56 protein-coding genes and 1 other RNA gene (2 of these 57 only partly in view) are annotated in these 57671 nt (G+C 58.0%); 21 read left to right on the forward strand and 36 right to left on the reverse strand.

Going from position 1 to position 57671, the window contains the following annotated elements; all coding sequences use genetic code 11:
• The 17 genes from secA to mraZ all read right to left on the reverse strand — a co-directional run.
• On the reverse strand, positions 1-1328 hold the 5' end (the start) of the coding sequence (gene secA, locus GTQ55_RS13060; RefSeq protein ID WP_161859139.1) for a preprotein translocase subunit SecA. 1417 nt of this gene lie to the left of the window's left edge; only the first 1328 of its 2745 coding nucleotides appear in the window; the start codon lies at positions 1326-1328; its stop codon lies beyond the left edge, outside the window.
• 173 nt (positions 1329-1501) lie between these two features.
• Positions 1502-2440, reverse strand: a complete 939-nt coding sequence (locus GTQ55_RS13065) for a M23 family metallopeptidase (RefSeq protein WP_161859140.1) — start codon at positions 2438-2440, stop codon at positions 1502-1504.
• Positions 2441-2678: 238 nt separating this feature from the next.
• Positions 2679-3590: a UDP-3-O-acyl-N-acetylglucosamine deacetylase gene (lpxC, locus tag GTQ55_RS13070; protein WP_161859141.1), complete on the reverse strand. Its 912-nt coding sequence runs from the start codon at positions 3588-3590 to the stop codon at positions 2679-2681.
• Between the two features lie 659 nt (positions 3591-4249).
• Positions 4250-5458: a cell division protein FtsZ gene (gene ftsZ / locus GTQ55_RS13075; protein ID WP_161859142.1), complete on the reverse strand. Its 1209-nt coding sequence runs from the start codon at positions 5456-5458 to the stop codon at positions 4250-4252.
• 64 nt (positions 5459-5522) lie between these two features.
• On the reverse strand, positions 5523-6761 hold the full coding sequence (gene ftsA / locus GTQ55_RS13080; RefSeq protein WP_161859143.1) for a cell division protein FtsA: 1239 nt from the start codon (positions 6759-6761) through the stop codon (positions 5523-5525).
• A 92-nt stretch (positions 6762-6853) separates the two neighbouring features.
• Positions 6854-7684 (reverse strand): cell division protein FtsQ/DivIB, encoded by an 831-nt coding sequence (locus GTQ55_RS13085; protein WP_161859144.1) that lies wholly within the window; start codon positions 7682-7684, stop codon positions 6854-6856.
• 35 nt (positions 7685-7719) lie between these two features.
• Entirely contained in the window at positions 7720-9174 is a 1455-nt protein-coding gene (murC, locus tag GTQ55_RS13090) for a UDP-N-acetylmuramate--L-alanine ligase (RefSeq protein ID WP_161860157.1), read from the reverse strand.
• Between the two features lie 43 nt (positions 9175-9217).
• Positions 9218-10312: an undecaprenyldiphospho-muramoylpentapeptide beta-N-acetylglucosaminyltransferase gene (gene murG, locus GTQ55_RS13095; RefSeq protein ID WP_161859145.1), complete on the reverse strand. Its 1095-nt coding sequence runs from the start codon at positions 10310-10312 to the stop codon at positions 9218-9220.
• Positions 10312-11550, reverse strand: a complete 1239-nt coding sequence (gene ftsW / locus GTQ55_RS13100) for a putative lipid II flippase FtsW (protein ID WP_237567671.1) — start codon at positions 11548-11550, stop codon at positions 10312-10314. The genes murG and ftsW overlap by 1 nt, the downstream gene beginning before the upstream one ends.
• Positions 11547-12950 (reverse strand): UDP-N-acetylmuramoyl-L-alanine--D-glutamate ligase, encoded by a 1404-nt coding sequence (gene murD, locus GTQ55_RS13105; protein ID WP_161859146.1) that lies wholly within the window; start codon positions 12948-12950, stop codon positions 11547-11549. Before murD ends, ftsW begins: the two co-directional genes overlap by 4 nt.
• A gap of 35 nt (positions 12951-12985) precedes the next feature.
• The gene (mraY, locus tag GTQ55_RS13110) at positions 12986-14071 is read right to left on the reverse strand and encodes a phospho-N-acetylmuramoyl-pentapeptide-transferase (RefSeq protein ID WP_161859147.1); all 1086 of its coding nucleotides are present in this window, start codon (positions 14069-14071) and stop codon (positions 12986-12988) included.
• Positions 14072-14086: 15 nt separating this feature from the next.
• Positions 14087-15454 (reverse strand): UDP-N-acetylmuramoyl-tripeptide--D-alanyl-D-alanine ligase, encoded by a 1368-nt coding sequence (locus GTQ55_RS13115; RefSeq protein WP_161859148.1) that lies wholly within the window; start codon positions 15452-15454, stop codon positions 14087-14089.
• A complete protein-coding gene (locus tag GTQ55_RS13120) occupies positions 15454-16995 on the reverse strand; it encodes a UDP-N-acetylmuramoyl-L-alanyl-D-glutamate--2,6-diaminopimelate ligase (protein ID WP_237567672.1) in 1542 nt (513 codons plus the stop codon). Before GTQ55_RS13120 ends, GTQ55_RS13115 begins: the two co-directional genes overlap by 1 nt.
• Entirely contained in the window at positions 16992-18752 is a 1761-nt protein-coding gene (locus GTQ55_RS13125) for a peptidoglycan D,D-transpeptidase FtsI family protein (RefSeq protein ID WP_161859149.1), read from the reverse strand. The genes GTQ55_RS13120 and GTQ55_RS13125 overlap by 4 nt, the downstream gene beginning before the upstream one ends.
• Before the next feature lie 97 nt (positions 18753-18849).
• Positions 18850-19110 (reverse strand): cell division protein FtsL, encoded by a 261-nt coding sequence (ftsL, locus tag GTQ55_RS13130; RefSeq protein WP_237567673.1) that lies wholly within the window; start codon positions 19108-19110, stop codon positions 18850-18852.
• Between the two features lie 41 nt (positions 19111-19151).
• The gene (gene rsmH / locus GTQ55_RS13135; RefSeq protein ID WP_161859151.1) at positions 19152-20072 is read right to left on the reverse strand and encodes a 16S rRNA (cytosine(1402)-N(4))-methyltransferase RsmH; all 921 of its coding nucleotides are present in this window, start codon (positions 20070-20072) and stop codon (positions 19152-19154) included.
• A 42-nt stretch (positions 20073-20114) separates the two neighbouring features.
• Positions 20115-20558, reverse strand: a complete 444-nt coding sequence (mraZ, locus tag GTQ55_RS13140; protein WP_161859152.1) for a division/cell wall cluster transcriptional repressor MraZ — start codon at positions 20556-20558, stop codon at positions 20115-20117.
• Positions 20559-21125: 567 nt separating this feature from the next.
• Between mraZ and GTQ55_RS13145 the strand changes: the two genes are divergently transcribed.
• Entirely contained in the window at positions 21126-21803 is a 678-nt protein-coding gene (locus GTQ55_RS13145) for a phosphoadenosine phosphosulfate reductase domain-containing protein (protein WP_161859153.1), read from the forward strand.
• Between the two features lie 165 nt (positions 21804-21968).
• Here the strand turns inward: GTQ55_RS13145 and rnpB are convergent.
• Positions 21969-22347, reverse strand: an RNA gene (rnpB, locus tag GTQ55_RS13150) — RNase P RNA component class A.
• A gap of 49 nt (positions 22348-22396) precedes the next feature.
• Positions 22397-23239 (reverse strand): 16S rRNA (cytidine(1402)-2'-O)-methyltransferase, encoded by an 843-nt coding sequence (rsmI, locus tag GTQ55_RS13155; RefSeq protein ID WP_161859154.1) that lies wholly within the window; start codon positions 23237-23239, stop codon positions 22397-22399.
• Positions 23240-23274: 35 nt separating this feature from the next.
• On the opposite strand from rsmI, the gene GTQ55_RS13160 reads away from it, so the two are divergent.
• From GTQ55_RS13160 to GTQ55_RS13175, 4 genes are read left to right on the forward strand one after another with little or no spacing between them, the layout of a single operon-like run.
• Entirely contained in the window at positions 23275-25179 is a 1905-nt protein-coding gene (locus tag GTQ55_RS13160) for a penicillin-binding protein activator (RefSeq protein ID WP_161859155.1), read from the forward strand.
• 50 nt (positions 25180-25229) lie between these two features.
• Positions 25230-25589, forward strand: coding sequence for a YraN family protein (locus tag GTQ55_RS13165; protein WP_161859156.1), 360 nt, complete (start codon positions 25230-25232; stop codon positions 25587-25589).
• A 28-nt stretch (positions 25590-25617) separates the two neighbouring features.
• Positions 25618-26211 carry an SIS domain-containing protein gene (locus tag GTQ55_RS13170; RefSeq protein WP_161859157.1) on the forward strand — a complete coding sequence of 198 codons (594 nt, stop codon included), beginning with the start codon at positions 25618-25620 and terminating at the stop codon, positions 26209-26211.
• 3 nt (positions 26212-26214) lie between these two features.
• Positions 26215-26814, forward strand: a complete 600-nt coding sequence (locus GTQ55_RS13175) for a BON domain-containing protein (RefSeq protein ID WP_237567674.1) — start codon at positions 26215-26217, stop codon at positions 26812-26814.
• 73 nt (positions 26815-26887) lie between these two features.
• Here GTQ55_RS13175 and GTQ55_RS13180 read toward each other — a convergent pair whose 3' ends face one another.
• On the reverse strand, positions 26888-28078 hold the full coding sequence (locus GTQ55_RS13180) for an acetyl-CoA C-acyltransferase (protein ID WP_161859158.1): 1191 nt from the start codon (positions 28076-28078) through the stop codon (positions 26888-26890).
• A 212-nt stretch (positions 28079-28290) separates the two neighbouring features.
• Between GTQ55_RS13180 and GTQ55_RS13185 the strand changes: the two genes are divergently transcribed.
• Together GTQ55_RS13185 and GTQ55_RS13190 are read left to right on the forward strand one after the other, a co-directional pair.
• A complete protein-coding gene (locus tag GTQ55_RS13185; RefSeq protein WP_161859159.1) occupies positions 28291-28887 on the forward strand; it encodes a LemA family protein in 597 nt (198 codons plus the stop codon).
• 9 nt (positions 28888-28896) lie between these two features.
• The gene (locus tag GTQ55_RS13190; protein ID WP_161859160.1) at positions 28897-30909 is read left to right on the forward strand and encodes a M48 family metallopeptidase; all 2013 of its coding nucleotides are present in this window, start codon (positions 28897-28899) and stop codon (positions 30907-30909) included.
• 145 nt (positions 30910-31054) lie between these two features.
• Here GTQ55_RS13190 and GTQ55_RS13195 read toward each other — a convergent pair whose 3' ends face one another.
• From GTQ55_RS13195 to zapE, 8 genes are all read right to left on the reverse strand, one after another.
• The gene (locus GTQ55_RS13195; protein WP_161859161.1) at positions 31055-31672 is read right to left on the reverse strand and encodes a Yip1 family protein; all 618 of its coding nucleotides are present in this window, start codon (positions 31670-31672) and stop codon (positions 31055-31057) included.
• Positions 31673-31880: 208 nt separating this feature from the next.
• Complete coding sequence (locus GTQ55_RS13200) at positions 31881-32273, reverse strand: ClpXP protease specificity-enhancing factor (protein ID WP_078085709.1); 393 nt, start codon at positions 32271-32273, stop codon at positions 31881-31883.
• A 23-nt stretch (positions 32274-32296) separates the two neighbouring features.
• A complete protein-coding gene (locus GTQ55_RS13205; RefSeq protein WP_161859162.1) occupies positions 32297-32926 on the reverse strand; it encodes a glutathione S-transferase N-terminal domain-containing protein in 630 nt (209 codons plus the stop codon).
• Positions 32927-33050: 124 nt separating this feature from the next.
• Positions 33051-35252: a cytochrome b N-terminal domain-containing protein gene (locus tag GTQ55_RS13210; protein WP_161859163.1), complete on the reverse strand. Its 2202-nt coding sequence runs from the start codon at positions 35250-35252 to the stop codon at positions 33051-33053.
• The gene (petA, locus tag GTQ55_RS13215) at positions 35249-35848 is read right to left on the reverse strand and encodes a ubiquinol-cytochrome c reductase iron-sulfur subunit (RefSeq protein WP_161859164.1); all 600 of its coding nucleotides are present in this window, start codon (positions 35846-35848) and stop codon (positions 35249-35251) included. Before petA ends, GTQ55_RS13210 begins: the two co-directional genes overlap by 4 nt.
• 498 nt (positions 35849-36346) lie before the next feature.
• The gene (gene rpsI, locus GTQ55_RS13220) at positions 36347-36739 is read right to left on the reverse strand and encodes a 30S ribosomal protein S9 (protein ID WP_161859165.1); all 393 of its coding nucleotides are present in this window, start codon (positions 36737-36739) and stop codon (positions 36347-36349) included.
• 15 nt (positions 36740-36754) lie between these two features.
• Positions 36755-37183, reverse strand: coding sequence for a 50S ribosomal protein L13 (gene rplM, locus GTQ55_RS13225; protein WP_161859166.1), 429 nt, complete (start codon positions 37181-37183; stop codon positions 36755-36757).
• A 136-nt stretch (positions 37184-37319) separates the two neighbouring features.
• On the reverse strand, positions 37320-38459 hold the full coding sequence (gene zapE, locus GTQ55_RS13230; RefSeq protein WP_237567675.1) for a cell division protein ZapE: 1140 nt from the start codon (positions 38457-38459) through the stop codon (positions 37320-37322).
• Positions 38460-38685: 226 nt separating this feature from the next.
• Between zapE and GTQ55_RS13235 the strand changes: the two genes are divergently transcribed.
• Positions 38686-39162 carry a Z-ring associated ZapG family protein gene (locus GTQ55_RS13235; protein ID WP_161859167.1) on the forward strand — a complete coding sequence of 159 codons (477 nt, stop codon included), beginning with the start codon at positions 38686-38688 and terminating at the stop codon, positions 39160-39162.
• Between the two features lie 71 nt (positions 39163-39233).
• Here the strand turns inward: GTQ55_RS13235 and sat are convergent, their stop codons facing one another.
• Positions 39234-40424 (reverse strand): sulfate adenylyltransferase, encoded by a 1191-nt coding sequence (gene sat, locus GTQ55_RS13240; protein ID WP_161859168.1) that lies wholly within the window; start codon positions 40422-40424, stop codon positions 39234-39236.
• A 164-nt stretch (positions 40425-40588) separates the two neighbouring features.
• Here sat and GTQ55_RS13245 point away from each other — a divergent pair, with 164 nt between their 5' ends.
• Complete coding sequence (locus GTQ55_RS13245; RefSeq protein WP_161859169.1) at positions 40589-41731, forward strand: S1C family serine protease; 1143 nt, start codon at positions 40589-40591, stop codon at positions 41729-41731.
• A gap of 65 nt (positions 41732-41796) precedes the next feature.
• Here the strand turns inward: GTQ55_RS13245 and hisD are convergent, their stop codons facing one another.
• The 5 genes from hisD to GTQ55_RS13270 all read right to left on the reverse strand — a co-directional run bounded on the left by hisD (position 41797) and on the right by GTQ55_RS13270 (position 46289).
• Positions 41797-43113: a histidinol dehydrogenase gene (gene hisD / locus GTQ55_RS13250; RefSeq protein ID WP_161859170.1), complete on the reverse strand. Its 1317-nt coding sequence runs from the start codon at positions 43111-43113 to the stop codon at positions 41797-41799.
• Between the two features lie 34 nt (positions 43114-43147).
• Positions 43148-43786 (reverse strand): ATP phosphoribosyltransferase, encoded by a 639-nt coding sequence (hisG, locus tag GTQ55_RS13255; protein WP_202620620.1) that lies wholly within the window; start codon positions 43784-43786, stop codon positions 43148-43150.
• Between the two features lie 174 nt (positions 43787-43960).
• Positions 43961-45223 carry a UDP-N-acetylglucosamine 1-carboxyvinyltransferase gene (murA, locus tag GTQ55_RS13260; protein WP_161859171.1) on the reverse strand — a complete coding sequence of 421 codons (1263 nt, stop codon included), beginning with the start codon at positions 45221-45223 and terminating at the stop codon, positions 43961-43963.
• A gap of 68 nt (positions 45224-45291) precedes the next feature.
• The gene (locus tag GTQ55_RS13265; RefSeq protein ID WP_161859172.1) at positions 45292-45525 is read right to left on the reverse strand and encodes a BolA family protein; all 234 of its coding nucleotides are present in this window, start codon (positions 45523-45525) and stop codon (positions 45292-45294) included.
• A 107-nt stretch (positions 45526-45632) separates the two neighbouring features.
• The gene (locus GTQ55_RS13270; RefSeq protein ID WP_237567676.1) at positions 45633-46289 is read right to left on the reverse strand and encodes an MlaC/ttg2D family ABC transporter substrate-binding protein; all 657 of its coding nucleotides are present in this window, start codon (positions 46287-46289) and stop codon (positions 45633-45635) included.
• A 542-nt stretch (positions 46290-46831) separates the two neighbouring features.
• On the opposite strand from GTQ55_RS13270, the gene GTQ55_RS13275 reads away from it, so the two are divergent.
• The 12 genes from GTQ55_RS13275 (at position 46832) to yjgA (ending at position 56364) form a co-directional block, all read left to right on the forward strand.
• Positions 46832-47803: a KpsF/GutQ family sugar-phosphate isomerase gene (locus GTQ55_RS13275; protein ID WP_161859173.1), complete on the forward strand. Its 972-nt coding sequence runs from the start codon at positions 46832-46834 to the stop codon at positions 47801-47803.
• A gap of 27 nt (positions 47804-47830) precedes the next feature.
• Positions 47831-48394, forward strand: coding sequence for a KdsC family phosphatase (locus tag GTQ55_RS13280; RefSeq protein ID WP_221296304.1), 564 nt, complete (start codon positions 47831-47833; stop codon positions 48392-48394).
• 92 nt (positions 48395-48486) lie between these two features.
• Positions 48487-49050 (forward strand): LPS export ABC transporter periplasmic protein LptC, encoded by a 564-nt coding sequence (lptC, locus tag GTQ55_RS13285; RefSeq protein WP_161859174.1) that lies wholly within the window; start codon positions 48487-48489, stop codon positions 49048-49050.
• A complete protein-coding gene (gene lptA / locus GTQ55_RS13290) occupies positions 49037-49594 on the forward strand; it encodes a lipopolysaccharide transport periplasmic protein LptA (protein ID WP_161859175.1) in 558 nt (185 codons plus the stop codon). The genes lptC and lptA overlap by 14 nt, the downstream gene beginning before the upstream one ends.
• 87 nt (positions 49595-49681) lie before the next feature.
• Complete coding sequence (gene lptB / locus GTQ55_RS13295) at positions 49682-50407, forward strand: LPS export ABC transporter ATP-binding protein (protein WP_161859176.1); 726 nt, start codon at positions 49682-49684, stop codon at positions 50405-50407.
• Positions 50408-50639: 232 nt separating this feature from the next.
• Entirely contained in the window at positions 50640-52115 is a 1476-nt protein-coding gene (locus GTQ55_RS13300; RefSeq protein WP_161859177.1) for an RNA polymerase factor sigma-54, read from the forward strand.
• A gap of 167 nt (positions 52116-52282) precedes the next feature.
• The gene (gene hpf, locus GTQ55_RS13305; RefSeq protein ID WP_066966495.1) at positions 52283-52576 is read left to right on the forward strand and encodes a ribosome hibernation-promoting factor, HPF/YfiA family; all 294 of its coding nucleotides are present in this window, start codon (positions 52283-52285) and stop codon (positions 52574-52576) included.
• Positions 52577-52631: 55 nt separating this feature from the next.
• Positions 52632-53093, forward strand: coding sequence for a PTS IIA-like nitrogen regulatory protein PtsN (ptsN, locus tag GTQ55_RS13310; protein WP_161859178.1), 462 nt, complete (start codon positions 52632-52634; stop codon positions 53091-53093).
• 99 nt (positions 53094-53192) lie between these two features.
• Positions 53193-54053, forward strand: a complete 861-nt coding sequence (rapZ, locus tag GTQ55_RS13315; RefSeq protein WP_161859179.1) for an RNase adapter RapZ — start codon at positions 53193-53195, stop codon at positions 54051-54053.
• Positions 54054-54093: 40 nt separating this feature from the next.
• The gene (locus GTQ55_RS13320) at positions 54094-54363 is read left to right on the forward strand and encodes an HPr family phosphocarrier protein (RefSeq protein WP_161859180.1); all 270 of its coding nucleotides are present in this window, start codon (positions 54094-54096) and stop codon (positions 54361-54363) included.
• Between the two features lie 83 nt (positions 54364-54446).
• A complete protein-coding gene (gene mgtE / locus GTQ55_RS13325) occupies positions 54447-55790 on the forward strand; it encodes a magnesium transporter (RefSeq protein ID WP_375791547.1) in 1344 nt (447 codons plus the stop codon).
• 52 nt (positions 55791-55842) lie between these two features.
• A complete protein-coding gene (gene yjgA / locus GTQ55_RS13330; protein WP_161859182.1) occupies positions 55843-56364 on the forward strand; it encodes a ribosome biogenesis factor YjgA in 522 nt (173 codons plus the stop codon).
• Between the two features lie 39 nt (positions 56365-56403).
• Here the strand turns inward: yjgA and GTQ55_RS13335 are convergent, their stop codons facing one another.
• Entirely contained in the window at positions 56404-56949 is a 546-nt protein-coding gene (locus GTQ55_RS13335; RefSeq protein ID WP_237567677.1) for a lipase family alpha/beta hydrolase, read from the reverse strand.
• A 250-nt stretch (positions 56950-57199) separates the two neighbouring features.
• Positions 57200-57671, reverse strand: the 3' end of a protein-coding gene (locus GTQ55_RS13340; protein WP_161859184.1) for an efflux RND transporter permease subunit. The gene runs 2135 nt beyond the window's last position; 472 of the gene's 2607 nt are visible here — the last part of the coding sequence; the start codon falls outside the window, past its right edge — the gene reads right to left on this strand; the stop codon is at positions 57200-57202.

Consider the following 57671-nt stretch of genomic DNA (forward strand, 5'->3'; position numbering starts at 1 on the left):
TTCTTGTCACGACAGTATTTGATGTCCTCGATGATGGCTTCGAGCTTTTCGCCCTTGGTGAGATATACCAGGTCGTTCAGGTCATCGCGCTGCTTGGGCTTGTTGGTGGGGATCACCACCACATCCAGGCCGTAGATCTGGCGAAACTCGAAAGCCTCGGTGTCTGCGGTACCGGTCATACCGGACAGCTTCGGGTAGAAGCGGAACAGATTCTGGAAAGTGGTGGAGGCGAGGGTCTGGCTCTCGCTCTGGATCTGAACGTTTTCCTTGGCCTCCAACGCCTGATGCAGGCCCTCGGAGAGGCGGCGCCCCGGCATCGTACGGCCGGTGTGCTCGTCGATCAGGACAACCTGCCCGTTCTGGACAATGTAATCCACGTCTTTGTGGAACAGTACATGTGCCCGCAACGCAGCATTGACGTGGTGCAGCAGGCCCAGATTACCGGGCGCATAGAGGGACTCGTCGTCTTTCAGCAGACCGCCACGGGTCAGCAGGTCTTCGATCAGCTGGTGACCGTCTTCCGTCATCTCTACCTGGCGGGTCTTTTCGTCAACGGTGTAGTGGCCTTCACCACCCTCCTCTCCACGCTCCAGCTGCGGGACCAGCTTATTCATGGCCATATAGAGCTGTGAAGAATCTTCAGCGGCGCCGGAAATGATCAACGGGGTACGCGCCTCGTCAATCAGGATGGAATCCACCTCATCGACAATGGCAAAGTTTTGTGGGCGCTGGGTGCGGTCTTCCTTGCGCAGCACCATATTGTCGCGCAGGTAGTCGAAACCGAATTCGTTGTTGGTACCGTAGGTGATATCCGCCTGGTATGCGGCTTTTTTGTCTTCCGGGTGCTGCTGGGACACCACAATCCCCACGCTCAGGCCGAGGAATTCATAGACCGGGCGCATCCAGTTGGCATCGCGGCTGGCCAGGTAGTCGTTCACGGTAACAATATGAACACCCTTGCCTTCCAGCGCATTCAGGTAGGCGGGCAACGTAGCGACCAGGGTTTTACCTTCACCGGTGCGCATTTCCGCGATATGCCCTTCGTGCAGCGTCATGCCACCGATCATCTGCACATCAAAGTGGCGCATACCGAGCGCGCGGCCACTGGCTTCACGCACAGCGGCAAATGCCTCTGGCAGGATCTGGTCCAGGGTCTCGCCATCGGCCAGGCGCTGTTTGAATTCGTCAGTTTTGGCTTTCAGCGCGGCATCGTCCAGCGCCTTGTACTCGTCTTCCAGCGCATTGATCTTGGCGACCACTTTGCGCATGCGCTTGAGTTCGCGGTCATTTTTTGAGCCGAAGACCGTTTTTATCAGTTTGCCAATCATTATTCAGAAACCACATTAAAGCTGAGAATATCCGCCGGCCCGAATCAAGGGCGCATCTGCGCGGAAAAGGTGCAAGTAAACAGGAAGGCGCCAGACGCCGCAACTGTGTATGAAGTTGCGGGCGCCACTACAGGATTACAAGTCTCCTGCCGCGCAAGAATAGAGGATAGTTGCTATCTGCCGGTGCGGCGGATGTAGGTGGCGGGGTCTACGGGGCGGTTGTTTTTGTAGACTTCAAAGTGCACATGCGGGCCGGTGGAGCGACCACTTGAACCCATCAGGGCGATAATCTGCCCTTTTTTCACCACGTCGCCCAGTTTGACCTTGAGCTCACTGTTGTGGCCGTAGCGGGTTTTGTAACCGTTGCCGTGGTTGATCTCCACGAGCTGGCCGTAGCCGTAGCGGTCTTCGGCCCAGGTCACCACGCCGGCGGCAACGGAAACCACATCAGAACCGTTTTTACCGGCGAAATCCACACCCTTGTGCCAGGACCGGCGGCCACTGAACGGGTCGGTGCGGTAGCCGTAGCGGGAAGACATCCAGCCCCGAGTAATCGGTCGCCCGGCGATGAACTGCTCATCCTGCAACTGGCGACGCGCCATCAGGGAATCGAGGGTAGACAACTGCATCTGCCGATCTTCGATCTGATCTGACAGGTCACCGATGACTTCAAGGAATTCGGGTGGCTGGTAGGGAAGTTCGCTGGCACCGCTGACACCCGGATCCTCGGGGCCACCGACGGCCGGCACGCTGCCAAACTGAAACTCACCCTCATCAAGCTTGGCGATGGTAGTGAGGCGCTCGCCCAGAGCGTCCAGGCGGGTCAGGCGCGCCTGCATTTCCGCCAACTTGACGGTAAGCGCGGTGAGCTGTTCACGGGCCTGCTGATCGGCCTCCTGAATTTGATCCTGCTGCTTTCGCAGGGCCTTGTTCCAGGCCTTTACCGCACGGGCATCGAAAACGTCTGATTCTGAGGCTGGCATGTTGGCGCCCAGCCACAGCGCACCCACAGGCAACCCCAACAGACAGAGACTGAGCAGCGCTTTGCTGAGCCCCCCAAAGTTGAAGCTGCGGGAGACACCCCCACGCTCATTGACAAGAATAATTTTCATATCAGACGTGCAAGAATTGCGACATTTTGTTGTTTTATTGGTTTACTCCCCGGCCGGCGTCGATCGCTCGAACGGAGAAGGGACTGTCGCTTCCTGCTGCGTCCCGAGGCCATCCCAATGGCCAGTGGCAAACAGACCGGCTCTTCACACCGGTCTGACTGCCTGAATCGTCCACGTACCTGATGACGGCACGTAAAAAAGCCGGCAATTTTTGTGCCGGCTTTGCAATCTGCGCCCCTTACACCGCCAGAATCGGCTTGACGTAAGAGATTGGCGCTTCCTGCTCGCCTTCGAAGGTCACCATTTCCCAGGCATCTTCCTGGGCCATCAGGGTACGCAACGACTTGTTGTTCAGTGCGTGGCCCGATTTGAAGGCTTTGAACTCACCGATCACGCTGGTACCCAGCAGGTACAGATCACCGATGGCGTCGAGAATCTTGTGCTTTACGAATTCGTCTTCGTAGCGAAGACCGCCTTCGTTGAGGATGCGGTACTGGTCGATAACAATCGCGTTATCCACACTGCCACCCTGCACCAGACCTTTGGAGCGCAGGTATTCAATTTCATGCATGAAACCAAAGGTGCGCGCACGACTCACTTCCTTCACAAACGAAGTGCTGGAAAAGTCTACCGAGGAGCTCAGGTTGCGCCCCTGAAATACGGGGTGGTCAAAATCGATAGTAAAAGAAACTTTAAAGCCGTTAAAAGGCATGAAACTGGCAACTTTGTCGCCCTCTTCAACCGTAACCGGCTTTTTGATACGCAGGAATTTCTTGGCAGCCGACTGCTCCTGAATACCTGCGGACTGAATAAGGAATACAAACGGGCCGGCACTGCCGTCCATGATCGGAACTTCCTGGGCAGAAAGCTCGACAATCGCGTTGTCGATACCCAGACCAGCCATGGCAGACAGCAGGTGCTCAACGGTGGCAATACGTACATCCCCCTTCACCAAAGTGGTGGAGAGCAGGGTGTCACCCACGTTTTCAGCACGCGCTTCAATCTCAACCACCGGATCCAGATCGACCCGACGGAATACGATACCGCTGTTTACCGGCGCCGGTTTCAGGGTCAAAACGACCTTTTTACCGGTATGCAGGCCGACACCAGTGGCTCGAATAGCATTTTTGAGAGTGCGCTGTTTGATCATCTATGTCTTGGTTCCCATTCGGTGAGCTGCGCGCGAACCGCAGCGAGCCGGCGATAGTAACAGAAAATATACGCCAAAACCACATATAACGCATTGGTCACCTCGCCCAAATACGCTAAGAGTTTCAGACCGGGCTTTCCGCTCTCATCCCTGTAAGCATAGCCCAGAAAGACGACTGCAACGCCAAACCAGCGCACAGGACTGCCATTAATTGTACTGTTATACCAACTGGACGGTGGCGAAATAATGTAAAACCCGAGGCCAAAACCCGGCGGTCACCAGTTTTTTGACAGTTATCACGCCAACCGCAGCTCCGCGCTGAATATAATTTCAGCAGCCAGCGCGGGAACCTGAACTTCTTCGACGGGCTATCCCCTGACTTTCCCTGTTCACACAACATGGCGCGAGGTCAGAGTTTGCACCCTTGGACTGAATGCACCCTGAATACCTCGCCCATGCAATTGACCGCGTCCCTGCCTCAATTACTTGATCCTGTTCCGGCGGGTTTCAGATTAGCCACCTGAATCACTCGACTGGCAATCCAGGCCACATCATCACAAACCCGCACACCGGAGCGGGCGGACGCCCGGCCAAAACGACCGGGCGAAGACATGAGCAGATGGGTTCCGCCCCACAACACCGGTGGGTGGTAGACGGAATCAGTCTGCCTGGCGACGCAGGAACGCCGGGATATCCAGGTACTCCATATCCTGATCAGCCGGGTTCATTGTCGGCATCGCACGCTGGGAACGGTCAGCCTCGCGGGTGCTGCGCACCTCCTGCGACTCACGGGCAGCCTCCACCGGCTTTGCCGGACGCGCCGCTTCGCGCGCTTCCGCACGGCGGGTATTGGTGTTGTCCACGACCTTCTTTGGACGGACGGCCTGGGCGGACACCTCACCGAGACCCGCGGCCACCACGGTAACGCGCATTTCATCACCCAGCTTGTCGTCAACCGCGGTGCCGATCACCACAGTGGCATCATCGGAGGCAATCTCCTGCACGATCTGACCGACTTCGGAGTATTCACCCAGAGTCAGCTCCTGGCAGCCGCCCTCCTCACTACCAGTGATAATGTTCACCAGGATACCGCGGGCGCCCTGCAGGTTGACGTTATCCAGCAGAGGGCTGCGTACCGCCTTCTCGGCCGCTTCACGGGCACGGTTTTCACCAACCGCAGCACCGGAACCCATCATTGCCATGCCCATTTCAGACATCACAGTGCGCACGTCGGCGAAGTCCACGTTCATGATACCCGGGCGAATCATCAGGTCAGCGATGCCCTGTACAGCGCCCAGCAGCACGTTGTCCGCCTCTTTATAAGCGGCCTTCATGGTGATCTTGTTGCCAAGCACTTCCAGCAGGCGATCATTGGGGATGGTGATCAGGGAATCGACCTTGTCGCGCAACTCGAGAATGCCCTCTTCGGCAACGGTCGCACGCTTACGCCCCTCGATCATGAACGGGCGTGTTACGACCGCAACAGTCAGAATCCCCAGATCCTTGGCAATTTCAGCAACGATCGGGGCACCGCCGGTGCCAGTGCCGCCGCCCATGCCTGCGGTAATAAACACCATATCGGCACCGGTCAGTACTTCGGCAATGCGCTCACGATCTTCCAACGCAGACTGGCGACCAACATCGGGGTTAGCGCCCGCACCAAGGCCACGAGTAATGGTGTTGCCCAGCTGCAGGATAGTCTGTGCTTCCACATCCTTCAGCGCCTGCGCATCGGTGTTTGCGCAGATAAAGTCCACACCGTTCACTTCACTTGCGATCATGTGCTTGACGGCATTACCGCCACCGCCACCAACACCAATCACTTTAATGACAGGCTTATCCTGTACGCTATCTACGAGTTCGAACATTGCTGTTCCCCTTTTTTGCTCATGTCCAAAATTTAATTATCGATCCCGGTAATTATTTTCTGCTTCAGAGGTTGCCCCTGAACCAGTGTTTGACCTTGTCCCACCACTGGTTTTCGCTTCGCTGAACCGTGGAGTTCCTACTGCCTTTATTGTCTTCCACCTTGATCGCGTACATCAGCAGACCAACACCGGTGGAGTAAATCGGGTTACTGACGATATCCGTCAATCCCGCAATTCCCTGAGGTACTGCCAGGCGCACGGGCATATGGAAAATTTCCTCAGCCAGCTCCACGGCACCTTCCATTTTCGAGGAACCGCCGGTAAGGACGATACCGGCCGCACACAGGTCCTCGAATCCGCTGCGGCGCAACTCCGCCTGCACCAACGTAAACAGCTCGTCATAGCGAGGTTCAACCACCTCTGCCAGCGCCTGGCGAGACAGATCGCGCGGCGCTCGATCGCCGACGCTCGGCACCTTGATCGTCTCCCCTTCGCGCGCCAGCTTGGCCAGCGCACATGCGTATTTGATTTTCAACTCTTCAGCATGCGGAGTGGGCGTTCGCAGGGCCATGGCAATATCATTGGTCACTTGGTCCCCGGCAATCGGGATTACCCCGGTATGCCGAATAGAGCCACCGGTAAATACCGCAATATCGGTAGTGCCGCCACCGATATCGACCATGCAAACACCAAGTTCTTTTTCGTCGTCCGTCAGCACCGCATAGCTCGACGCCAGCTGCTCGAGAATGACGTCTTCCACTTCCAGGCCACAGCGACGGATGCACTTTTCAATATTCTGTGCTGCGTTGACCGCGCCACTCACCAGGTGCACCTTGGCCTCGAGACGCACGCCGGACATACCCAGCGGTTCTTTCACTCCTTCCTGGCTATCGATCAGGTATTCCTGCGGCAAGGTGTGCAGGATTTTCTGATCCGCCGGAATCGCCACTGCACGTGCAGCATCGATCACACGATCCAGATCCTGCTGGGTGACCTCACGATCCTTGATCGCGACGATGCCGTGGGAGTTGAGGCTGCGGATATGGCTGCCGGCAATACCCGCATAGACAGAATGAATCTCACAGCCGGCCATCAGCTCCGCTTCTTCGACCGCGCGCTGGATGGACTGTACGGTGGACTCGATATTTACCACCACGCCTCGCTTCATGCCGGTAGAGCGGTGAGAGCCGATGCCGACAATGTTCAGTTCGCCGTCGCCGGAAACCTCACCGACAATCGCCACGACTTTGGATGTACCGATATCCAGCCCGACGATCATGCGTGGTTCAGTTGTTTGTGTCATTGGATTTTCAACCTCGCTGGGTAATTGCGCCGGTCCACATCAGGGATGTCGGATCAGGGCGGGGCCCAGCTTTTTATCTGCCTGTTTTGTTTTCAGTTTTCTGTTTTATCTTTTGGTTTCCATTGCACCGCAACTGCATTGTTATAGCGGGTATCAACGCCCACGACTTTTTGCAGGTGCGGCGCCAGTACGCCGCGTGTCAGACTGAGGAAGCGGTCAACCCGCTCCAGCAGTTCGTCGTGCCCAAGCTGCAGGCGGATACCACTTACCAGCTCGAGCTGCCAGCCCGCCAGGTCGTCAAACGACAGGCGGCGCACTTCCATATCTTTTGTTGTCAGCAGCCCAGCCAGAGCCTGGTACTGCGCCATAATTCGCTCAACCAGCTCCGCATCCCCTGCCAGCTCCGGCAGACGCAGGCCGCGTAGATTCTCGGGCCGGGGCAACAGCTCGCCACTGGCAATCAGAAGTTGATCCCCGCCCCAGATGGCGAGAGGCTCAGCCTCTTCCACCACCACCTCGACGCCGTTGGGCCAGCGACGACTCACCGCCGCATTTACAACCCACGGGTTGTCCATCAAAGCTGCGCGCACATCGTCGATATCCAGTGCAAAGAACCCATTGCGTAAATGCGGCAGAAGGATATCTTCAATTTCCGTTTCGGTCACCGCGCGAAATGGAGCCTTGACCCGTACATTTTCCAGCGCATCCACCCGGCTCAGTTCAACTGTGGGTGCCTGTTGCCACAGCCAGCGCGCGCTGTACCCGAGCCCCGCCGCCACCAGCAGCAAAAAACTCACCATGAGTATCAAACGCAGCGGGCGCAGCCCCTCATCCTCGTTCGAATCCGGCAGTGCGCGGGCGCCGCGAGGCGCCTGTTTGCCGCGCGCTTTTTTCTGCTTTTGAGCCTTTTTATCTTTCGTCACGTTTAACGTTCGCCACCGAGTGTCGTGTCTGCCACTTACTTGGCCGAATCGGGCTGGTCACCCAACCGCCATTCCGACAGCTGCTGTGCCAGGCCACCCACATTACCCGCACCCTGGGTAAGCACGATATCGCCCGGTTCCAGCAAATCTGCCAACACCGGTGGAACCTGCTCAACGGTTTCCACAAAGATCGGGTCAATCTGGCCCCGGTTACGAATGCTGCGCGCGAGCGTGCGGCCATCTGCACCGGGTATCGCCGCTTCACCGGCGCTATATACATCCAGAAGAACCAGTTTGTCGACCTGAGAAAGCACCTGCACAAAATCTTCAAACAAATCCCGCGTGCGGGTATATCGGTGCGGCTGATAGACCATCACCAGACGGCGCTCAGGCCAGCCATCACGTACCGTCTTTATCGTTGCCGCCACCTCACGCGGGTGATGCCCATAATCGTCCACCAGCATCACCTGCTCAGCGTCGGCATCGTCGCTGACCGGATATTCGCCATAAATCTGGAAGCGGCGACCTACGCCCTGGAAGCCATTCAGGCCCTCACGAATTGCCTCGTCGCTGACACCCTCCTCGGTCGCTACCGCAATCGCCGCTGTGGCATTCAGGACATTGTGAGTCCCAGGGATATTCACGCACACGTCCAGAGCGCTGCCATCGGGACGATGCACGGTAAAGCAACTGCGCAGAGGCTCCTGACGCACTTCACTGATGCGGAAATCGTTACCCTCGTCAAAGCCGTAGGTCGTCACCGGTCGCGCCATACGCGGAATAACTTCCTGAACATTGGCGTCGTCCCCGCAAACCACAGCCAGCCCATAGAACGGCAGGTTGTGGATGAAATCGATAAAGATCTGTTTGACCTTTTCGAAATCACCACCGTAGGTTTCCATGTGGTCCGCGTCGATGTTGGTCACGACAGTGACCATCGGCTGCAGGTGCAGGAAGGAAGCATCGCTCTCGTCCGCTTCTGCCACCAGATAGCGACTCTCGCCCAGAGCCGCATTCGCCCCCGCACTGTTGACCAATCCACCGATAACAAAAGTTGGATCCTTGCCGTCAGCAGCAAAAATCGACGATATCAGGCTCGTGGTTGTGGTTTTTCCGTGCGTACCGGCCACGGCAATGCCATAGCGATAGCGCATCAATTCGCCCAGCATTTCCGCACGGCGCACTACAGGGATACGGTGCTCTTGCGCCGCGATCAGCTCCGGATTGTCCCCGTAAATGGCTGACGAATTGACCACCACATCCACATCGCTGACATTCTCGGCGGCGTGACCGATCTGGACCTTGATTCCCAGGTTGCGCAAACGCTGGGTTACCTTGCTCTCGCGAAGGTCTGAGCCGGAAACTTCATAGCCCTGGTTTTGCAGGACTTCGGCAATACCACTCATGCCCGCACCGCCCACACCAATAAAGTGGATGCGACGAATACGGCGCATAGCGGGTACATGGTAGTGGCTGTCGCCGTTGTTCATATCATTCTCAATATTTTCTGAATTCTGTGTTTCGCGAGACATATCAACACCTCATCTCTTCGCGACATACGGCCAACACCCGGTCGGTCGCATCGGGCCTGGCAACGCGGCGTGCCGCCTCCGCCATGGCCAGTAATTGTTGCGGGTTCGCGAACAGCTCTTCGAGCAACGCTGCCAGTTGGCCAGCATCCAGCGCATCCTGCTGAATTACCCGCGCCGCACCGGCCTGCTGCAGCCACTCACCGTTTTTGGTCTGGTGGTCGTCAATGGCAAAAGGGAAAGGGACCATGATGGCTCCCAACCCTGCTGCGGCGATTTCGGACACGGTCAATGCGCCAGAACGGCAGATCACAAGGTCCGCCTTACCGTAGGCCGCCGCCATGTCAGCAATAAATGGCACTACCTCGGCATCCACACCGGCGCGTTCGTAGGCCTCTTTTGCCAGGTCCAGATGACGCTGACCAGCCTGATGAACTACCTGAGGTCGCTTTTCCTCAGGAATCTTTGCCAGCGCCTCAGGCACCAGCTCATTGATTGCTACCGCACCCAGGCTACCGCCAAGAACCAGCAGCTGCGCGGGCGTGTGCTTACCCACGCGCCGGTCAGGAGCCGGAAGCCCCGCGATTTCGGCACGTACCGGGTTGCCAACTTCCTGCGCGGCGGGTAATCCGCTCGGAAATGCCTCCAACACCCGGCTGGCAATTCTCGCCAGCAGGCGATTGGTGGTACCGGCCACCGCATTCTGTTCGTGAATGATCAGTGGTACTCCTGACAGTCGTGCCGCAACGCCGCCCGGGCCCGTAGCAAACCCGCCAAAACCCAATACCGCATCGGGCTTTACGTCCTTGACGACCCGAAGCGCCTGCCAGATTGCCTTGCTGATCTGAATCGGTGCTTTCAACAGGGAGCGGGCACCTTTACCACGTACCCCTTCCACAGAGATGAAATGCAATGGAATTTCTGCGGCCGGGATCAGTTGCGCCTCAATACCGCGCATGGTGCCAAGCCACTCTACCGAGCCGCCCTGCTCCTGTAGCGCACGGGCGACGGCCAGTGCCGGAAAAACATGCCCCCCGGTACCCCCAGCCATCACCAGGAATTTCTTACCGGTAAACGGTGCGCTGTCAGTCTGAGCCATTACGCCGCCTCCCCGGTTTTTTGATCACCCAGTTGCAGAGGGTTGAAGATCGGTAACTGACGGATCTTCGCAATGCCACCCTCGGACTCTTTTTCATCACTGTTCATTTCTTTCTGTGCGCGCCACGCAAGACCGAACAGCGCAAAACACACCACCAGGCTGGAGCCGCCGGAGCTGACAAAGGGCAGCGTCAAACCCTTGGTCGGTAAAAGTCCGGAGGCGACCCCCATATTCACAAACGCCTGGCCTGCCAGCAGCACCGCAATACCGAAAGTCAGTAACGCGGCAAAAAATGCCTGCTTCTCGAGCGCCTTGCGCACCAGCCGCAATAGTGACCAGGTCAGGGTGGCATAGAGGCCAATTACAACCAGGCCTCCGAACATGCCCCATTCTTCCGCTAGAATGGCGAACACAAAGTCCGTATGCGCCTCTGGCAGGTAGAACAGCTTCTGTACGCTGTTCCCCAGCCCCACGCCAAACCACTCGCCACGACCAAAAGCAATCAGGGACTGCGTCAGCTGATAGCCCCCGGCAAACTGCTCACCCCAGGGATCCAGGAAGGTGGTCAGGCGCTGCAACCGGTAGGGGCTGACCAGGGCCATCAACGCCAGCCCACAGGCCGCCAGCCCCACCAGTAAAAATGTATGTGGCAGACGCGCACCCGCGAGAAAAACCATCGCCAGTGCAGTACCTGAAATCACCACTACGGAACCGAAATCTGGTTCGAGCAGGAGTAGCACTGCCACAATGCCGAGCACCGAAATGGGCACCATAAAGCTGCTCCAGTGCCGCAATTTTTCGTGACGCCGGGTAAGGAAACTGGCAAAGAAAATCAGGCTGCAGAATTTGGCAATTTCTGCCGGCTGCACGGTAACTGGCCCCAATGCAATCCAGCGCATACTGCCATTCACGGAACGTCCCACTCCGGGAATCAACACCACCAGCAACATCCCCAATGCAAAAATCAACAGTGTCCAGGAAAGGTTGGACCAGGTGGCTAGTGAAATCCGACTTACCACCAGCGCGCCGAATGCCCCTACCGCCAGGAATACCAAGTGCCGCTTCAGGAAATACCACGAGTCGTTGTACATGTCCGCAGCAAAAGCGATAGACGCCGAGGCAACCATCACCACGCCAATGCTCGCAAGCGCCAGCACACAGAACGGTAGTACCCAGGAGTACTCGTCTACCGAATCATTCGCAGCCACTTTCAGCTTTGTCAGATCCTTACGGCTCACTGGCCACCTCCCGTACGTTCTGCGGTATCGGGAGAAGCGATCTGCTCCTTGACCGCACGGCGAAAATCTTCGCCGCGCGCCTCAAAATTGCGATACATATCAAAACTGGCACAGGCTGGAGACAGCAGTACAAAGTCACCGCTTTCTGCCATGGCAGTAGCCTCGGCAACCGCGATCTCCATGGTTTCAGCGGATTTTTGAGCCACACGGCCGGAAAAAACCTGCGCAATTCTGGGACCGTCCACACCGATGGTCACCAAACCACGCAGGCTGTGCGCAACATCTGCCAGAGGCGTGAAGTCTGCGCCCTTGCCGTCGCCTCCGGCAATCAGAACAATCTTGCGATCACCCTCGGCCAAACCATCCAGTGCCGCGCGGGTCGCCCCCACATTGGTGCCTTTGGAGTCGTTTACATACGTTACTCCGGCATGATCCGCTACCCGCTCGCAACGGTGAGTAAGACCGGTAAAGGTCCGCAGCACGTCGAGCATTGGCGCCATTGGCAGGCCGACCGCGTTACCCAGCGCCAGGGCTGCGAGTGCATTGGCCACATTATGGCTTCCCACCATCGCCAGCTCGCTTGCAGGCATCAGCTTGTCTGCGCCCTGCGCCAGCCATTTATCACCGCCTTCGGTTACCACGCCAAATTGCTGCAAATCCGGGCGATTCAGGCCAAAACTCCACTCGATGCTTTCGCGGGACAAGGGCCCACGAGTGAGCGGATCGCCGCGGTTAATCACGAACTGTTGCGCATGGCGGTAGACCCGCTGCTTGGCTCGGTGATATGCGGCCAGATCCGCATAGCGATCCATATGATCCGCACTGACATTGAGAATCGTCGCCACATCCGGCTGCAGGGAAAATGTCGTCTCCAATTGGAAACTGGACAGCTCAAGAACAAACAGCTCAGGCAGTGGCTCTCCACTCGTGAGAAGGTCCAGAACCGGCACACCGATATTCCCGCCTACACGAACGTCCATCCCGGCGGCTTCTGCCATCAGCCCCATCAGCGTGGTCACGGTACTTTTGCCATTGGAGCCGGTGATGGCGATCACTTTTGGCGCCGGCTGGACTTTGGCCAGCTCGCGTGCGAACAGCTCAATATCGCCAACCACCGGAATCTCCGCTGCCACTGCGGCAGCGATCGCAGGTTCGGCCACGCCAACCCCAGGGCTCGCGATAATTTCACTGGCGGCCAACAGGGTTTCTTTCTTGAGAGGCCCGCACTCAACAGGCACACCGGGGAACTCCGCGCGGAATTTGTCCAGCGCTGGCGGAGCTTCACGGCTGTCCACAACCACCGGAGAAATACCCTGGCACAGCAGAAAGCGCACTACCGATTGTCCGGTAGCACCCAGTCCGATCACCACTTTTCTCTCTGATGTTGCGATGAGGCTCATTGGCTCTTTATCTTTTCCCGAGTATCTGTTTTAAATCAGCGAAGTTTCAAAGTCGCCAATCCGGCGAGCACCAGTACCACAGTAATAATCCAGAAACGCACAATCACACGCGGCTCCGGCCACCCTTTCAATTCAAAGTGGTGATGCAGTGGCGCCATGCGGAAAATACGCTTGCCGGTCAACTTGAACGAGGCCACCTGCAATATCACCGATACCGTTTCCATCACGAATACGCCCCCCATGATGAACAGTACGATTTCGTGACGGGTAATAACCGCAATGATTCCCAGCGCCGCACCTAACGCGAGCGCACCGACGTCACCCATAAATACCTGCGCCGGATAGGTGTTGAACCAGAGGAATCCAAGCCCCGCCCCACCGAGTGCGGCGCAGAACACGGCCAGCTCACCGGCCCCCGAAATCGAGGGAATATGCAGGTAAGTGGCAAATTCCACGTGTCCTACCAGATAGGCGATCACCCCCAGAGCGCCGCCGACCATTACGGATGGCATGATGGCAAGCCCATCCAGTCCATCTGTCAGGTTTACCGCATTACTGGAGCCGACTACCACGAAATAGGTCAGCAGTATGAAAGCAACCGGTCCCAGATTGATCGCCACATCCTTGAAGAACGGTACAAACAGCTGGGTTTCCGCTGGGGTTGTCGCACTCATATACAGGTATATCGCCGCACCAAGCCCCGCCACGGATTGCCAGAAATATTTCCAGCGAGCGATCAGGCCGCGAGAATTTTTCTCCACCACCTTTTTGTAATCGTCCACGAAGCCCACGGCGCCGAAAACAAAGGTAACCAGCAGCGTCACCCATACCAGCCGGTTGCTGAGGTCGGACCACAGCAACGCGCCGGAAAAAATCGCCGCGAGAATCAGGGTGCCGCCCATGGTCGGGGTGCCGGACTTGCTCAGGTGTGACTGCGGACCGTCATCGCGCACAGCCTGCCCCACCTGCAGCCGGTTCAGCCAGGTAATCATGCGAGGGCCTACCAGCAGGGAAATACCCAGGGCCGTCAATGCGCCGAGAATGGCGCGCACGGTGAGGTAGTTGAAGACCGAAAAGCCCTTCACATAATGTTGTAGATATTCAGCCAGCCATAGCAGCATCGTTGTAACCTTCTATCAATTCCCGTTGGTCAGTGCCTGCACTACCAGTTCCATGCGCGCACTGCGGGAACCTTTCACCAGCACGGTGGTGTTTCCATCCAGCTCCGGCGTCAGTGCCTGGATCAGAGCCTCACGCTCGGAAAAATTGCGTTGTTTGTTTGGATGCCCGGCGGCAAATTCGATACTCGCAGCCGCGCTCAGGGTGCCGAGGGTAAACAGCTGGTCAATGCCACGCTCCAGGGCCAGCCGCCCCATTTCCCGGTGGGACTGATCCGCTTCCGGGCCCAGTTCCGCCATATCTCCGAGAACCATGATTTTCTTGCCTTCGCGCTGTGCCAATAACTCAATGGCTGCGCTCACGGACCCCGGGTTTGCGTTGTAGCTGTCATCTATTACCGAGGCACCGGATTTACTCTTGAATGACTGCATGCGGCCGCTGACACCTACCAGCGCACCGAGCCCTTCGGCAATTTCGCTCACCGGAATACCTGCGGCAAAGGCACAGCCGGCGGCGACCAGAGCGTTGTTCACGTTGTGCTCACCGAGCAACTGCAGTTGCACCGGGTGAGATACCCCCTCGACCACCAGATCGAATGATGGGCAGCCACTGGCATCCAGCGTTACGTTGACCGGGTGTACCGCCCACTGATGACCAAAGCCGACTTCCAGGGTGCGTACACCTTCGGGCATTCGGCCACGCCAGTAATTCGCGTAATTGTCATCGGCATTGACGACGGCGGTACCCCCGGTGTGCAGACTGGTATAGATCTGTCCTTTGGCTGTGGCGATACCATCGACGGAGCCAAACCCCTCTACATGTGCAGGTCTTACATTGTTTACCGCGGTAATTTGCGGCTTGGCGATGCTGCACAGATAGCCTATTTCATTAGGGCCACTGGCCCCCATCTCCACGATCAACACCTGATCCTCCGGCGCCAGGGAGAACAGGGTCATGGGCACACCAAAATGGTTGTTCAGATTGCCGCGCGTCACGCACACCTTATGGCGCTGACCGAAAATTGCCGCGAGCATTTCTTTCACGGTAGTTTTGCCGCAGGAGCCGGTAATACCGATGACAGTTCCCTGAAATTGTTCCCGGCACAAAAGGCCGATCTTGCCTAGCGCCACGGTGGTGTCGGCCACCAGCCACTGCGGCATTTTCGAGCCTTCAATCACCTTTTCGGTGACGACGCCCAACACCTTGCCGTCGATGTCAGCAAGAAAATCGTGCGCATCAAAACTCTCTCCACGCAGGGCAACAAACAGGGCGCCAGCGTCCAGCTTGCGGGTATCCGTGCACACCGCATCAAATTCCACGGAGCCGTTTACCAGCTCGCCGCCAAAACGTTGTTGCAACTGTTGCAGGGAAAGTGGTGCGATCATCAGCGGCTTCCCTCCACTTCCTGCTCGGCTCTGCGTGCCAAGGCCTCGGCCGCCTGCTCGCGATCGCAAAAATGCAACTTTTCACCGGCAATCAGCTGGTAGTCTTCATGTCCCTTACCGGCGATCAGCACCGTATCTCCCGCCACAGCCTGGGCGATGGCATATTGAATGGCTTCGGCGCGATCAACCTTTACGATGCAGTGCTCGCCGTCGGCGCCGCCATCGATTCCTGCGACGATCTCATCCACAATCGCCTGTGGATCTTCACTGCGGGGATTGTCGCTGGTCACGACCGCGCGGTCCGAAAGCTCCGCCGCGATACGTCCCATCGGCGCGCGCTTGCCGTTATCCCTGTCGCCACCACAGCCAAATACACACCACAGCTTGCCGCGGCAGTATGGGCGAGCCGCTTCGAGCGCGGCCCGCAGAGCATCTGGTGTATGCGCGTAGTCAACCAGCACATTGATTTCGGCGGCAGACGCGCCGTCACCTACTACCCGCTCCATACGTCCGGGGACCGGCTGGATATGCGGGAACTCGGCGAGAATATCTTGCAGTGGCATACCCGCGGCACCAACGGCTGCAATCACCGCCAGTGCATTGTGAATATTGAAATCGCCTATCAGAGGCGTACGCAGCTCACCTTCACCCCAGGGTGTAATCAGGTGTACCGAGAAGCCATCATCCAGACGCTTCAGGTCGCGCACCTGAAGATCTCCAGCCTGCAAGCCATAGGTAACCACTTTGAGACCACGCAATTTGCAGCGCTCTACCATCTGCGCTCCAAATGGGTCATCAATATTGATGACTCCGCGCTTCAGCTTCGGCAGACCAAACAACTTCTCCTTGGCTGCACCGTAGGCGGCCATATTGCCGTGGTAATCCAGGTGGTCGCGGGTGAGATTGGTGAACACTGCAGTATCAAATACCAGGCCGTGCACACGCCCCTGGGCCAAAGAGTGGGATGAAACTTCCATCGCAGCGGCGCGAGCACCCTGGGCATAAAACGCCGCGTAATCCGCTTGCAAGCGCACAGGATCCGGTGTCGTCAGGCCGGTTTCCTGAAGGCTGATGGCGCCATTTTTCCACACACCGTTCCCGATGGTGCCCATCACTGCCGCGCTGCCAAAGTGTTTTGCCAGTAGCTGTGAGGTCAGGTAGGCGCAGGTGGACTTGCCATTGGTGCCTGTTACGCCAACCAGATACATGGATTCAGACGGGTGCCCATAAAATCGCGCGGCAATTTCGCCGACACGGGCTGCGAGCCCGGGCACGGTGACCACATCAATACCATTGCGCACCTCAATTCCGAGCGCGTCGCCGTCAGCCAGTACTGCTGCCGCACCACTGGCGATGGCGGCATCAATATATTGACGCCCGTCCACCTGGGTTCCGCGCAGGGCCATAAATACATCACCGGCCTCAACCTGGCGGCTATCCAGAGCCACGCCAGTCACCTGGATGTCCGGAATACCTGCGTAGCCCGGCACCAGGGTGACCAGAGATGCTTTTCGATTCTGCAATTCGTTTTGCTGGTTCACGATGTCGTACCTCTCTCGTCCAGCTGCGTCGCCAGCTGCTGATCAGCCGGGGCGACCTTTTCCGGTGGCACCTGAAGCAGGCGCATGGCACCCGTCATAACTTTGCCGAATACCGGCGCCGCCACCTCACCACCGTAATACTTGGCATGGCTCGGATCATCGATCACGACCACCGCAGCAAGGCGTGGATTGTCGGCCGGGATAAATCCGGCAAATACCGAGCGGTAGCGGTTATCTGCGTAGCCACCGCTACCGACCTTATGCACCGTGCCCGTCTTTCCCGCCACTCGGTAGCCATCGACCGCGGCACGCTTGCCTGTGCCCTCAGGGCCAATCACCGTTTCCAGCATGGCAGACACTTGCTGAGCCAGCTCCGAGTCCACTACACGCTCTCCACCTGCGGCTTTTTTGCCCTGCGCCAAAATGAGCGAAACCGGGCGCTTGAGCCCGGCATTGGCAACGACGCTGTAGGCCTGGGCCAACTGTACGGCGTTCACCGTTAAACCGTAGCCAAAGGCAAAGTTGGCCAGTTCGATGGGATGCCAGCGATCCCTGGTGGGCAGAATGCCCGGCGCTTCTCCGGGGAATCCGCTGCCAACCGCCTCTCCGAGCCCCAGGCGGTAAAAAAGTTCACGCAAGGTTTCCGGTTCCAGATCCATCGCCACCTTGGTGATTCCAACCTGGCTGGATTTTGTGATAACCCTGGTCAGGTCGATTTCACCGTAGTTCACCGGATCCAGTAGCGTCTTCCCCGGAAGGCGGATATATCCGGGGCTGGTATTGATACGGGTATGCGGCGTGTAGCGTCCGGTCTCCAGCGCCGCCAGTGCGGTAAGCGGCTTAATGGTAGAACCGGGTTCAAACTGGTCGATCAGCGCACGATTGCGCATCGCTGCCGCCTGCACCCCATGACGGTTATTGGGGTTAAAGGAGGGCTGATTGGCCATGGCCAGCACGTCGCCACTCTGGGTATCCAGAATGACCATAAAACCGGAAGCTGCACCGTTTTCCGCTACCGCCTTCTTGAGCTCCCGATAAGCCAGATACTGCAGGCGCATATCGATGGTCAGCTGGAGATCACGGCCCGGGCGCGCTTCCTGCTTTACCGCAAGGTCCTGCACCGTACGCCCTTTGAGGTCCTTTACTACCTGACGCTTACCGACCTCACCTGCCAGAGACTGCTCGTACGCCAACTCGAGTCCTTCCTGACCGAGGTCGTCAATATTAGTAAAGCCCAGCAACTGGGCAGTGACCTCACCGGCCGGGTAAAAGCGGCGGTATTCCTTTTTGCTGTATACGCCGGCGAGGTCCAGCGCCAGCACCTTGTTGGCCCGCTCCGGGGTCATGTGTCGGCGCAGGTACATAAAACCCTTGTTACGGTACTTCTCCAGCCGTTTGGCAAGACGCGCGGGTGGCGTGCCAAGCCCCGCAGCCAGAGCGCGCAACTCGTCCGCGCTGGCCTCTTTTAACAGTTGAGGATTGGCCCAGATTGTCTGTACCGGTGTGCTTACTGCCAGCAGCTCGCCATTACGGTCAACAATGGAGCCTCGATAGGCGGCGATTTCCTCGGTACGGATGGTGCGTGCACGGCCCTGGTCCTGCAGGAAGCGGTAACCCTTATCCTGCTCGGGAAGTACCTGCAGGCCGGCAAGGTGCACCACCAGCGCCACAGCCAGCAGGCACAGCAAACCGGCCACCAGCGCAAAGCGCCAGCGGGCAATTCCCGGCTGTTGTTGCTGTTTTTTGACTGCACCCATGACGGACTGTTTCCCTGCGCGTTTACGCACTCTTTTATAATTTGCAGCGGAGCTGCACTCTCAACTTACGCCCTGCCTGCGCGACCAAGACGGCCGACTATCGCTTGTCTGGCGTCACCAGCACTCGTTCAGCCGGTGTCGGCGCACGCATATTCAGCTCTTCTCGCGCCACTTGCTCGATCCGGCTGTAAGCGGACCAGGCTCCGCGCTCCAGCAGCAACCGCTCCTGCTCGTATCGCAACTCATCTCGATGCCGCTGGGCCTGCTCCAACTTTGCGGTCAACGCGCGACTCTGCTGAGTGGTGTGCACTACCCCCAGCGCTGACACCATCAACAGCATCCATAGCGCTGTGAGCAACCATCTGTTTCCACCTGCCGCCGCCATTACGCCCTCGCCCCTCAGGCCAGCCGCTCGGCGACACGCATCACCGCGCTGCGAGAGCGCACATTGCCCCCGACTTCCTCGGACTCCGCCTTGACGGCCTTGCCCACAGAGCGCAATGTCCTGTGAATCTGGCTATCCATGACCGGCAGGCCACGCGGCAGCTGGGGTCCCTTTTCCTGCTCACGAATGAACCGCTTCACAATGCGATCCTCCAGGGAGTGAAAGCTGATCACTACCAGACGACCGCCGGGCTTCAGCAGTGCCAGAGACTTCTTCAATACCGACTGCAGGTCATCCAGCTCTCCGTTCACGTGAATCCGGATGGCCTGAAACACCCGGGTCGCAGGGTGTTTACCCTTCTCCCAGGCTGGGTTCGCCGCCTTGACTACCTCCGCCAGATCCAGCGTACGCTCGAACGGCTTTTCCGCACGCCGGCGCACAATCGCCCCGGCCATACGGCGCGCAAAACGCTCCTCGCCGTACTCTTTAAACACTCGCACCAGTTCCGCTTCGGACTCAGTGTTCACCCAGTCTGCCGCGCTCATGCCCCGACTTGTGTCCATCCGCATATCCAGCGGGCCGTCCTGCATAAAGCTAAAACCGCGCTCAGCCTGGTCCAACTGCGGCGATGACACTCCCAGATCCAACAATATGCCGCTGACCTGCCCGGCTTCCGCAGCCTGATCCATATCGGCAAAAGAGCCGTGCCAGATTTCGAACCGCGGCTCATCACCAAAGCGTTCCGCCGCGAACTCGATTGCCTGAGGGTCTTTATCCACCGCCAGAAGGCGACCAGACTCATTCAAACGGTCGAGCACCAGGGCACTGTGCCCTCCGCGCCCGAAAGTTCCATCTATATAGAAGCCACCCGGATCCACCACCAGGGCGTCCACAGCTTCGCGCAACAACACACTGCGATGCAGATTCTGGGACACCCGTTTCTCCTGCGATCATCAAAATTCGTTTACAAGGTCGCCCTAAAGGGACAGGGAGGCCATCTCTTCCGGCATTTCACCGTCGTCTTCACTGTCATCCAGCCAGCTCAACCAGCGTTCTTCGCTCCACAGCTCCAGCTTCTTGCCCTGCCCTACCAGCATCAACTTTTTCTCCAGACCCGCGTACTCGCGCAGGGTTGGCGGAATCAGTACGCGGCCATTGGCATCCACCTGAAGCTCGCAGGCATACCCGATCAGCAGCCGCTGGGCCCTGCGCGCCTTCTTGTTGAAGTTGGACAGCCCTTCGATTTTAGGGAGAATTTCGCGCCATTGCGCCTCTGGATAGACGAGCAAGCAGCGCTCTTCCGTATGCGCCGTCACGACCAGCCGGCCACCGCAATCTTCCAGCAGCGAGTCCCTGACCCGCGCCGGAATGGCCAGACGCCCCTTGGCGTCCATATTGATTGCGTGACTTCCCAGATACATGGATCAGGTTCCGCGACCGTGCCTAGCTTCGTTTATTCGTAAATGGTGAAAAATTGCGCGTTTTTGCCTGGCTGGGCGTGATTAACCACTCACAACCACTTTCATCCCACCAAGCCCCACAAAATTCCACTTTTCTCCACCTCCCACACTATAAATCTGGCCGACGTAAAGTCAAGGAAATCGACAGTAACTACAGAGAAAAAGCCCAGTATTTTCGCGGGCTACAGGCGAAGTGTTTACATTTCAGGCAGAGGAGTGGGCGCGCAAATATTCAACAGAGCAAGTACTTACTTTTGCAAGTTCACAACTTACTTTAAGTTTGGAGAGGAGCCCTATGACGCGAAACAAAAAGCGCATTTGCGAGTGGGCACTAACCGGATAAATGGCGCACAGATGAGTTTGACGCCAATAATCAATGAAACGCCAGGCGACGGGAGCTCAATGAAACCAGTGCCATACGAAGGGTTTAGAACAGGAAGGCATATAAAGATCAGCTTTTATTATTTTTAACCCAGTCCAAGTCGCTGTAGTTTTGCGATATTGAAAATTCAGCAGGATTCCAAAGCCATGGGCTTTTCAGCAGGACTGAGCAAACCTTCCGCGACCACCCGCACCTTCCATCACGATGCGGACCTGGACGCGCTCAACCAGCGCTTCAAAGACAGCAAGCCCAGCGCGATCATGAAGTTCACCATCGCCGAAGCGGAAAACCCGGTGGTATTCACCAATTTCCGCCCTCTGGCGGTTGCCTTCCTGCATCTGGTTACCCGCGCCAAGCCTGATATTCCGGTCATCTGGGTCGACCATGGCTACAACACGCCGGAGACCTACCGCCACATCGAGAAAGTGATCAAGCTGCTGGACCTCAACCTGTATACCTACTCCCCGAAAATGTCGGCCGCGCACTACAACGCGGTTTACGGCGGCATCCCCCCGCTGGACACGCCAGAGCACGACTTCTTCTCCCGCACGGTCAAGCTCGAACCGTTCAACCGGGCAATGCAGGAACTGAAACCCGATGTGTGGCTAAACGGCATCCGCCACGACCAGAACGCCCACCGCCAGGGCCTGGACATATTCACCAAAGGCAACCACGGCACCATTCGCGTCGCACCGATGTTCCACCTGAAGGAAATCGACGTGGAAGAGTACGTGTATGAAAACGACCTGCCAGATAACGATGTGTACTTTGACCCGACCAAGGGTGAGGAGCACCGTGAGTGCGGACTACTGCTGCAAAAGTAACCCGCAGCGCGGACGCCAAACATCGCAGAATTGGAGAACAGGAAGATACACGGACGTACTGCCACGGATGGCACACTGCTTAAATCCGTAGCGTGACTTAAATACGCAGCGTTGAAAGGTATCCGGCCTGCGGCGCTGGCGCCGCGGCAACCGGACCTCTGGAATTAGGCGAGTCAGCCGATAAGCCGGGTTCTGTCGCGGACAATCATTCATCTGGGATGCCTGTCACCAGACACCTCAAGCGACCTACCCGCCCTCAGTGCGGGTCACACCTGTAGAGGGCCTATTTGGTCTTGCTCCGAACGGGGTTTACCGTGCCACGAACTGTTACCAGCCGCGCGGTGCGCTCTTACCGCACCCTTTCACCCTTACCTGTGCTTCCCCAAACCGAAATTCAGGGAAGCCATCGGCGGTCTACTCTCTGCTGCACTTTCCGTAGGCTCGCGCCCCCCAGGCGTTACCTGGCGTCCCACCCTATGGAGCCCGGACTTTCCTCCACCCCACCACCCAAAGGTGGCGAGACAGCGATTGCCTGGCTGACTCGGCGCGAAGAGTAAAGAGCGCCCCACGGGAATGCAACTTACTTTTGCACCCTATTTTTGCGAAAGCGACCAGTTGTAGAGCAGCTTCTTGTTCACCCCGGTAATCTCCGCCGCCACTGCCGCCGCACGCTTGGGCGGCAGCTCGGCCAGCAGCAGCGTCATCACCCGCTCAGACTCCGCATCCAGCTCTGACGACCTGCCCTCGGCCGCACCCCGCACCAGCAGCACTATCTCTCCACGCTGCTGATTGCTGTCCGCGCGCACCCACTCAACCAGTTCCGCCAGCGGCAGCAGCTGAATCGTTTCGAATGCTTTGCTGATCTCCCGTGCAATCACCGCTTCGCGGGTATCGCCAAACACCAGCCGCATGGCCTCCAGGGTATCCAGCACCCGGTGTGGCGCCTCGTAAAACACCATGGTACGGGCTTCGCCAGCGAGCGCCTGCAGCGCCTTTTCCCGCGCCAGCGGTTTGGCCGGCAGGAAACCTTCAAAGGTAAACCGGTCACTGGGCAGCCCCGCCGCAGACAGGGCCGCGACAAAAGCGCAAGCGCCGGGGATGGGAACAACGTTAAAGCCGCGCTCACGCGCCTCGCGAACCAGACGGTACCCGGGGTCTGAGATCAGCGGGGTACCGGCATCAGAGATCAGGGCGACGGTCTGCCCCTGCTCCAGGCGCTGGAGAATTTTTGTGGTTCGCTGGTCATCCGAGTGGTCGTGGTACGCCACCAGGGGGGTTTCGATGGAAAAGTGCGAAAAAAGTCTCTGACTGTGACGGGTGTCTTCCGCCGCCACCAGATCCGCCGATTGTAGAACTTCTATGGCTCGCGGTACCATATCCGCCAAATTGCCAATGGGCGTCGCGACGATATAGAGCACCGCTGTATCCAGCCCCATAGTTCACTCCAGAATAAGTTTTGTGGGAGAAGAATATGTCCGCCCTTTACCGGCGAATTCCCTTCATTTTCAATGGTCTGGCTGCCGCCACCCTGACGCTGGCGCTGGCCGGCTGCCAGACCCCCAGTACCGAGCCGGGCGCACAGGTTGCGGTCGATGCGGGCAACGTGGCCACCGCCGACCGCCAGAGCGCCATCCGCCTGCTGAATGATGCGCGCCGACTTCCGTCGCCAGAAAAGGATCGTGCGCTGCTGCAGGCGGCCGCCATTCTATACACTCTGGGCGATAACGCGACGGTCCGGCAAGCTGCCAGCAACATTGATGCGGAACAGCTCACTGACGCCGAGTACGCTCAGTATGCCCAGGTGTACGGCAGCGCTCTCGCCGCAGACGATGAATTCTTTACCGCACTGGACCTGGTGAGCGCTCCGCGCCTGGAGCAGGCCTGGTTCAAGATCCCCGCGGATACGGCCCTTCCCCTGCGCAACCTTCGCGCCGACTTGTGGGGCCTGATGGGGGACATCGACAGCGGCATTGCTGAACGTCAGCGCATCGCGCCGCTCGCCCGTGAAGACGAAGCCATCTCCGCCAACAATGACGGTTTCTGGCAGCTCCTCACCCAGCTTCCATCCAGTGAGCTCCGCCTGCGGGCCGATGAGAGCCTGGACCCTGAGATGCGGGCCTGGTACGAGCTGGCACTCCTCGGGCGCGACACCCAGGCAGATATCAGTACCCAGCTGACCGCCCTGAGCCGTTGGCGGCAGCAGTGGCCGAGCCACACCGCCGTCTCACATCCGCCTCAGGCACTGCAGCTGCTGGAGCGCCTGGCTTCACAGCGCGCGCAAAATGTAGCGCTGCTGCTGCCTCTGTCCGGCTCCCTGGGGAGCGCCGGACGCGCGATTCGCGACGGCTTTATGGCTGCCTACTATAGTGCGCTGGATGCCGGTGCTCCCACGCCCCAGATTCAGGTATATGACACGGGCCTGGACCAGCCGTTTGAAGAGATTTACCAGACCGCGGTTAATAACGGTGCCCAGGCGATTGTCGGCCCACTGGATAAAAGCAGGGTCGCCAACCTGCTCGCCACCGAAATGTTACCGGTCCCTACCCTCGCACTGAATTACGGTGATCAGGGCCGTCTCACTCAGGACCTGGTCCAGTTTGGACTGGCCATTGAAGACGAAGCTCGCCAGGTAGCGCGCCAGGCCTATCGCCAGGGGCACCGTCAGGCCATGATTCTGACGCCGGAATCCAGCTGGGGCCAACGCGGCCTGGAAGCGTTCACTGAGGAGTGGAACACGCTCGGAGGGACGGTCACCGAGAGTCGTAACTACCGCGACGACACCAACTTTTCGCAGCTGGTAAGCGATGCGCTGCTGATCTCCGAAAGCAAAAGTCGCGAGAGTGAATTGCGCAAAAAACTGGCTTCGCCGCTGAAGTTTACCCCGCGCCGACGCGGTGATGTGGACATGCTGTTTGTACTGGCCCAGCCGCAACAGGCGCGCCAGATCAAACCCATGCTGTCGTTTTTCTACGCCGGCGAACTTCCGGTGTTCTCTACGTCGCAGATTTTTGCCGGCAACATAGACCGCCAGCGCGACCGCGACATCAATGGGGTGCGTTTTACCGCCCTCCCCTGGCTGTTTGAAGACGACAATAAAACCAAGCAGAACATCGTGAAACAGGCGGCCCCTTCACCGGCGTTTGCCCGCCTGTACGCGCTGGGCGCGGACGCGTTCCGCCTGTATCCACGCCTGCCTATCCTGCGCCAGTTCCCCGAGCAGCAGGTTTATGGGCTGACCGGTTCCCTGAGCCTTACCGCCGATGGACGCATCGTGCGTGAACAGATCTGGGCAAAAATCGAAAAGGGAGCGCCGGTACCGATTACCACAAGCGAGGTCGGCACGGTACCCGCTGACCGAAGCGCCCGCGTCGATTAAGCTCAGCGAACATTTATCTATAGGAAAGGATTTCCGTGGATACAAAAAGCATGGACTCAACAGCAATTGGCAACCGCATGGAAGCGATTGCCGAGCGGCATCTGACAAACGCAGGCCTGCGCATTGTCGAGCGAAACTTTCGCGGCCGCTTCGGCGAGATTGACCTGATTGCGCGCGATGGCGGCACCCTGGTATTTGTTGAAGTACGTTACCGGCGCAATCGCCGTTTTGGCGGAGCCGGTGTTTCGGTAGACTTCCGCAAACAACGCAAGCTGCTCACGACAGCCAATGGCTACCTGCAATATCGGAAAATCGATTGCCCATGTCGCTTTGATGTCATCACCATCGAGCGTGGCGATCACAAAGAATCACTGGATATCGACTGGATTCAAAACGCCTTCGGGCAGTAGGCTCACACAGATGGAAACCATAGAATAAATGGAACAGAGAGTTGTAACCCTGTTTCACCACAGCATTGAAGCAACAATGAATGCTGGTGAACTTTTGGCACCTTTGATTGCCGAAGCCAGCGAAATGATCGTGCACACGCTGCTGGCCGAAAACAAACTCCTGATCTGTGGAAACGGCCTCAGCGGTGCCCTTTCGCAAAGTTTTTCAGCGCAGTTAATGGGTGGTTTCGAACGGGAGCGTCCGGGCCTTCCTGCTCTGGCACTGAACGGCGACGCCATTACCATTGGCACGGTTGCGCGCAACCACGGGCGCGCGGAATCCTATGCTCGGCAGATCAGGGCGCTGGGCCAGCCCGGCGATCTGCTGGTCATTATCAGTACCGACGGCAGCGACTCCAATCTTGTGCAAGCGATCCGCGCGGCACACGACCGGGAAATGGGCGTGCTCGCACTCACCGGTGGCGAGAGCGATAGCGACTGTACCGCGCTACTCGATGTGCACGATATTGAACTGCGAGTGCCCTCCCTGGTTGCCTCGGAGGTACACCAGGTACACCTGTTAACGCTGTTCTGCCTGTGCGACCTGATCGACAGCAGCCTGTTTGGCGGATACGAGGAATAATTTATGCAATTGACTTCAGGTAAACGCTTTATGAAACCGGTCTCTCTGACCATAGCCGCCTTCGCACTTTCAATTCTGGGCGGGTGCGCCACAGTACTGGATGCGACGCATGACGGCCCGATCCAGCCGGATCCGGGTGAGCGCAGCTTCGGCACCTATATCGATGACCAGCAACTGGAAACCATTACCAAGGTCAATATCGGCAAGGCGCATCCAGACCTGAAAGCGGCCAATATCGATGTAGTCAGTTTCAACGGCGTGGTATTGCTCACAGGCCAGGTACCCTCCAACGAGCTGCGCAACCTGGCCGGCGGCACAGCGCAGCAGGTACATTCCGTGCGCCAGGTCTACAATGAAATTCAGGTACGCGGAACCACCTCCGTGCTTGCCCGAACCAGCGACACCTGGCTGACTACAAAAGTGAAAAGCGTCCTGCTGACTGATAAGGAAATCGACAGCGGCCGCATCAAAGTGGTCACCGAAAACGGAGTGGTTTACCTGATGGGTCTGTTGACCCGCCAGGAAGCAGAAAATGCCGCGGAAAAGACACGCACCGTGGGTGGTGTACAGAAAGTCGTGAAAGCAGTGGAATATATCGACTGACGCTTGGCGGAATTTCAGACAATAAAAAACGGAGGCCTTGGCCTCCGTTTTATTTTGCCTCGAATGAAGCGGGTTACGGGCGCTCGATGGCGACTGCCGTTGCCTCACCACCACCGATACACAGACTTGCCACACCCTTTTTCAGGTCGCGGCCTTCCAGTGCGGCGAGCAGGGTCACGATCACCCGCGCACCACTGGCACCGAGGGGATGTCCGAGCGCACAGGCGCCGCCGTTGACGTTGACCTTGTCGCGGGACAGCTCCAGATCCTTCATCGCCGCCATGGTCACCACAGCAAAAGCTTCATTGATCTCGAAAAGATCCACATCTGCGACATCCCAGCCGGTCTTCTTCAGCAGGTTGGTCATCGCCGACACCGGCGCAGTGGTAAACCACTCGGGCTCATGCGCAAACTGGCTCTGCCCTTTCAGCACCGCCAGCACGCGAACACCGCGCGCCTTGGCCTCGCTCTCGCGCATCAGCACCAGTGCTGCGGCACCGTCAGAAATCGAACTGGCGTTGGCAGCAGTGACGGTGCCATCTTTGCGGAAAGCCGGACGCAGCTGCGGAATCTTGTCCGGACGTGCACTGCCGGGCCCCTCGTCCACGGAAACCTCAACTTCACCTTTGCGCGTGCTGATGGTCACGGGCGAAATTTCCCGCGTGAAAGCGCCGGATTCGATGGCAGCATTGGCCCGCGCCAGGGACTCCAGCGCAAATGCATCCTGCTCTTCACGGGTAAACGCGTACTTGTCGGCGGTACATTCGGCAAAATTACCCATCAGCTGGCCGTCGTAGGCGTTTTCCAGGCCATCGGTAAACATATGGTCGAGCACTTCACTATGGCCGAGTCGCATGCCTGCACGGGCCTTGGGCAGCAGATAGGGCGCATTGCTCATACTTTCCATGCCCCCGGCAACTACAACCTTTGCCTCTCCCGCAAGCAGCGCATTCCGAGCCATCATCACGGTTTTCATGCCGGAGCCGCACACCTTGTTTACGGTGGTGGTTGGCGTGCCTTCCGGGATACCGGCACCCAGTGACGCCTGGCGCGCCGGCGCCTGACCGAGGCCCGCCGGCAAAACACAGCCCATCAGGACTTCATCTACGTCGGCTGCCGCCACACCGGCGTCAGCGAGCGCGCCGCGAATCGCGACCGCACCCAGCTCCGGGGCACTCAGCCCGGACAGCGCGCCCTGCATCGCTCCCATGGGAGTTCGGGATATTCCAACAATGACCACGGGGTCTGTAACTTGCTCACTCATGCTGTAAACACTCCAGATTTAACGGCAACTGCCACAAAAGGCTGACCAGCATTGCGGCGACTCGTATTTTCGCGGCAGATTATAACCCAACCCGGGGCCCCTCCGGCTATCCACCTTTCGTTGTAATCTCCATGGTAATATCAGGCGCAATCGCGGAATCAACCGATACCAACGAAAAAGACTGACTTTTCACAACAGGAAGAAGACCCTCAATGGAAGTTTCAACCATCGTCTGGCTAGTAGTCCTGGCCGCACTGGTGTTTTACGTTATTAACATCTACAACAAACTGGTTTCCCTGAAGAACCGCTATGAAAACGCATTTGCACAAATCGAAGTGCAACTGAAACGCCGTTACGACCTGATCCCGAACCTGGTGGAATCTGCAAAAGCCTACCTCAAGCATGAGAGGGAAACCCTCGAGGCGGTAATCAGTGCGCGCAACTCGGCCCTGGCCGGCCTGAAGGCGGCATCCAGCAACCCCGGCTCCGCAGCAGCGATGGCCGATCTGGGCAACGCAGAAGGCGCCCTGGCCGGCGCCCTCGGCCGCCTGAATGTGGTCATGGAGGCCTACCCGGACCTCAAGGCCAACCAGACGGTACAGCAGGTGATGGAAGAGCTGACCAGCACGGAAAACAAGGTATCTTTCGCGCGGCAGGCCTTCAACGATGGCATTACCGCTTACAACACATTCCGCCAGAGCTTCCCACCGGTATTTTTTGCCGGCTTCTTCGGCCACCGCGAGAATGGCAAACTGCTGGAATTTGCGGATTCAGAGGCTTTCCAGGCCGCCCCCAAGGTCCAGTTCTGACGCCCAGCTATGAATTTTTTTGAATATCAGGATAAGGCACGCCGCAATTCAACCCTGCTGGTGGTGCTGTTTGCAGTAGCGGTACTCGGGCTCATTGCCATCACCACCTTGTTTATCGCGTTGCTTACACACTACTCCCGCGGGCAAGGCTCCGCCTCTTTTACAGAAATCTTCGCGGGGCTAGGCTGGGATATGGTCGCCGGGATTGCGGTAACCATCTCCGCAATTATCGCCGTGGCCAGCTTCTTTCGCTTGCGCCAACTGGCAGCCGGCGGTCGCGCCATCGCAGAGTCACTCGGCGGCAAAAAAATCAACATCGCTCCCGATGGCCTGGCCGAGCAGCGCGCTCTGAACGTGGTAGAAGAAATGGCTCTCGCCTCGGGGACGCCAGTGCCCGATGTCTACATCATCGAGGACAGCGCCATCAACGCGTTTGCGGCCGGCTACAAACCCGCTGACGCCGTTGTAGGGCTTACCCGAGGCTGTATCGAACAACTCAATCGGGAAGAGCTTCAGGGCGTTGTTGCGCACGAGTTCAGCCATATTTTCAATGGCGATATGCGGCTCAATATTCGCATCGTCGGGTTGCTGCACGGTATCTTGATCATCGGCCTGCTGGGGAGCTGGCTGTTGCGTGGCAGTCACTGGGCCGGTGGACGCGACAACCGCGGGCGCGCCGCGGCCTTCGCTATCGGTGCGGGGCTCCTGGTTATCGGATACACCGGCACTTTTTTCGGCAACCTGATCAAATCCGCAGTAAGCCGCCAGCGCGAATACCTGGCGGACGCCTCCGCAGTGCAGTTCACGCGCAGTAATCGGGGGATCGCGGGGGCACTGAAAAAAATTGGCAATCACGCTTCAGGCTCAAATCTCAAAGCCGCCAACGCCAGCGAATTCAGCCATATGTATTTCGCCAGCAGCCTCAAACATTCCCTCTTGGGCTTTTTCGCTACACACCCTCCCCTGACCGCCCGCATCAGCCGCCTGGATCCAGCCTGGACAGGTTTCGGCACGCAGCCGGCATCAGCATCGCAGGCAGGCGCCGAAACTGGCGGGATGCCCCACTCCGACGCTGATACACAGATAGCCAGCCTGAACCAGGCGGTGGCACACCCGGGTGACACTGCCAGCGATGCCGTCAGCCCCTACCAGGCCCGCCTGGATCAGGTACTCGAGACCGTCGACAACAACATCGCAGCCCCCTCCGCGAGCCAGGTTGACCTTGGCCGCAGCCTGCTTTCGCGGGTTCCGGCAAACCTCAAGTCCGCCGCACATGACCCATTTGCCGCCCGGGCCCTGGCATACGGGCTGTTGATGGCACCGGAACAGCGAGAACAGCAACACGACATCCTGACACGGTCCGCGCACCCGGCCGTTCTGCGGGAATTCGGCAAGCTGCAGCCGGCGCTCGAGCACCTTCCTGTGGACTGCCGACTGCCCCTGCTGGACCTTTGTGTGCCTGCGCTCAAGGCGCTGGCGCCACAGCAATATCAAATATTCAAGCGCAACGTCATCAAGCTACTGCGTGCCGATGGCAAAATAGATATCTGGGAATGGGCGCTTTACCGGGTGCTGGTACACGGACTGGAATCGACGCCTGACGCCCAGCGCAAGGTAACCAGTGGTACTGCGAAGGCCTCTGCTGACGCCCAGCGCTTCCTGCTGGCAACCATGGCCCATGCCGGCAATAGAGATTATCTGGCGGCAAAGCGTGCCTACGAAGCGGGGCTTAAGCAACTGCAGGTCTCACCCACCCCACTGCCAACCCGTACAGATATCACCCTTCAGCGACTCGACAAGGCGCTCGTCATCGCCGCTGATATTGCACCATTGAAAAAACCGGCCTTCTTGAAGGCGCTGGCGGTCACGCTGGCACACGATGGAGTGATAGAGGGCACCGAAGTGGAGCTATTGCGGGCTATTGCTGACTGCCTGGACTGCCCCATGCCGCCATTGCTGTCACCCGCTGACAGTGCCAATACAAGCAAGCACGCCAGTGCAACGGCGCTCCAGTCCGGGTAACGGGTGCAACCGTAGCAACGTGCCGGCACTCCCGCGGGCAGGAATTGGCCACAAAAAAGCCGGCATTCATGCCGGCTTCTCACGCTCAACCTGCCGCACCGACCTGGAACCCACACTGCGAGAGAAAGTACCCAGGGCAGGAAGCTCAAGTGTCCTGATAGACTGGCCCCATCCCCATACTCCAGAGAATAACCGTCCCGACACGCACCGTGACCAGAAGCACCAGACCCACGGTCACCACGGAGGATGCGTAAACGAAGGCTCGCTCCTTATCAATATTCATCAGAATGGGGATTCCCTCGTAAATGAGGTAGATCGAATAACAGGTCGCCAGCAAGGTCACGCCCGCATTCAGCCAGAGACTGGGATAAAGCCCGATAAACCCCACGAGGAATATCGGTGTCGTCGCAAATACTGCAAGCGCGGTGCCCTCGTAGTGCCGTGTTTCTTCATTTCCCGGCACCCGGAAAGACTTCGCCATCCAGTTGATGAACTCACCAAAAATATACACACCAAACAGAATCGCGAAATAGGTAATGACGGACAGCGTGAGCGCACTGGACGGTGTCAACTTTTGTAAATTGTCACCGATACGAAACCCCACCTGAGTCACGCCAATATAGCCTGAGACCACCGGAATGAGCGCCAGAATGGGGACATGACTCAGGAAAACCTGAACAAACGAATGCTTGTCAGATCGAATCGACTGCCACTCCTTGTCCGGGTTGGTAAATATGCCAATGGTATGGCTCAGTAATCTCACTTGTGTCTCTCCTGTGCACCGCTTGATTGCAGTATCGGAAGGCCACCGGCAAATCACCAATGAATAACAGGAATAAGGCGTCAATTTTTACGCCAGAAGGTATAAAACGAGGGCCGGGGATGGCGACAGGCGATCTGAGCGCGGAAAAAGGGGAAGAAAAAGCGTCAAGCCCCGGCGGAAACCGGGGCTCACGAGTATCGCAGCGGACTTACTTGACCACCCGCAGAGAAGGCTTCTTTGAAGGTTTCTTGAGTGTTGTCGGCGGCGTGGGCTCCGGAGGCTCCGGCGTTTCTTCCGGCTCGAAAACCATACCCTGCCCGTTTTCACGCGCATAGATACCTACCACCGCACCCACCGGCACCTGAATGTCGGTAGGCACACCGCCGAAGCGCGCATTAAAGCGAATCGCGTAGTTGTCCATTGTCAGCCCCATTACCGCAGTTTCAGAGACATTCAGGACAATCTGCCCATCTTCGTTCACGTGCTGCTGGGGAACCAGCACACCGTTCATATGGGTATCCACCAACAGGTACGGGGTGCACTTGTTGTCGGTAATCCACTCGTAAAACGCCCGCAGCAGGTACGGGCGGTTTGGGGTCATCGGCGGTTTATTCAATCAGCACCTCAGGAGCGCATTTCGCGCTCGAACTCGGTCAGGCTCTGCTGGAATGCTTCGCGGGCAAACAGGCGGTCCATGTAGTCCAGCAACGGTTTGACCTGCTTGGTTTTGGGCAGTGCAACCTCCAGCTGATCCAGACGCCAAAGAAGGGGTGCCATGCAACAATCTACCAGCGAGAACTCCTCGTTAAAGAAGTACGGCAGATCGGTAAACATGGGCGCAATGCCCGCCAGGCTGTCGCGGAGCTCTTTACGAGCCGCAGCCACATCTTTGCCACCGGCAAGGATCTTGTCGACCAGCGGACACCAGTCACGCTCGATACGATGCATGATCTGACGGCTCTGGGCGCGGGCTACCGGATAAACTGGCAGCAGCGGCGGATGCGGGAAACGCTCGTCCAGATACTCCATCATCACCTTGGTTTCAAACAACACCAGTTCGCGATCTACCAGAGTCGGCAGGGAGTTATATGGATTCAAATCCGCGAGTTCCGACGGCTTATCGTCCGGATCTACATCGATGATGTCTACGGAAACACCCTTTTCCGCCAGGACAATGCGAACCCTGTGGCTGAAATGACAACGACCATCTGAAAAGAAGGTCATGGAGGAGCGCTTGTTGGTCGGCACACCCATTGTGTAACTACCTCAATCTACTGGCCGGTAGAAATCCGACCACTCTTCAAAACGGAAAACGGGCGGCTGACCTTAAACCGGTATACCGGCGGCCTACCACCCGGAAAAAACTGCTGGCAATCGCTTAGTGGTGAATATCTTTCCAGTATTCGCGATTCAGCAGCCAGGCAAAGATAAAGAACACCAGGATGAACGCCAGCACATAGAAACCTATGCGCTTGCGGGTTTCCGCCATGGGCTCGGCAATGTACTCCATGAAGTTCACCAGATCGTAGACCGCCTGGTCGAACTGAACGTCATCCATGGAGCCTTTTACTTTGTCCACCTTGAGGCTGCCGCAGTTGGCATCCATGATGGGGTTACCCATTTCATCGCGCACCACCTTGCCGTGATCGCGCTTGGGTCCGGGCGCGCACTCGGGCAGCCCCTGGAGCTCCATCAGCACGTGCGGCATCCCCACGTTGGGGAAGACCTTGTTGTTCACCCCCAGCGGACGGCTGTCATCCTTGTAAAAGCTGCGCAGGTAAGTGTACAGCCATTCGGGAGAGCGGGCGCGCGCAACCAGGGTCAGGTCCGGTGGAGCAGCGCCAAACCAGGTCTTGGAGTCTTCAGGCTTCATCGCGATCTGCATCAGATCACCAATCTTGTCGTCGCCCAGCACCAGGTTCTGTGCCATCAGCTCATTGGGGATACCCAGGTCAGTAGCAACGCGCTCCCAGCGGGAGAAGTTGGCGCTATGACACCCCATACAGTAGTTCACAAAATACTTGGCACCACGCTGCAGGGACGGCTTGTCGCCAAGATCAATATTGATGTGGTCCAGTTCAACGGAGCTCTCAGCACCGACCGCCTTGATCGGGATAAAGGTGAGCAGTAAAACTGCAATGATACCGCCGAACAGCACGATAAACGTTTTACTGCCAGAAGGGCTGGTGACCCGGGCAGGTTCCGCATGTACCACATCGCGATCGGTCAGCCACGGAAGGATCGCAAAGAATACCGCGAACAACAGGGACATGGCGCAGACAAACAGGCTTGCCTTCCAGTTCACCACAGCCATCCACAGGAACAGCACACCGAAGACACCACTCACGATCCAGGACGCCAGGCCTTTACGGGTAGTCGGGTTGGTCCAGATTGGCATGGTGACAAAGAACGCGAAATAGAACAGCGTGGCCACCTGCGCCAGGAAGTTTCGGCCCGGAGTCGGTGATTTCACACCCAGGTAACCCAGGATGATGAAGACCGCCGCAAAAACCAGCAGCAGAACCTTAGGCAGCACACCTTTGTAGCGAATGGACCTCACCGGGCTCTTATCCAGCCACGGCAGTACAAACAGGATGGCGATTGCCGCACCCATGGCAACAAGGCCGAGGAACTTGGCCGTCAGCGGGCCGATATCGATGGTCACTGCACGCAGCACCGCGTAGAACGGCGTGAAGTACCATACCGGCGCAATATGCTCCGGGGTCTTCAGCGGGTTGGCTTCTTCGAAGTTGGCATACTCCAGGAAGAACCCTCCCATTTCCGGGAAGAAAAACACCACCACACAGAAAGCGAACAGGAATACGGCCACACCTACCAGGTCATGCACGGTGTAGTACGGGTGGAAGGCTACGCCATCCAGGGGTACGCCGTTCGCGTCCTTGTTCTTCTTGATCTCGATACCGTCGGGGTTATTGGAACCCACTTCGTGCAGCGCAAGAATATGCAGGACGACCAGCAGTACCAGTACCAGAGGCAGTGCGATCACGTGAAGAGAGAAGAAGCGCGTGAGGGTAATACCCGAGATCAGGTAGTCACCACGAATCCATTGCACAAGATCCTCACCGATGCCGGGAATCGCGCCAAACAGGGATACGATCACCTGCGCCCCCCAGTAGGACATCTGCCCCCAGGGTAGCACGTAGCCCATAAAGGCTTCCGCCATCAGCACCAGGTAAATACACATGCCAAAGATCCACACCAGCTCCCGCGGCGGCTTGTACGAACCGTACATCAGGCCGCGGAACATGTGCAGATAGACAACCACGAAGAATGCGGAAGCCCCGGTGGAGTGCAGGTAGCGGATAATCCACCCCATATCCACATCCCGCATGATGTATTCCACGGAAGCGAATGCGCCCTCAGCCGTCGGGTTATAGCTCATCACCAGCCAGATGCCGGTCAGCAACTGGTTGACCAGAACCAGCATGGAGAGCACGCCGAAGAAATACCACAGGTTGAAGTTTTTGGGCGCGTAGTACTTGCCCATGTGGGTATCCCACGCGCGATAGATAGGAAGACGCTGGTCGACCCAATCTCCCAGTGCAGTTAGCCAGTTCATGCGCCACCCTCCTGATCCACGCCAATTACGATGACATCGTCGCCTTCATAGGAATACGGCGGAACATCCAGGTTGGTAGGTGCCGGCACACCCTTATACACGCGGCCAGCCAGATCGTACTTGGAGCCGTGACAGGGGCAGAAAAAGCCGCCCATCCACTCGCTGCCACCAAGGTCAGCAGCACCAACTTCCGGGCGATACATGGGCGCGCAACCCAGATGGGTGCACAGGCCCACCAGAACCAGGGTCTGGGGCTTGATCGCGCGATTTTCAGGATCGACGTAAGCGGGCTGTTTGGACTCGGCTGACTTGGGGTCACGCAACAGCGGATCCACCTTGACCAGGTTATCCAGGGTCTCCTGGGTACGGCGCACCACGAACACCGGCTTTCCTCGCCACTCAACCGTGACCATCTGGCCCGGTTCAAGCTTGCCGATATTGTATTTTACTGGCGCGCCGGCGGCCTTGGCCTTAGCACTCGGATTCCAGGAGGCGACAAAAGGTACAGCGACTCCAACCGCGCCTGCGCCACCTACTACAGAGGTGGCGGCGGTCAGAAATCGACGACGCCCCACATTTACACCGTCATCACTCATGACGTAGTTCTCCCATCACAGCGCCCCGTAATCTACCAACAGGCAAACCCGAGACTGACTGGCCCAAACCCAAAATTCTGGAAAACCTCTGCAATAAATCTACGCAACCGACACCGGCGGTGTATCAGTACATACCGCAACTGGCTGCGACGGTACCGCCTAGTGGTCGAAAACCAGATAGAACAGGGCACCCGAACAGCGGCAAACGACTCACCGCTGCAAAATCAGAGACTTACTACAGAAACTCCCCTACAACTGGCCCGCTCGCATGACCATAGAACAAAGTGGCCAAACCCCAAGTGCGAGCGGATAGAAATTCGCGCAATGTTAAAGAAAATGCCAAATTGATACAAGGCGAAACCGGAAGGGAACATCGGTAACCTCGCTGCGAACTGGCGGCATTTTATACAAACCCTGTTAGCAGCCCCTCGCAATACAAGCTTTGCGGACAAAAAAAAGCCCGGCATTTGCCGGGCCAATAAATCCAGTAATTCTCGCTTAACGCTTGGAGAATTGCGGCTTCTTACGCGCTTTGCGCAGACCGACTTTCTTACGCTCAACGGCACGCGCATCTCGAGTCACGTAGCCAGCTGCACGCAGCGGCTGACGTAGGGACTCGTCATATTGCATCAGAGCGCGGGTAAGACCGTGACGGATAGCGCCCGCCTGACCAAAGGAACCGCCGCCCTTAACAGTGACGTTGATATCAAATTTTTCGACCATATCGGTCAGCTCAAGCGGTTGACGCACGATCATACGTGCCACTTCGCGACCGAAATATTCGTCCAGAGTACGGCCATTAACGCTGATCTTGCCTTCACCCTGCTGGATGAAAACACGCGCAGTGGAGGTCTTGCGACGGCCGGTACCGTAGTATTGAGTTGTTGCCATGAGAATGCTTTCCGTTTAGATCGACAGTTCAATCGGCTGCTGAGCCGTGTGAGGATGCTCGCTACCCTTGTACACCTTCAATTTCTTGAACATGGCACGGCCCAGAGGACCTTTGGGGAGCATACCTTTAACCGCACTTTGGATAGTGCGCTCAGGCGCCTTGTCGATCAGCTTCTCAAAGCTGATGGATTTCAGACCACCAGGGTAGCCAGAGTGGCTGTGGTAGATCTTGTCTTTGGCCTTGTTGCCGGTCACGCGGACCTTCTCGGCATTGATCACAACGATGTAATCGCCGGTGTCCACGTGGGGCGTGTATTCAGGCTTGTGCTTGCCGCGCAGGCGGTGTGCGATCTCGGCGGAAATACGGCCGAGAGTCTTGTCCGCAGCGTCAACAATGTACCAGTCGCGAGTTACCGCTTCCGGCTTGGCACTGTAAGTCTTCATGTTATAAAACACCTGTATATGGCCCCGGGAATGGAGCCGTCCCACGAAAAGAGCGCGAATACTACATAAGCACCAAGGGCTTTTCAAGCTCAAAGTTGGCCGATATGTGACCAGACAGGTCGATCTTCGCCCGCACTTATTCAGGCCGGTGCGGCCGCGCCAGGTACTCCCGCGACTGCATTTCCTGCAACCGACTCATGGTGCGATCAAACTCAAACCGCAGCTGCCGCCCAGCGTAGAGCGACTCGATCGGCTCGGCTGCCGACACCACCAGCTTGACGCAACGGTCATAAAATTCATCGACCAGATTGATGAAGCGGCGCGCCTGGCTCTCCATACGACCATCCATCTGCGGCACATTGGCGAGCAGTACCGTGTGAAACTCGCGGGCCAGCTCGATGTAATCGTTCTGGGAGCGCGGGCCATCGCACAACTCGGCAAACTCAAACCAGGCCACATCATCCGCCACCTGACTGGCCACTATCGGCCGCCCCTCAATATCCAGGGTGACCGCTTTGCGAACCTCACACCCCTCCACCATGAGACTGGCGAAGGAGCGAGCAAGACTCTCATCGGCCTCCCTGTCCAGCGGGCTGTGGTACAGCTCCGCCATTTCCAGGGCCCGCAAACGGTAATCCACACCGTTGTCCACATTTACGACTTTGGTGTGCTCCAGTAGAAGATCAATCGCAGGAAGAAACCGAGCCCGCTGTAGTCCATCCTTATATAGGCCCTCGGGAACGATGTTCGAAGTGGCCACCAGGGTAACACCACGTTCAAACAGCGCCTGCAGCAAGTTCGCCAGGATCATGGCGTCCGTGATATCGGAAACAAAAAACTCGTCGAAGCACAGCACCCGCGCCCTGCCCGCTATCCGGTCGGCCACCTTCTCCAGCGGGTTTTTCTCCCCCGCAAGCCCCTTCAGCTGGCGGTGGACATCGCGCATAAACCGGTGGAAGTGGGTGCGCTGCTTCTCCTCGAATGGCAGCGCCTCAAAAAAGGCATCCATCAGGTAGGTCTTGCCGCGCCCCACGCCACCCCAGAAATAGAGGCCCTTTTCAGGCGTATCCTGATGCCGCCACAAGCGTTTGAGACGGCGCACCACACCCCCTCCCCCGCTCTGCGCCGTCAACAGCCGCTCATATAGATCCTGCAACTCCTCTACCGCGGCCCTCTGCGCCGGGTCTTCAACGAAATCGGGGCGTTTGAGGTCGCGCAGGTATCTCTCCATCGGCGTCAGGCGCGAGGATTCGGACGGGGACTGTTCCGTAAGCATCTATTCAAACCGTTCAATTGGAAGCCGGCGTTTTTGCCAGAAAGGTGACCGAAAGCTGACTGCCCGGCCAGTCTGAAAGGCCGAACCTCGGCCACGTGGCGCGCACTTTACCAAATCCGTCACGAGTTGGCACAAACCCGGACAGGGCGCGGCTACCGGAATTGCGTATAATAGGGTCACCGTCATGGATGGCCGGTGCCACTATTTATCTTGAGGAGGAAGTAACGTGCACTCAACTTCGGTTTTAATTCTGGTCGGCGTAATCGGCCTCGGCCTGGGAGCCCTGCTGGCTTTCCTCGCTACACGCAGCCGCCAGAATATCGATCGCACCCAGGAGCTGGAATTGCGCCTGAAGGAAGCCAACACCAAACTGGAAGACTTCCAGCTACAGGTGAACGAGCATTTCGACCAGACCTCTCAATTGGTTCACAACCTGACCCAAAGCTACCGGGAGGTGCACGAATATCTGGCCAACAGCGCCATGCGCCTATCCAGTCAGGATATCGGCCGCCAGATGCTGGAAGCGGGCAGTGGCCAGCTAAGTGACAACGATGAAAACCTGAGCGTTCTCCCCCCCAGGGACTGGGCTCCGAAGGAGCCTGGCGCCAAGGGCACGCTTTCAGAGGAGTTCGGGCTGGAGAAAGAAGCCCAGGCGCCCGCCCCGACCCCGACCCCCACATCGGAAGAGGTGGTCAATCGCTGACCGCCCCGCCAAATAAGGCCGGACACAAAAAAGGCGGGGATATCCCCGCCTTTTTTGTGTCTGCCGCAACCTTACAGGCTCTGGTAGTAATCCATCAGGATCTGAGCCACTTCCGGGCGGGAGAACTCAGGAGGCGGTGCAATACCGTCGCCCAGCATCTCGCGCACCCTGGTGCCGGACAGCAGGATAAAGTCCTCTTTGGTGTGGTCCGGCACATCGCGCATCATCACCACCTTGTTCAGTTTCTTTGAGTAGGCAGTGTGATCCGCGCGGAAGATCTGAATCTCCAGCGCACCCTCAGGCACCTTCTCATCGAAGATGGTCTGCGCATCGAATGCCCCGTAATAATCACCCACACCGGCGTGATCCCGGCCCACAATCAGGTGGCTGCACCCACAGTTCTGACGGAATACCGCGTGCAGAACGGCCTCGCGCGGGCCCGCGTAGAGCATATCAAAACCGTAGCCGGTCACCATTACCGTGTTCTCGGGGAAGTATTCCTCCACCATTTTGCGGATTGATGCATCACGCACATGGGCGGGGATATCACCTGGCTTCAGTTTACCCAGCAGCATGTGAATCAGGACGCCGTCGGCATCAACCGCTTCCAGCGCCATTTTGCACAGTTCCTCGTGCGCGCGGTGCATGGGATTGCGAGTCTGGAAGGCCACAACCTTGCTCCAGCCATGCTCGGCAAATTCGTTGCGGATTTCCACCGCGGTGCGGAAGGTATCCGGGAAGTCCGCCTGGAAATAGCTGAAGTTCAACACTTCAATTGAGCCGGAGATCAACTGGCGACCAGCGGCCTTGAAGGTGGCGACACCGGGATGGGCGTCATCCAGTGTGCCGAACACATGCTCGGCGATGGTGTTTATCTGCTCGTCGGAAACGGTTTCAATGGCATCCACATCCATGACCGCCAGAACCGGGTTCCCTTCAACATTGGGGTCGCGCAGCGCGATGCGCTTGGCACCGGCGATGGCAGAGGTGTCTTCCACCATATTGACTACCGGCACCGGCCAGAACAGGCCGTCTACCGTGCGCAGGGACTCGGCGACACTCAGGGTATCCGCCAGATTCATATAGCCGTGCAGCGGGTTGAAGTAACCAGCGCCCAGCATGACCGCGTTGGCAGCGGCGGCGGAGCTGACCACGATGGACGGCAGGGATTCTGCCTCCTGTATCAGCTGATGATGACGCTCACTGTCGTAAACGAAACGGGGCTGCAGCTCGACACTGCCGTGTGGACGAACCAGGGACATTGGGCACTCCTGAGATTTGTACGAATTTCATACCAGAATTTTGAGGAGCCCATTATACGGATTCCGGCGCCGGCACCAAGCGCATCAGATCGGAAAGCTTAGATCGCTTGGTGAGGACACATGAACTCAAAGACGTATAATGGCGACAAATCGAGGAGTTCCCGGTGTCACTACAACGATTTCTGCAAGACTGGGCCATCCCGGCCCTTATTGGACTCGCCGCAGCAGCCGTACTGCTACTGCTGTTCCCCCAGTTTCAGGGGAAAACCGAGCGGTCCCGCCTCCCGGCAAGCTTTCAGGGCCCGGTCTCCTATGCCGACGCGGTAACGCTCGCAGGGCCGGCGGTGGTCAATATATTCACGCGCAAGACGGTCTCCCAGCGCAGACACCCCCTGTATAACCACCCGCTGTTCCGCCGCCTGTTCGACAATATGAACGTGCCACAGCAGGAGCGGATGCAGTCAAACCTCGGATCCGGGGTGATCGTAGACCCCGACGGCTATATCCTGACCAATTTTCACGTCATTTCCGGGGCAGAACAAATCGCGGTGGTCCTGTCCGACGGGCGGGAGGCCCAGGCAGACCTGGTCGGCGCCGACGCGGATTTTGACCTGGCAGTTCTGAAGATTGACCTTCCCGACCTCACCTCCATCGAAGTGGGCGAGCCGGACAGGGCACAGGTCGGCGATGTGGTGCTGGCAATCGGCAACCCCTTCGGCGTGGGGCAGTCGGTTACCCAGGGCATTATCAGTGCGACCGGACGAGACCTGGCGAACACCGGTACCGGTAGCTACCTGCAGAATTTTCTGCAGACAGATGCGGCGGTCAATCCGGGCAACTCCGGTGGCGCGCTCGTAGATGCGTACGGCAAACTTCTGGGTATAAACACGTCGATCCTGAACCAGAGCGGCTCAGCTGGCGGGATCAGCTTTGCCATTCCAGCAAATATCGCGCTCAAAATCATGCAGGACATTATCGAGTTTGGACGGGTCGTACCCGGGTGGCTGGGGATCGAGGCACAAAACCTCACTCCGCTGCTGGCGCGGTCTTTCAACCTGACATCCACCAACGGAGTCATTATTAGTGCTATCTATAACGAGGGGCCCGCGCATCGGGCGGGTCTGAAGCCCGGGGATGTAATCACCCATATCAACGGGGACCCGATCAATGATGGCGAGCACGGTAATGCGGCGATGGCGACTCTGCGCCCCGGAGAGGTTGTGACCATTACCTATGTGCGCAATGGCGCTACCCTCACCACCCAGGCCACCGTCTCGGAAAAGCCACAACCGCAAGATGAAGGCTGAGGCGGGTGGCTGTGGCCCGTTCAAGAAACCACAGTCCCCAGCCTGAAAACCTTCTACAAGCGACCTCAGTCGTCGCCATCACTCACGCGGAATTCAGCAGACCGCGCGTGGGCATCCAATCCTTCACCGCGCGCCAGCGTTGATGCCACGCGGCCGAGCTTGTCTGCCCCCTGCTCGGAACAGTAAATGATCGAGCTGCGCTTCTGAAAATCGTAAACCCCGAGCGGTGACGAAAACCGCGCGGTACCGCTGGTGGGCAACACATGATTGGGGCCAGCGCAGTAGTCACCCAGCGCCTCTGCAGTATATCGGCCGAGGAAAATAGCACCCGCGTGACGGATGCGGGGCAAATACTGCTCCGGCTCGCTCACCGACACCTCGAGGTGCTCCGGCGCAATTCGGTTGGAAACGTCGATCGCCTGCTGGATATCCTGCACCAGGACCAACGCCCCGCGTTCGGCGATGGAGCGACTGGCGATAGCCTCACGCGGAAGCGTTTTCAGCAGCTTTTCCAGCGAGCGCTCCACGGCGTCAAGAAATGCAGCATCCGGGCACAGCAGGATCGACTGGGCCTGCTCGTCGTGCTCGGCCTGAGACAACAGGTCCATCGCGATCCAGTCCGGGTCAGTCTCGCCATCGCAGATCACCAGGATCTCTGACGGACCAGCAATCATATCAATGGCAACCTGACCGAACACGGCGCGCTTGGCAGAAGCGACAAAGATATTTCCCGGACCAACGATCTTGTCCACGCGCCGGATCGAGTCGGTTCCATAAGCAAGGGCCGCTACAGCCTGGGCTCCGCCAATGGTAAAGACCCGGTCGACACCGGCTATCGCCGCTGCGGCCAGCACCAGATCATTCAGCTGGCCGTCGGGTGCCGGCACCACCATCTGAATTTCATCAACACCGGCAACCTTGGCAGGAATCGCATTCATCAATACCGAGGATGGGTAGCTGGCCTTGCCGCCCGGAACATAGATTCCCACACGCTCCATGGGCGTTATCTGCTGACCGAGAATCGTGCCGTCTGCCTCCTGATATTGCCAAGAGGACTGCAGCTGATGTTCATGATACTCCCGCACCCGGCTGGCGGCCGCCTGTAGCGCATCGCGGCTACTCGCGGGGATACGCTCCAGTGCCGCATGTAGTGCACTGGTATCAAGACAGAACTCTTCCGCACGCTTGAGGTCCCGGCGATCAAACCGGTTGGTGAACTCAATCACCGCCGCATCACCGCGCACCCTTACCTGCCGGAGTATATCCGCCACAGTCGATTCTACCTGCTGGTCCGCCACCGACTCCCAGGCCAACAGACGGTCCAGGTCATCGGAGAAACCCGGGCTACCGGCATCCAGCCGGCGAATGGAAAAATCACTCATAGTCTTCGGTCAAATGTGCTTGAGCAGGGGGAATTCAACTGGCTTTGCGTGCGCTTACCGCTTGCGCCAGCTGTTCGATCAACGCATTGATTGCACTGTATTTCATCTTCATGGACGCCTTGTTGACGATCAGGCGACTACTGATTTCGGCAATCTTGTCCCGAGCCTCGAGGCCGTTGGCCTTGAGGGTATTTCCGGTATCCACGATATCCACGATTTCGTCGGCAAGATCCATCAGTGGGGCAAGCTCCATGGCCCCATACAGTTTAATGATATCCGCCTGACGCCCCTGGGCAGCGTAATAACGCTTTGCCGACTGCACAAACTTGGTCGCCACCTTGATCCGGCCACTGGGCAGTGGAGCGCCCTTGATACCCGCCGTCATCAGACGACAGCGAGCAATATTCAGATCCAGAGGCTCGTAGATGTTGCTATCGTCGTTCTCGAGCAGGTTGTCCTTACCGGCCACCCCCATATCCGCCGCGCCATGCTGCACATAGGTGGGCACATCAGAGCCACGCAATATGAGCAGACGAACGTTTTCCTGATTGGTAGGAAAAATCAGCTTGCGGCTCTTGGCGATATCTTCCAGCGGTTCGAGGCCTGCCGCCGCCAACAGCGGCAGGGTTTCCTTGAGAATACGCCCCTTGGTCAGGGCAATAGTGATCTGCATAACGATTATGATTATCTGAGATGCCCGGCGAATGCCGGGCCTGAAGATGGTGGTAACACCCCCCTAACCCCCGGGAGCATATCGGTCCCTGGATTTCCGCGCCAATACAAATCTAGAATAAATCTAGACGGGAAATATCTAGGGAACCCTATTCTATCAAGCAATACATCGGGTTCAGCCGGGAACTCGGCGAATATTCGCCCCCAACTGCTGTAGTTTCTCCTCGATACATTCATAGCCGCGGTCAATATGGTAAATACGGTCCACTATCGTGGTGCCCTCTGCCACCATGCCGGCAATTACCAGACTGGCGGAAGCCCGCAAATCCGATGCCATAACCGGGGCGCCGGTGAGCTTTTCAACGCCGGTCACGATCGCGGTATTGCCCTCAAGGACAATATTCGCCCCCATACGATTCAGCTCGTGCACCTGAATCAGGCGATTCTCAAAGATGGTCTCAACCACCGTACCCTTCCCTTCCGCCACCGCATTCATTGCGGTGAACTGGGACTGCATATCCGTGGGGAATGCCGGGTAGGGTGCGGTGCGGAAGCTCACCGCCTTGGGACGGTTGCCTTTCATATCCAGCTCGATCCAGTCGTCACCAATGCTGATATTGGCCCCCGCCTCTTCGAACTTGACCAGAACGGCATCGAGGATGTCGGCACGGGTATGCGTCAGACGGACTTTGCCCCGCGCGGCAGCGGCGGCAGCCAGGAAAGTACCGGTCTCGATCCGGTCCGGCATGACGGTATAGGAACAGGGGGCCAGGCGGGGCACGCCGTGCACTCGAATAGTGTCTGTACCGGCACCTTCAATCTGGGCTCCCATTGCCATCAGGAACTCAGCCAGGTCGACAATCTCCGGTTCACGCGCCGCGTTGTGCAGTACAGAAGTACCTTCTGCCAGCGCTGCCGCCATCAACAGGTTTTCAGTACCGCCCACAGTGACCTTTTCCATCACAATATTGGCGCCTTTCAGGCGTCCATTACTCCGCGCCCGAATAAAGCCTTCATCGATGGTGATCTCCGCCCCCATGGCTTCAAGCCCCTTGAGGTGGATATCTACCGGACGGCTGCCGATGGCGCAGCCTCCGGGAAAGGAAACATTCGCTACCCCGTGCCGGGCCAGCAAAGGCCCCAGCACCAGGATCGACGCGCGCATGGTCTTCACCAGCTCGTATGGCGCAGTCAGTTCGTTGACCGAGCGCGGATCAATCTCCACACCCAGTTTTTCATCAATGGTGACGTCAGTCCCCATGCACCGCAATAAGGTGATCATGGTGGTGATATCGTTGAGGTGCGGAAGATTGTGAATCTGCACAGGCCCATCGGCCAGTAGTGTGGCAGCCAGAATCGGCAACGCAGAGTTCTTGGCTCCGGAAATTTTCAACGTTCCGGAGATGGGGCTTCCCCCTTCGATAATCAGTTTGTCCATTCGATCTGGCTTCCCACAACGGAGCTAACACCCGCCCTCAGCACAAACAGAACTGAGTGCAGGTAAATTTACTGGCCGGCTTCGTCCGGCGTCAGGGTTTTCATCTGCACCGCGTGCAGGGTGCCATCGGCAATCTTGTCGGACAGCGCGCCATATACCAGCTGCTGCTTTTTCAGCCGGCTGAGGCCATTAAAAGCCTCACTGACAACGGTCAATTGCAGGTGACTTCCTTCGAAAGCCACTTCGACATGACTTCCTGGAATTTGCCCTTCAATCAGGGACTTGATCTGATCTGGTTGCATAGATGGGATTTACAGTCGTGTTAAAAGCGCGCAAGTGTACTGGAATACACAATCTGGCGCAGCCGCCCCAAAGCGGCCACGCCTGTCCCTCTCGGAGTAAGAGCCATTTAGCCCACTTTATCCGCGGCTGACCAGCCGGCGATCACCTTGTCAATATCGCCCTTGTTCGTCTGCATCGCCTGCGAGAACTGACCGCGGAAGGTCTTGCCCAGGTTGACGCCATTCAGGATCACGTTGATCAGCTTCCACTGCCCACTGCGATTGCGCACCAGGGTATAAGACACCTTGGTAACGCCTTCCTTGCTGCGCACTTCTTGCAGCACATTGACGCGTTTGCCACTAGGGGCAGAGCCGGGATTTACCACCTTCACATCCATAGTGCCGAACGTGGCGACGCCACGTGCGAATGTCGCCACCAGATCGCGCCGGAAAGTGCTGGCAAACTTGGCACGCTGGGCCGGGGTCGCCTTATTCGCGTAGTCGCCCATGACACCGCGCGCAATAAAATTAAAGTCCACAACTGGAGCCAAAACACGATCAACCGCCGCGTAGTAACGCTGCGGATTGGAATTTACATGCTGCCCCTCAGCGCGAATCACACCCAGGAGTTCGTTGGACACACCCTCAATCAGGGTGTAAGGGTTCTGCGCCGCAGCCGCGAAAGGCGACAGACAGCTCAGCAGAAAAGCAGAAAACAAAACCCGGACCTTGCTCGAAAGCCGATTGGTGGTGATCCGGGATTGGATGGTGGTGAGTACGCTCACAGAATATCTCCCATTGGCAATTCTTCCCTTGGATACACGTGACACGGAAAAGTGTCACGACTACGCCGAAAATTTTCGCTGGCGGGCTTGAGCGACCGAGTTATGGCTCAGCCTGTCTCGGTAGCTGACAATAGCGGCGGCAAACTATACCATGGCGGCGCTTCGGACAAGCGGCACTGGGTCACTTTCGCCTTGCCACAGCTGGTTCACTTTCAACCTGTGCACCACGTCTCAGGGACATGACCGACAAAGCGGCCAGACCATATGTTGCTATCGCGGCCCAATGGTGTGGCCAGGCAAGGGATTCCGGCAGACCGGCTGGCGCCCACCTCCACACCGGCTCTAACTGACACTAAAAGGTTAGCACGTCAGCGCTGGAGGCAACGGATCGTTTAAGGAAGGCCAGACGGCGGTCCAACACCCTACTAGCCGACCCTGAACCGCTCCCGCACAGCCAGGCTTTTCTAAAATGAACTGAATGAGCGCGGACGGCAGTTTAACTGCGGAAGCTGCGCCGCACTGGATCATCCAGCGAGAGATATATGAGTACAGATCTGATCACGCAGGCTGGACGCCGCACCATAGCCATGGAAACAGCGGCAGTCGCCGCGCTGGAATCCCGGATTGGCGACGACTTCCACAAAGCCTGCGAGCTGATCCTGGCGTGCAAAGGTCGCGTGATTGTCTCCGGAATGGGCAAGTCCGGTCATATTGGCCGAAAGATCGCCGCCACTCTCGCCAGTACAGGCACACCCAGCTTCTTCGTGCATCCAGGGGAAGCAAGCCACGGGGACCTTGGCATGATCACGCGCCAGGACCTGGTGGTCGCGATATCCAATTCCGGCTCTTCCGCCGAGGTGCTCACGCTCCTGCCCCTGCTCAAGCGGCTCGGTATCCCACTGATCAGCATGACCGGCAAGCACGACTCTCCGCTGGCACAGTCGGCCGATGTAAATCTCGATATTGCGGTGGATACCGAGGCCTGCCCCCTGAACCTGGCGCCGACATCGTCCACCACCGTCACTCTCGTCATGGGCGACGCGCTGGCGGTAGCACTGCTGGAAGCACGCGGATTTACCGCGGAAGACTTCGCGTTCTCCCATCCCGGCGGTGCACTGGGGCGGCAACTGCTTCTGAAAGTAGAAGACGTGATGCACGCCGGCGATGAATTGCCGCAGGTCACGCCGCAGACGCCGCTCTCCACCGCATTACTGGAAATGACCAGCAAAGGCTTTGGTATGACCACAGTGGTGGATGGCAGCGGCCAGCTGCTAGGCGTCTTTACCGATGGCGACTTGCGCCGGGTGATCGACCAGAAGTTCGAGCTGGACCGCGCCACCATGGAACAGGTCATGAGCCGCAGGCCAAAAACCGTCAGCGCCCAAACCCTGGCTGCAGAGGCGTTGCGCATTATGGAAGACAACAAGATCACAGCGCTGGTCGTCGAGGATTCCGAACATCACCCCGTCGGCCTGCTGCATATGCACGATATACTGCGCGCCGGTGTTATCTGACAAACCATAAGATAGAAGGAAGCCCCCTTGAGCCATGCGACCACCGTATCCAGCACACCGGATATTCAGGAGAAACTCCGCAGAGTCCGCCACCTGATTCTTGATGTGGACGGTGTGCTTACCGACGGACGACTGTATTTCGACAACCATGGCAACGAGCTGAAAACCTTTCACACTCTGGACGGCCATGGCATCAAGATGCTGCAGCAGTCTGGCGTCGCTGTCGCCATCATCACCGGGCGCCGCAGCGCACTGGTTGAAAAACGCGCGCACGACCTGGGTATAACCCGCCTGATCCAAGGCCGGGAAGACAAATACAGCGCGTTTCTGGAGCTGTTCGCCAACGAGCCCTATGACATGGAAAATATCGCGTATATGGGCGACGACTATCCAGACCTGCTATTGATGACCAGGGTCGGATGCCCCATCGCGGTTCCCAATGCAGCGCCGCCAGTAGCGGAACGCGCCCTGTTTACCACCGAGCGCAGTGGCGGCCTCGGCGCGGTCCGGGAAGTATGTGACCGCATCATGCTCGCCCAGGGAACGTTTGAAGCGGCACTGTCACCCTACCTGGCTGAAACTGGTAATTAACAGCCCTCAGAGCCGGAACCAACCGCCCCCGGTAAGCGACTAACTGTAAGGCCGACAACAAAGGCCACCGTGCAAAAGGAAACACTCAACGCATGCGCACCTGGCTTCCAATGGTCATTGTGGTCACGCTGATTTCCCTCGGGCTCTGGTTTACCGAGAGCCCTCCGGAGCAGTTGCTGGGCAAGCGCCCCACGCAACAGGAGCACAACAAGGCGGCGGATCTTATAATCCGGGGCGCCCGCACGCGCCACTACAGCGCCGCGGGCACGCTTGCCTATGAAGTGGATGCCGAGCGCGTGACGTTTTTCCAGTTTGCCCGCCGGGACAGGGCGGACCTCACCGAACCGCGCATGATGTTCTATCAGGGAGAAGATTCCCGCTGGCGCACAGAGTCCCGCACCGGCGTTGCCTTCAACAATGGGCAACGGGTGGTACTCGAGGGTGACGTATCCATCCGGGAACTACCGGAACCGGGAATAACCCTGCGCACCCCCAGAATCGTGATCAAGCCCCGTGAGGAATTCGCCGAGACCGACAAAGTTGTTACCATTGCCGACGGCCCCAATCGCACTACTGGCAAGGGCCTGCGCGCGGATCTCAAACAAGACAAGGTAGAAATTCTGTCCGATGTGGAAAGCAGCTATGAAGCCCAATGAATTCGCCCGTCATCGGCCAACGATAACCGCTAAGAGCCGCGCACTTTGGGGCACCGTCCTTGCCACCCTGATACTGGCCACCAATGCGCTGGCGCTACCGAATGACCGCGAGCAACCGGTGAAAGTGTCCGCCGATAAACTGGAAGCCAATCGCAGCAAGAACCTCTCTGTGTACAGCGGCAATGTGGTTATCCGTCAGGGGTCCCTGCAAATTCGCGCGGATCGCGTGGAGGTTCACGGCAGCGCCAAAGGCGAAATCAGCAAGGTAGTGGCCACCGGCACCCCGGCCCACTTCCAGCAACAGGTGGAGGAAAGCACCAGCCCGGTCAAGGCCCGCGCCAGGCGAATCGAGTTCCTGGTGAGCAGTGACGCCCTGCAACTGACCGGCGAGGCCTTCGTCGACCGCGATGGCAATACGCTGTCTGCCGAACGTATCGATTACGATCTCAACAGCGAGCAGATGCAGGCTCAGGGGCAGTCAGAGAAGAAGCGCGTGGAAATGATCTGGAAGCCGGAATCCAAGCCGGCCGAAGACGGCCAGTAGCCTCCCACTGAGGTCACAAGCGCAAATACCCGAAAAAATTACCAAGCTGGAGCCGCAATGCCGCTCCACTAGATACCGGAATTCGCCATGCCGACGCTCAAAGCGTTACATCTCGCCAAGCAGTACAAAAAGCGCAAAGTCGTCCAGGATGTCTCCGTGAGCGTATCCAGCGGCCAGGTCGTTGGACTGCTGGGCCCCAACGGCGCAGGTAAAACCACCTGCTTCTACATGATTGCCGGACTGGTTCAGGCAGACGCGGGACAGGTGCTGATCGACAGCGAAGACATTACCGGCTTCTCCATGCACGGCCGTGCTCGCAAGGGGATTGGCTATCTTCCGCAGGAGGCGTCGGTGTTTCGCCGCCTGTCGGTGGCCGACAATATTCTCGCCATCCTGGAAACTCGCAAGGACCTCAGCAAGAGCCAGCGCAAAGAACAGCTGGAAGCCCTGCTGGAAGAGTTTCACATCACCCATATCCGCGACAGCCTGGGCATGGCGCTGTCTGGCGGCGAGCGCCGACGTGTGGAGATTGCGCGCGCCCTGGCCACCAACCCGGCTTTTGTCCTGCTCGACGAGCCCTTCGCCGGCGTGGATCCTATCTCCGTCAACGATATCAAGCAGATTATCCGCCATCTGCGCGACCGGGGTATCGGCGTCCTGATCACCGACCACAATGTGCGCGAAACCCTGGACATCTGCGAGACCGCCTATATCGTCAGTGAGGGCCATATTATCGCCTCCGGAAACCCCAGGGACGTCGCAGAAAACAAACAAGTGAAAGATGTCTATCTGGGACATGAGTTCACCATCTAGGCAGATTCAGGTATTTTCATCTGCCCATTTCCCTTTTCTTTAGGCAGTCATCATACCTAACCCCCCTGTGACCGGAGTCTCAAAATTTTTCGGCACGCTTATTGCTTAACCCGCCCCTTGTGTTCCGAATTGCCCCGCGGTAGTCTGCAGGAAATGAGCTTTACGCCGCCGCTTCAAGCATCAAATTTGTCGCGGCGGGCCAACGCCAGATTTTTCTGCCGGCAACCCCCATATGAAGCAGTCACTCCAGTTAAAACTCGGCACACAGCTGACGATGACACCGCAGCTGCAGCAGGCTATTCGTCTGCTGCAATTGTCGACGCTGGATCTGCAACAGGAAATCCAGTCGGCACTCGACAGCAATCCGTTGCTGGAATCGGACTTCGATGAAAATGCCGGCGAGTCCCATCAGGACCAGAACACCCCCGCCAGCTCCGAAGGACAGGAGCGGGAAACCGCCGAGCGCGAAAGTGCCCGCGAGGCCCAGAACGAATCCTCCGCTGACGGCGAATGGAACAGCGAAATCCCGGATGACCTGCCGGTAGACACCCGCTGGGACGACATCTACACCAGTGGCAGTTACAGCGGCGGCGACGGCGAAGACTATGCGCTCGAGCAACGCAATGCCGCTTCAGAGAGCCTGCAGGATCACCTGGTGTGGCAGCTGAACCTGACCCCACTGACCGATATCGACAAACTGATCGGTGAGGCCCTGATCGACGCCATCGCCCCCAACGGGTTCCTCGACGCGGACCTCGACGAAATGGCTGCGGCCTTCGGGGTCGACACGGACGAAGTGCAGGCGGTGCTGAAGACCATTCAGCAGCTCGAACCCGCAGGTTGCGGGGCCCGAGACCTGCGTGAGAGCCTGCTCCTGCAGCTGCGCCAACTACCCGAACACACCCCCTGGCTCGCTCAGGCCCAAACTGTTGTGGGCCAGCATCTCGATCTGCTGGGCAAACGGGACTTTCGCCAACTGAGTCGTCGCACCCGCCTGAGCGAAGCACAGCTCGGCGAGGTCATGCGCCTGATCCAGACCCTCACCCCCTACCCAGGTGAAGCATTTGGCGGCGAAGAACCCCAGTACGTGGTGCCCGATGTGATTGTGAGCCGCAAGCAGCATCGCTGGGTGGTGGAACTGAACCCGGAAACAACGCCCAAGCTGCGCATCAATGATACCTACGCCTCACTGATCAAGCGCGCTGACAATTCCAGCGACAACAACTACCTGCGCGATAATTTACAGGAAGCGCGCTGGTTCCTGAAAAGCCTGCAGAGCCGCCACGAGACACTGCTGAAAGTGGCCAGCTGCATCGTGGAAAAGCAGCAGGGCTTTTTCGAACAGGGGCCAGAAGCGATGAAACCCATGGTACTGGCCAACATCGCCGAGACCATCGGCATGCACGAGTCCACCATCTCCAGGGTTACAACTCAGAAGTACATGCTGACTCCGCGCGGGGTTTTCGAGCTCAAGTACTTCTTCTCCAGCCATGTCAGCACCGACTCCGGCGAGGATGCTTCCTCCACCGCCATCCGCGCCCTGATCCGCAAACTGATCGACGCCGAGCAGCCGCGCAAACCCCTGTCTGACAATAAGATTACCCAGGAGCTCGACTCCCAGGGCATCAAGGTGGCTCGCCGCACGGTGGCCAAATACCGCGAGTCCATGGGTATACCATCTTCCAGCGAGCGGAAACGACTGATATAGATAGATCAGTCACAAAATAGGGCTGTTCAACACTACCCCGGTCAGTTTCTGGGCAACCAATAGCCAGACATTGAGTGTATCCTTCCATTCTGGCGCACTTCCTAGTAGGGTTGCCGCCCTGTGCGGGGGTGCAGCCCAATTGTGTTGTACCCGATGAGGAGAAATCCATGCAGATCAATATCAGTGGCCACCATGTAGACGTAACTCCGGCCATTCGCGATTACTGCCAGACCAAACTGGACAAGCTCTCCCGCCACAATGACCTGATCACCAATACCCAGGTCATCCTGTCCGTCGACAAACTTATCCAGAAGGCCGAGGCACGGGTTCACGTGAACGGAAACAAGGATATCTTTGCCGATTCGGAGTCAGAGGACATGTACGCAGCGATCGATTCGCTGACTGACAAACTCGACCGGCAACTGCTGAAACACAAAGAAAAGTTACGCAGTCACCGCTAGTCGTAACACAACCCAGGTTACCGGCTGGCCTGTACCGCTAGATCATCAGTAAGTTATGACATTGGAAGCATTACTCTCTCCCCGCCTGAGCCTTTGCCATCTGGCGGGGAGCAGCAAGAAAAAGCTGTTACTCAACATCGCCCAGGCGATCTCAGAACAATACCCCGATCTGGATTCCGATACCGTGTTCAACCAGCTGGTAGCCCGGGAACGCCTGGGCTCCACCGGTATTGGCGAGGGTGTTGCCATCCCCCACTGCCGCCTGCCCGGCTGTGAGCAGCCCATCGGCGTTCTCTGTACTACCTCTCCCGCCGTAGATTTTGATGCCATCGACCGCCAGCCGGTTGACCTGCTTTTCGCATTGCTGGTTCCTGAAGACTCCGAGCAGGAGCACCTGGACACATTGGCGGAAATTGCCGCCCTGTTCAGCGACAGCCGCGTACGCGAAAAGCTGCGTGAAGCCACCACCAGCGACGACCTCTACGCACTGGCCATAAACAGCGCCGCCGCGGCATAATAGCTATCGCGTGTACTGGCGGCACCCCGTTGCCGGCCGTGCTCAAGTTAGCCATCCCGGCGGTACATCAGCCCCGGTATCAGCAAGGAGTGCTTGTCTATGCGACTGGTCATAATCAGCGGCCGCTCAGGCTCCGGTAAAAGCTCGGCCCTGCAACTGCTGGAAGATGTTGGCTTCAACTGTATCGACAACCTTCCCGCGAGCCTGCTGCCCGAGCTGATCCGGCGAGTCGCCGAACAGCCTCCCCAGGAAAACACCCAGCTCGCGCTCGGCATCGATGCCCGTAACCTCTGGCATGATGTTCGCCAGGCCCCCAAGGTCATCAACGACCTGCGCGAAAGTGGTATCGACTGCGATGTCATCTACCTGGATGCCCGCTCACCGGTTCTGGTACAGCGCTTCAGTGAAACCCGCCGCAAGCACCCCCTGAGCGACAGTCACACGCACCTGCTGGAAGCACTCAATCGCGAAAAGGAGCTCCTCGCCCCGCTGGCATCCATGGCCGACCTGGTCATCGACACCAGCAGCCTCAGCCTGCACCAGCTGCGCGACCAGGTGAAATCCCGCGTGGTGGGCAAGGATTCACCGGGCATGGCGATCCTGTTCCAGTCTTTTGGTTTCAAACACGGTGTTCCGGTCGATGCCGACCTGGTCTTCGATTTGCGCTGCCTTCCCAATCCCTACTGGATTCCGGAGCTGCGTAACAAGACGGGAATGGATCCCGAGGTCGCCGAGTTCCTGCGCTCTCACGAGGAGACCGAAGAAATGCAGCGGGACATCACCCGCTTCCTTGAGCGCTGGCTGCCCTCCTATCAGCAGAGCAACCGCAGCTACACCTCTGTGTCCATTGGTTGCACCGGTGGCCGCCACCGCTCGGTGTATATGGTTGAACAGCTCGCAAAGACCTTCGCCAGCCAGTTCGAAAATATCCAGATTCGTCACCGCGAGCAGCAGAAGTAAGTCCCGAGCAAGCAGAAGAACAGCCCAAAGAATTCAGCCCATGCAAAAAAGCCGCATCACCATCATTAACAAACTCGGGCTCCACGCCCGCGCCGCAAGTAAATTTGCCCAGACCAGTGCGCGCTTCTCTTCGGAAGTGAAAGTGCATTGCCAGGGCAAAGCGGTGGATGGGAAAAGTGTTATGGCACTGATGCTGCTTGCCGCCGGCAAAGGCGTGGAGCTCGAGCTGGAAATCTGCGGCCGCGACGAAGACGCCGCACACGAAGCCATCTGCATGTTGATCAACGACCGGTTTGGCGAAGGCGAATAAAGCTCCTTCTGCCGCTATAATGCCGGCACTCACAGTGCTCTCAAACAGCAGGTATCTCTGTGCCCAACCCCGTCAGTGCCGACATTAAATTCCGCGCCCAGAACCAGCTCGGCGAGCTGTACGCTGCGCTGGACAGTGGCACCGGGCGCGAGGTACAGCGCATGCTGCACTCGCTCTCCCCCCAGAGTATTGCAGAACTGCTGGAAAGCTCCCCGCCGCGCATCCGTCAGGTCCTTTGGAAGCTGATTGACCGCGAGGTGGAAGGCGAGGTTCTGCAGGAGCTTCCCGACGAGATCCAGAGTCAGATACTCGCCACCATGGACACCGAGGAAATGGTGGCCGTCATGGAGGGGCTGGATGCGGACGACGTAGCCGATATTCTCCAGCAACTGCCGGAGCGGGTGATGGCAGAGGTCCTCTCTGCCATGAGCGAAAGCGATCGCCAGCGGGTCGAGGGCGTGCTCGCCTACGATGAGGAGACCGCCGGCGGCCTGATGGATACGGATATCGTGTCCGTGCGCCCCAACCTGCACCTAGACGTCGTGCTCCGCTATCTGCGTCGCCACGAACAGCTACCGGAGTCCACCGACAATCTTTTTGTGGTCAACCGCAAAGACCGCTTTATCGGCCTGCTGCCGCTGACCAAGCTGCTCACTACCGACCCTTCGGTTACCGTGCGTGAAATCATGATTACCGATGTGGAGCCCATTCCCGCGGACATGCCGGACGACGAAGTAGCCCAGCTGTTTGCCAAGTACGACTGGATTACCGCACCGGTGGTGGACGAGGAAAAGCGGCTACTCGGCCGTATTACCATTGATGACGTGGTGGATGTGATTCGCGAGGACGCGGACCACTCCCTGATGAGCCTCGCCGGCCTGGACGAAGAGGAAGACACCTTCGCCCCGGTAAAACGCACGGCGCCGCGACGCGCCGTATGGCTGGGCATCAATCTCCTGACCGCCCTGCTCGCCTCATGGGTAATCAACCTGTTCCAGGACACCATCGACAAGGTAGTGGCACTGGCAGTATTGATGCCTATCGTGGCCAGTATGGGCGGCGTCGCCGGCAGCCAGACATTGACGGTCGTCATTCGCGGAATGGCGCTTGGCCAGGTGGGACGCAGCAACCTTAGCTGGCTGCTCTCCCGCGAACTGGGGTCCGGGGCGCTCAACGCCATTCTTTGGTCCACCGTCATGGGCGGCGTTGCCGCCTTGTGGTTTGGGGATACCCGCATCGCCCTCATTATCATTGCCGCCATGGTCATCAACCTGATCACGGCAGCCTTCGCCGGCGCCATCCTGCCGGTAGCCTTGCGCGCCATGCGCATCGACCCGGCCCTGGCTGGCGGCGTGGCACTGACCACGGTGACCGACGTGGTAGGCTTTATGTCATTTCTCGGCCTGGCAACCTGGTTCTTTGCCTGACAGCGACCCGGACAGCCGCCTGACGCTCCAACTATTATTTCAGAGACAGTAAATGCACAACTCCGACGATTTCGATGAATTTGAAGACGATCTGCCGAAGAGCAAAACCCAGCTCAAGGAAGAGATGCACCAGCTTCAGGAACTGGGTAAACAGTTGACCGAGCTGAATGCGGCCAAGCTGGCGGAAGTACCTATGGATGCTGGCCTGACCGAGGCAATCGAAACCATGCACCGTATCAAGTCCCGCGAGGCGCGAAGACGACAGTTACAGTACATCGGCAAGCTGATGCGCAAGGCAGATGTAGAGGCGATTGAAGCGGTACTGAACAAGCAAAAGGAGCATGACCACCAGCACCTTCGCTTTGACCGTATGGCGGAAGAGTGGCGCGAGCGTTTACTGGAACAGGGCAAGGAAGCGCAGAGTGCATTCTTCGATAGCTTCCCGGGAGCCGATCACCAGCAACTGCGCGCGCTGATCCGCGAATCCAACAAGGAAATTGCCAACAAGAAGCCGCCGACCAACCAGCGTAAACTGTTTCGGTATCTGCGGGACTTTTTCATGCAGGAAGAATAGACACCTGAACAAGGCCGGCCACTGAAATGAGTGCAAAGCTCAAGGATCGTCCTTCAGCACCTCGGCCAGTTCGGCAACCACGATTTCAATGACTGCACGATTCTGCGGCACCCAGCGGTGCAGGCTGACCGGTATCTGGTAGGTTTTTCCCAGCGGCAGGCGGGAGCTGGATTGCGGCAGGATGGTGGCGTCGTAAGGGGTCCAGATGGATACCGGAGCGGCGCTTTCCAGAACCGACGTATCCCGGTTCAGGCTGCTGAGAAATTCACTGCCAATTCGCAACTGCCTGCCGCCCTTGTAAGGCAGAAAGTGGGCCCAAAAGCTGCCAAAATGGGGGCTGGAGAGGGCAATAAACTTGTGCACCCTCTCTGCACCGCCCAGCCTCTGCAGGTAGTAGCGCGCCACTATTCCACCCATACTGAAACCTACCAGGGCACAGGTCTCTCGCGCTACAGTAACCTCCTCCACCCGATCGCGCAGCTGTAAGGCCAGATGCTCCATCCCATGCCAGCCGCTGTTGGCTTTCAGGTTGATGCAGTGCGCAGTAAAGCCCGCGCTCTCAAGGGCACTCCTCATCTGCAGCATTGACTTGCCCCGGTCGAAAATCCCGGGCACAAGTACCGCAACTCGGCTTTTCCGTTTTATCGGCATACAGGCCATATTCCTTCCACGCACAGCATAAGACTAGAAGTCAGCGGCGGGGTTTGAATGCTTGAAAGCGCGCGTCTTGTCCTCGAATTCGGCATCAACCAGGCAGTTTTCGTGGACCGGAAAACAAATCGGGCCCAGGGAGTCAATCCGCGGGCCCGATTTGTCACCGAAAGCTTGCAGCCGGTCAGCTGGTGCAAGCCTCAGCAGCTGGTATCGACTTTCCCGGCGGCACATTCTCCGCCGGTTTTGGCAGCGGCTTTATCAGTACCAGTAACAGCGGCAGAAGAGTCAGCGACCCCAGCAACGCCGCAGTCATGGCCAGTGCAGTCAGCAATCCAAAATAGATCGACGGCACGAACTTGGACAGAGCCAGAATGGAGAAGCCCGCGATGATGGTGATGGCGGTATAGAACATCGCCCGCCCGATGGTTGCATGGCTGCGATGCATGGTCGCCACATAATCACCATCTTTGGCAAACTCCTCGCGGAAGCGATACAGGTAGTGGATGGCGTGATCCACACCAATCCCCACGGTAATCGCCGCAATGGTAATGGTCATCATATCCAGTGGAATATTGGCCAGTCCCATACCCCCCAACACCACACACGCTGCCAGCATATTCGGCACCAGCGCGATCACCGCCAGCCACAGCGAG

Source organism: Microbulbifer hydrolyticus, assembly GCF_009931115.1.
In the GTDB taxonomy this organism is placed as follows: Bacteria; Pseudomonadota; Gammaproteobacteria; order Pseudomonadales; family Cellvibrionaceae; genus Microbulbifer; species Microbulbifer hydrolyticus.

Excerpts from the sequence above, each read along its gene's own strand:
- GTQ55_RS13065 (WP_161859140.1), bottom strand. The coding sequence starts at position 2,440 with ATGAAAATTATTCTTGTCAATGAGCGTGGGGGTGTCTCCCGCAGCTTC.
- lpxC (WP_161859141.1), bottom strand. The coding sequence starts at position 3,590 with ATGATCAAACAGCGCACTCTCAAAAATGCTATTCGAGCCACTGGTGTC.
- ftsZ (WP_161859142.1), bottom strand. The coding sequence starts at position 5,458 with ATGTTCGAACTCGTAGATAGCGTACAGGATAAGCCTGTCATTAAAGTG.
- ftsA (WP_161859143.1), bottom strand. The coding sequence starts at position 6,761 with ATGACACAAACAACTGAACCACGCATGATCGTCGGGCTGGATATCGGT.
- murC (WP_161860157.1), bottom strand. The coding sequence starts at position 9,174 with ATGAACAACGGCGACAGCCACTACCATGTACCCGCTATGCGCCGTATT.
- murG (WP_161859145.1), bottom strand. The coding sequence starts at position 10,312 with ATGGCTCAGACTGACAGCGCACCGTTTACCGGTAAGAAATTCCTGGTG.
- murD (WP_161859146.1), bottom strand. The coding sequence starts at position 12,950 with ATGAGCCTCATCGCAACATCAGAGAGAAAAGTGGTGATCGGACTGGGT.
- mraY (WP_161859147.1), bottom strand. The coding sequence starts at position 14,071 with ATGCTGCTATGGCTGGCTGAATATCTACAACATTATGTGAAGGGCTTT.
- GTQ55_RS13115 (WP_161859148.1), bottom strand. The coding sequence starts at position 15,454 with ATGATCGCACCACTTTCCCTGCAACAGTTGCAACAACGTTTTGGCGGC.
- GTQ55_RS13125 (WP_161859149.1), bottom strand. The coding sequence starts at position 18,752 with ATGGGTGCAGTCAAAAAACAGCAACAACAGCCGGGAATTGCCCGCTGG.
- mraZ (WP_161859152.1), bottom strand. The coding sequence starts at position 20,558 with ATGTATCTGGGAAGTCACGCAATCAATATGGACGCCAAGGGGCGTCTG.
- GTQ55_RS13145 (WP_161859153.1), top strand. The coding sequence starts at position 21,126 with ATGGGCTTTTCAGCAGGACTGAGCAAACCTTCCGCGACCACCCGCACC.
- rsmI (WP_161859154.1), bottom strand. The coding sequence starts at position 23,239 with ATGGGGCTGGATACAGCGGTGCTCTATATCGTCGCGACGCCCATTGGC.
- GTQ55_RS13160 (WP_161859155.1), top strand. The coding sequence starts at position 23,275 with ATGTCCGCCCTTTACCGGCGAATTCCCTTCATTTTCAATGGTCTGGCT.
- GTQ55_RS13165 (WP_161859156.1), top strand. The coding sequence starts at position 25,230 with ATGGACTCAACAGCAATTGGCAACCGCATGGAAGCGATTGCCGAGCGG.
- GTQ55_RS13170 (WP_161859157.1), top strand. The coding sequence starts at position 25,618 with ATGGAACAGAGAGTTGTAACCCTGTTTCACCACAGCATTGAAGCAACA.
- GTQ55_RS13175 (WP_237567674.1), top strand. The coding sequence starts at position 26,215 with ATGCAATTGACTTCAGGTAAACGCTTTATGAAACCGGTCTCTCTGACC.
- GTQ55_RS13180 (WP_161859158.1), bottom strand. The coding sequence starts at position 28,078 with ATGAGTGAGCAAGTTACAGACCCCGTGGTCATTGTTGGAATATCCCGA.
- GTQ55_RS13185 (WP_161859159.1), top strand. The coding sequence starts at position 28,291 with ATGGAAGTTTCAACCATCGTCTGGCTAGTAGTCCTGGCCGCACTGGTG.
- GTQ55_RS13190 (WP_161859160.1), top strand. The coding sequence starts at position 28,897 with ATGAATTTTTTTGAATATCAGGATAAGGCACGCCGCAATTCAACCCTG.
- GTQ55_RS13200 (WP_078085709.1), bottom strand. The coding sequence starts at position 32,273 with ATGACCCCAAACCGCCCGTACCTGCTGCGGGCGTTTTACGAGTGGATT.
- GTQ55_RS13205 (WP_161859162.1), bottom strand. The coding sequence starts at position 32,926 with ATGGGTGTGCCGACCAACAAGCGCTCCTCCATGACCTTCTTTTCAGAT.
- GTQ55_RS13210 (WP_161859163.1), bottom strand. The coding sequence starts at position 35,252 with ATGAACTGGCTAACTGCACTGGGAGATTGGGTCGACCAGCGTCTTCCT.
- petA (WP_161859164.1), bottom strand. The coding sequence starts at position 35,848 with ATGAGTGATGACGGTGTAAATGTGGGGCGTCGTCGATTTCTGACCGCC.
- rpsI (WP_161859165.1), bottom strand. The coding sequence starts at position 36,739 with ATGGCAACAACTCAATACTACGGTACCGGCCGTCGCAAGACCTCCACT.
- rplM (WP_161859166.1), bottom strand. The coding sequence starts at position 37,183 with ATGAAGACTTACAGTGCCAAGCCGGAAGCGGTAACTCGCGACTGGTAC.
- zapE (WP_237567675.1), bottom strand. The coding sequence starts at position 38,459 with ATGCTTACGGAACAGTCCCCGTCCGAATCCTCGCGCCTGACGCCGATG.
- sat (WP_161859168.1), bottom strand. The coding sequence starts at position 40,424 with ATGTCCCTGGTTCGTCCACACGGCAGTGTCGAGCTGCAGCCCCGTTTC.
- hisD (WP_161859170.1), bottom strand. The coding sequence starts at position 43,113 with ATGAGTGATTTTTCCATTCGCCGGCTGGATGCCGGTAGCCCGGGTTTC.
- hisG (WP_202620620.1), bottom strand. The coding sequence starts at position 43,786 with ATGCAGATCACTATTGCCCTGACCAAGGGGCGTATTCTCAAGGAAACC.
- murA (WP_161859171.1), bottom strand. The coding sequence starts at position 45,223 with ATGGACAAACTGATTATCGAAGGGGGAAGCCCCATCTCCGGAACGTTG.
- GTQ55_RS13265 (WP_161859172.1), bottom strand. The coding sequence starts at position 45,525 with ATGCAACCAGATCAGATCAAGTCCCTGATTGAAGGGCAAATTCCAGGA.
- GTQ55_RS13275 (WP_161859173.1), top strand. The coding sequence starts at position 46,832 with ATGAGTACAGATCTGATCACGCAGGCTGGACGCCGCACCATAGCCATG.
- lptC (WP_161859174.1), top strand. The coding sequence starts at position 48,487 with ATGCGCACCTGGCTTCCAATGGTCATTGTGGTCACGCTGATTTCCCTC.
- lptA (WP_161859175.1), top strand. The coding sequence starts at position 49,037 with ATGAAGCCCAATGAATTCGCCCGTCATCGGCCAACGATAACCGCTAAG.
- lptB (WP_161859176.1), top strand. The coding sequence starts at position 49,682 with ATGCCGACGCTCAAAGCGTTACATCTCGCCAAGCAGTACAAAAAGCGC.
- GTQ55_RS13300 (WP_161859177.1), top strand. The coding sequence starts at position 50,640 with ATGAAGCAGTCACTCCAGTTAAAACTCGGCACACAGCTGACGATGACA.
- hpf (WP_066966495.1), top strand. The coding sequence starts at position 52,283 with ATGCAGATCAATATCAGTGGCCACCATGTAGACGTAACTCCGGCCATT.
- ptsN (WP_161859178.1), top strand. The coding sequence starts at position 52,632 with ATGACATTGGAAGCATTACTCTCTCCCCGCCTGAGCCTTTGCCATCTG.
- rapZ (WP_161859179.1), top strand. The coding sequence starts at position 53,193 with ATGCGACTGGTCATAATCAGCGGCCGCTCAGGCTCCGGTAAAAGCTCG.
- GTQ55_RS13320 (WP_161859180.1), top strand. The coding sequence starts at position 54,094 with ATGCAAAAAAGCCGCATCACCATCATTAACAAACTCGGGCTCCACGCC.
- yjgA (WP_161859182.1), top strand. The coding sequence starts at position 55,843 with ATGCACAACTCCGACGATTTCGATGAATTTGAAGACGATCTGCCGAAG.
- GTQ55_RS13335 (WP_237567677.1), bottom strand. The coding sequence starts at position 56,949 with ATGCTGCAGATGAGGAGTGCCCTTGAGAGCGCGGGCTTTACTGCGCAC.